Origin of the sequence: Peribacillus sp. FSL P2-0133 (genome assembly GCF_037975445.1) — a bacterium.
GTDB classification, from domain to species: Bacteria; Bacillota; Bacilli; order Bacillales; family DSM-1321; genus Peribacillus; species Peribacillus simplex_E.
The window spans coordinates 513,529-571,199 of the sequence record NZ_CP150254.1 but is presented as its reverse complement, the minus strand read 5'-3'; the positions used below and the strand labels follow the sequence as shown (position 1 = coordinate 571,199).

At 40.1% G+C, this 57,671-nt stretch carries 51 protein-coding genes, 3 pseudogenes, 1 riboswitch and 1 other annotated feature (1 of these 56 running past the window's edge); of the genes and pseudogenes, 17 read left to right on the top strand and 37 right to left on the bottom strand.

Going from position 1 to position 57,671, the window contains the following annotated elements:
- Window positions 1–50: 50 nt before the first annotated feature.
- Window positions 51–1,811, bottom strand: a complete 1,761-nt coding sequence (locus MKY17_RS02785; protein WP_339202304.1) for an ABC transporter ATP-binding protein — start codon at window positions 1,809–1,811, stop codon at window positions 51–53.
- 4 nt (window positions 1,812–1,815) lie between these two features.
- On the bottom strand, window positions 1,816–3,564 hold the full coding sequence (locus MKY17_RS02780; protein WP_339201334.1) for an ABC transporter ATP-binding protein: 1,749 nt from the start codon (window positions 3,562–3,564) through the stop codon (window positions 1,816–1,818).
- A gap of 450 nt (window positions 3,565–4,014) precedes the next feature.
- Here MKY17_RS02780 and MKY17_RS02775 point away from each other — a divergent pair, with 450 nt between their 5' ends.
- Both MKY17_RS02775 and MKY17_RS02770 read left to right on the top strand, forming a co-directional pair.
- Window positions 4,015–4,575, top strand: a complete 561-nt coding sequence (locus tag MKY17_RS02775; RefSeq protein ID WP_339201333.1) for a nitroreductase — start codon at window positions 4,015–4,017, stop codon at window positions 4,573–4,575.
- Between the two features lie 307 nt (window positions 4,576–4,882).
- On the top strand, window positions 4,883–5,113 hold the full coding sequence (locus MKY17_RS02770; RefSeq protein WP_098370446.1) for a hypothetical protein: 231 nt from the start codon (window positions 4,883–4,885) through the stop codon (window positions 5,111–5,113).
- Between the two features lie 182 nt (window positions 5,114–5,295).
- On the opposite strand, the gene MKY17_RS02765 is transcribed toward MKY17_RS02770, so the two are convergent.
- Both MKY17_RS02765 and queF read right to left on the bottom strand, forming a co-directional pair.
- A complete protein-coding gene (locus MKY17_RS02765) occupies window positions 5,296–6,642 on the bottom strand; it encodes an aspartate kinase (RefSeq protein WP_141992695.1) in 1,347 nt (448 codons plus the stop codon).
- A gap of 203 nt (window positions 6,643–6,845) precedes the next feature.
- On the bottom strand, window positions 6,846–7,346 hold the full coding sequence (queF, locus tag MKY17_RS02760; RefSeq protein ID WP_061461394.1) for a preQ(1) synthase: 501 nt from the start codon (window positions 7,344–7,346) through the stop codon (window positions 6,846–6,848).
- 280 nt (window positions 7,347–7,626) lie between these two features.
- Here queF and MKY17_RS02755 point away from each other — a divergent pair, with 280 nt between their 5' ends.
- A complete protein-coding gene (locus tag MKY17_RS02755) occupies window positions 7,627–8,484 on the top strand; it encodes a DMT family transporter (protein ID WP_260398002.1) in 858 nt (285 codons plus the stop codon).
- A gap of 91 nt (window positions 8,485–8,575) precedes the next feature.
- On the top strand, window positions 8,576–8,866 hold the full coding sequence (locus MKY17_RS02750) for a BA3454 family stress response protein (protein ID WP_339201330.1): 291 nt from the start codon (window positions 8,576–8,578) through the stop codon (window positions 8,864–8,866).
- 247 nt (window positions 8,867–9,113) lie between these two features.
- Here MKY17_RS02750 and MKY17_RS02745 read toward each other — a convergent pair whose 3' ends face one another.
- From MKY17_RS02745 to MKY17_RS02710, 8 genes are all read right to left on the bottom strand, one after another.
- The gene (locus tag MKY17_RS02745) at window positions 9,114–9,563 is read right to left on the bottom strand and encodes a YfmQ family protein (protein WP_339202302.1); all 450 of its coding nucleotides are present in this window, start codon (window positions 9,561–9,563) and stop codon (window positions 9,114–9,116) included.
- A gap of 306 nt (window positions 9,564–9,869) precedes the next feature.
- The gene (gene qoxD, locus MKY17_RS02740; RefSeq protein ID WP_076370787.1) at window positions 9,870–10,154 is read right to left on the bottom strand and encodes a cytochrome aa3 quinol oxidase subunit IV; all 285 of its coding nucleotides are present in this window, start codon (window positions 10,152–10,154) and stop codon (window positions 9,870–9,872) included.
- 1 nt (window position 10,155) lies between these two features.
- Window positions 10,156–10,752 carry a cytochrome aa3 quinol oxidase subunit III gene (gene qoxC, locus MKY17_RS02735; protein WP_098370441.1) on the bottom strand — a complete coding sequence of 199 codons (597 nt, stop codon included), beginning with the start codon at window positions 10,750–10,752 and terminating at the stop codon, window positions 10,156–10,158.
- Complete coding sequence (gene qoxB, locus MKY17_RS02730; RefSeq protein ID WP_098370440.1) at window positions 10,752–12,698, bottom strand: cytochrome aa3 quinol oxidase subunit I; 1,947 nt, start codon at window positions 12,696–12,698, stop codon at window positions 10,752–10,754. The genes qoxC and qoxB overlap by 1 nt, the downstream gene beginning before the upstream one ends.
- 73 nt (window positions 12,699–12,771) lie before the next feature.
- A complete protein-coding gene (qoxA, locus tag MKY17_RS02725; protein ID WP_098370439.1) occupies window positions 12,772–13,701 on the bottom strand; it encodes a cytochrome aa3 quinol oxidase subunit II in 930 nt (309 codons plus the stop codon).
- A gap of 1,172 nt (window positions 13,702–14,873) precedes the next feature.
- Window positions 14,874–15,188 carry a hypothetical protein gene (locus MKY17_RS02720; protein WP_179891008.1) on the bottom strand — a complete coding sequence of 105 codons (315 nt, stop codon included), beginning with the start codon at window positions 15,186–15,188 and terminating at the stop codon, window positions 14,874–14,876.
- 264 nt (window positions 15,189–15,452) lie between these two features.
- Window positions 15,453–16,688, bottom strand: coding sequence for a trypsin-like peptidase domain-containing protein (locus tag MKY17_RS02715; protein ID WP_144550407.1), 1,236 nt, complete (start codon window positions 16,686–16,688; stop codon window positions 15,453–15,455).
- Between the two features lie 190 nt (window positions 16,689–16,878).
- Entirely contained in the window at window positions 16,879–17,550 is a 672-nt protein-coding gene (locus MKY17_RS02710) for a hypothetical protein (RefSeq protein WP_339201328.1), read from the bottom strand.
- Window positions 17,551–17,739: 189 nt separating this feature from the next.
- Here MKY17_RS02710 and MKY17_RS02705 point away from each other — a divergent pair, with 189 nt between their 5' ends.
- Window positions 17,740–18,096: a hydrolase gene (locus MKY17_RS02705; RefSeq protein WP_339201326.1), complete on the top strand. Its 357-nt coding sequence runs from the start codon at window positions 17,740–17,742 to the stop codon at window positions 18,094–18,096.
- A 139-nt stretch (window positions 18,097–18,235) separates the two neighbouring features.
- On the opposite strand, the gene MKY17_RS02700 is transcribed toward MKY17_RS02705, so the two are convergent.
- Window positions 18,236–18,688, bottom strand: coding sequence for a helix-turn-helix transcriptional regulator (locus MKY17_RS02700; RefSeq protein ID WP_098370435.1), 453 nt, complete (start codon window positions 18,686–18,688; stop codon window positions 18,236–18,238).
- Between the two features lie 604 nt (window positions 18,689–19,292).
- On the opposite strand from MKY17_RS02700, the pseudogene MKY17_RS02695 reads away from it, so the two are divergent.
- Both MKY17_RS02695 and MKY17_RS02690 read left to right on the top strand, forming a co-directional pair.
- Window positions 19,293–19,865: pseudogene (locus tag MKY17_RS02695) on the top strand (cytosine permease); the annotation flags it as partial.
- A 59-nt stretch (window positions 19,866–19,924) separates the two neighbouring features.
- Window positions 19,925–20,026: pseudogene (locus MKY17_RS02690) on the top strand (IS3 family transposase); the annotation flags it as partial.
- 70 nt (window positions 20,027–20,096) lie between these two features.
- On the opposite strand, the gene hmpA reads toward MKY17_RS02690, so the two are convergent.
- Window positions 20,097–21,317 (bottom strand): NO-inducible flavohemoprotein, encoded by a 1,221-nt coding sequence (gene hmpA, locus MKY17_RS02685; RefSeq protein ID WP_339201324.1) that lies wholly within the window; start codon window positions 21,315–21,317, stop codon window positions 20,097–20,099.
- A gap of 289 nt (window positions 21,318–21,606) precedes the next feature.
- Complete coding sequence (locus tag MKY17_RS02680; RefSeq protein ID WP_098370432.1) at window positions 21,607–22,590, bottom strand: ketoacyl-ACP synthase III; 984 nt, start codon at window positions 22,588–22,590, stop codon at window positions 21,607–21,609.
- A 319-nt stretch (window positions 22,591–22,909) separates the two neighbouring features.
- Here MKY17_RS02680 and MKY17_RS02675 point away from each other — a divergent pair, with 319 nt between their 5' ends.
- Window positions 22,910–23,440 (top strand): NAD(P)H-dependent oxidoreductase, encoded by a 531-nt coding sequence (locus MKY17_RS02675; protein ID WP_339201323.1) that lies wholly within the window; start codon window positions 22,910–22,912, stop codon window positions 23,438–23,440.
- A gap of 72 nt (window positions 23,441–23,512) precedes the next feature.
- Here MKY17_RS02675 and MKY17_RS02670 read toward each other — a convergent pair whose 3' ends face one another.
- The 6 genes from MKY17_RS02670 to MKY17_RS02645 form a co-directional block, all read right to left on the bottom strand.
- On the bottom strand, window positions 23,513–23,872 hold the full coding sequence (locus MKY17_RS02670; protein WP_098370430.1) for a helix-turn-helix domain-containing protein: 360 nt from the start codon (window positions 23,870–23,872) through the stop codon (window positions 23,513–23,515).
- Window positions 23,873–24,219: 347 nt separating this feature from the next.
- On the bottom strand, window positions 24,220–25,224 hold the full coding sequence (locus MKY17_RS02665; protein WP_098370429.1) for an ABC transporter permease: 1,005 nt from the start codon (window positions 25,222–25,224) through the stop codon (window positions 24,220–24,222).
- A gap of 1 nt (window position 25,225) precedes the next feature.
- Window positions 25,226–26,728 (bottom strand): sugar ABC transporter ATP-binding protein, encoded by a 1,503-nt coding sequence (locus MKY17_RS02660; RefSeq protein WP_339201321.1) that lies wholly within the window; start codon window positions 26,726–26,728, stop codon window positions 25,226–25,228.
- Between the two features lie 57 nt (window positions 26,729–26,785).
- Window positions 26,786–27,898, bottom strand: coding sequence for a sugar ABC transporter substrate-binding protein (locus tag MKY17_RS02655; protein WP_098370427.1), 1,113 nt, complete (start codon window positions 27,896–27,898; stop codon window positions 26,786–26,788).
- Window positions 27,899–28,014: 116 nt separating this feature from the next.
- Window positions 28,015–28,120, bottom strand: a riboswitch (SAM riboswitch).
- A 95-nt stretch (window positions 28,121–28,215) separates the two neighbouring features.
- Window positions 28,216–30,957, bottom strand: a complete 2,742-nt coding sequence (locus tag MKY17_RS02650; protein WP_260398001.1) for a GTPase domain-containing protein — start codon at window positions 30,955–30,957, stop codon at window positions 28,216–28,218.
- Between the two features lie 494 nt (window positions 30,958–31,451).
- Entirely contained in the window at window positions 31,452–31,625 is a 174-nt protein-coding gene (locus tag MKY17_RS02645; protein ID WP_164468807.1) for a hypothetical protein, read from the bottom strand.
- 207 nt (window positions 31,626–31,832) lie between these two features.
- Window positions 31,833–32,079: a binding site (T-box leader), on the top strand.
- A gap of 98 nt (window positions 32,080–32,177) precedes the next feature.
- On the opposite strand from MKY17_RS02645, the gene brnQ reads away from it, so the two are divergent.
- The 4 genes and pseudogenes from brnQ (at window position 32,178) to rluF (ending at window position 36,458) form a co-directional block, all read left to right on the top strand.
- Window positions 32,178–33,509, top strand: a complete 1,332-nt coding sequence (gene brnQ / locus MKY17_RS02640) for a branched-chain amino acid transport system II carrier protein (RefSeq protein ID WP_339201317.1) — start codon at window positions 32,178–32,180, stop codon at window positions 33,507–33,509.
- Window positions 33,510–33,631: 122 nt separating this feature from the next.
- Window positions 33,632–34,564: pseudogene (locus tag MKY17_RS02635) on the top strand (aldo/keto reductase).
- A 172-nt stretch (window positions 34,565–34,736) separates the two neighbouring features.
- Entirely contained in the window at window positions 34,737–35,636 is a 900-nt protein-coding gene (locus MKY17_RS02630) for a DMT family transporter (RefSeq protein WP_098370425.1), read from the top strand.
- Window positions 35,637–35,750: 114 nt separating this feature from the next.
- Window positions 35,751–36,458, top strand: coding sequence for a 23S rRNA pseudouridine(2604) synthase RluF (rluF, locus tag MKY17_RS02625; RefSeq protein WP_098370424.1), 708 nt, complete (start codon window positions 35,751–35,753; stop codon window positions 36,456–36,458).
- 340 nt (window positions 36,459–36,798) lie between these two features.
- On the opposite strand, the gene MKY17_RS02620 is transcribed toward rluF, so the two are convergent.
- The 10 genes from MKY17_RS02620 to MKY17_RS02575 all read right to left on the bottom strand — a co-directional run bounded on the left by MKY17_RS02620 (window position 36,799) and on the right by MKY17_RS02575 (window position 46,621).
- Complete coding sequence (locus MKY17_RS02620) at window positions 36,799–37,767, bottom strand: sugar phosphate isomerase/epimerase (protein ID WP_098370423.1); 969 nt, start codon at window positions 37,765–37,767, stop codon at window positions 36,799–36,801.
- Between the two features lie 21 nt (window positions 37,768–37,788).
- The gene (locus MKY17_RS02615; protein WP_098370422.1) at window positions 37,789–38,829 is read right to left on the bottom strand and encodes a Gfo/Idh/MocA family oxidoreductase; all 1,041 of its coding nucleotides are present in this window, start codon (window positions 38,827–38,829) and stop codon (window positions 37,789–37,791) included.
- A 17-nt stretch (window positions 38,830–38,846) separates the two neighbouring features.
- Window positions 38,847–39,869 (bottom strand): Gfo/Idh/MocA family oxidoreductase, encoded by a 1,023-nt coding sequence (locus MKY17_RS02610; RefSeq protein WP_098370421.1) that lies wholly within the window; start codon window positions 39,867–39,869, stop codon window positions 38,847–38,849.
- A gap of 13 nt (window positions 39,870–39,882) precedes the next feature.
- Window positions 39,883–40,611, bottom strand: a complete 729-nt coding sequence (locus MKY17_RS02605; RefSeq protein ID WP_339201315.1) for a ThuA domain-containing protein — start codon at window positions 40,609–40,611, stop codon at window positions 39,883–39,885.
- A 220-nt stretch (window positions 40,612–40,831) separates the two neighbouring features.
- Complete coding sequence (locus MKY17_RS02600; RefSeq protein WP_339202300.1) at window positions 40,832–41,875, bottom strand: LacI family DNA-binding transcriptional regulator; 1,044 nt, start codon at window positions 41,873–41,875, stop codon at window positions 40,832–40,834.
- A 57-nt stretch (window positions 41,876–41,932) separates the two neighbouring features.
- A complete protein-coding gene (locus tag MKY17_RS02595) occupies window positions 41,933–42,751 on the bottom strand; it encodes a carbohydrate ABC transporter permease (protein ID WP_076370711.1) in 819 nt (272 codons plus the stop codon).
- Window positions 42,751–43,611 carry a sugar ABC transporter permease gene (locus MKY17_RS02590; RefSeq protein ID WP_339201312.1) on the bottom strand — a complete coding sequence of 287 codons (861 nt, stop codon included), beginning with the start codon at window positions 43,609–43,611 and terminating at the stop codon, window positions 42,751–42,753. The genes MKY17_RS02595 and MKY17_RS02590 overlap by 1 nt, the downstream gene beginning before the upstream one ends.
- A gap of 167 nt (window positions 43,612–43,778) precedes the next feature.
- A complete protein-coding gene (locus tag MKY17_RS02585) occupies window positions 43,779–45,068 on the bottom strand; it encodes an ABC transporter substrate-binding protein (protein WP_339201311.1) in 1,290 nt (429 codons plus the stop codon).
- Between the two features lie 360 nt (window positions 45,069–45,428).
- Complete coding sequence (locus tag MKY17_RS02580) at window positions 45,429–45,614, bottom strand: hypothetical protein (RefSeq protein ID WP_339201309.1); 186 nt, start codon at window positions 45,612–45,614, stop codon at window positions 45,429–45,431.
- 167 nt (window positions 45,615–45,781) lie between these two features.
- Window positions 45,782–46,621 (bottom strand): YitT family protein, encoded by an 840-nt coding sequence (locus MKY17_RS02575; RefSeq protein ID WP_098370417.1) that lies wholly within the window; start codon window positions 46,619–46,621, stop codon window positions 45,782–45,784.
- 470 nt (window positions 46,622–47,091) lie between these two features.
- On the opposite strand from MKY17_RS02575, the gene bioF reads away from it, so the two are divergent.
- From bioF to bioC, 3 genes are read left to right on the top strand one after another with little or no spacing between them, the layout of a single operon-like run.
- Window positions 47,092–48,291: an 8-amino-7-oxononanoate synthase gene (gene bioF, locus MKY17_RS02570; protein WP_339201308.1), complete on the top strand. Its 1,200-nt coding sequence runs from the start codon at window positions 47,092–47,094 to the stop codon at window positions 48,289–48,291.
- Entirely contained in the window at window positions 48,288–49,034 is a 747-nt protein-coding gene (locus MKY17_RS02565) for an alpha/beta hydrolase (protein WP_098370415.1), read from the top strand. The genes bioF and MKY17_RS02565 overlap by 4 nt, the downstream gene beginning before the upstream one ends.
- Window positions 49,027–49,890, top strand: a complete 864-nt coding sequence (bioC, locus tag MKY17_RS02560; RefSeq protein ID WP_339201307.1) for a malonyl-ACP O-methyltransferase BioC — start codon at window positions 49,027–49,029, stop codon at window positions 49,888–49,890. Before MKY17_RS02565 ends, bioC begins: the two co-directional genes overlap by 8 nt.
- Window positions 49,891–50,004: 114 nt before the next feature.
- Here bioC and MKY17_RS02555 read toward each other — a convergent pair whose 3' ends face one another.
- The 4 genes from MKY17_RS02555 to MKY17_RS02540 form a co-directional block, all read right to left on the bottom strand.
- Window positions 50,005–50,682 (bottom strand): ABC transporter ATP-binding protein, encoded by a 678-nt coding sequence (locus MKY17_RS02555; protein ID WP_098370413.1) that lies wholly within the window; start codon window positions 50,680–50,682, stop codon window positions 50,005–50,007.
- Window positions 50,679–51,785, bottom strand: coding sequence for an ABC transporter permease (locus MKY17_RS02550; RefSeq protein ID WP_098370412.1), 1,107 nt, complete (start codon window positions 51,783–51,785; stop codon window positions 50,679–50,681). Before MKY17_RS02550 ends, MKY17_RS02555 begins: the two co-directional genes overlap by 4 nt.
- Window positions 51,786–51,884: 99 nt before the next feature.
- Window positions 51,885–53,264: a HAMP domain-containing sensor histidine kinase gene (locus MKY17_RS02545; protein ID WP_339201305.1), complete on the bottom strand. Its 1,380-nt coding sequence runs from the start codon at window positions 53,262–53,264 to the stop codon at window positions 51,885–51,887.
- The gene (locus MKY17_RS02540; protein ID WP_144550378.1) at window positions 53,261–53,938 is read right to left on the bottom strand and encodes a response regulator transcription factor; all 678 of its coding nucleotides are present in this window, start codon (window positions 53,936–53,938) and stop codon (window positions 53,261–53,263) included. Before MKY17_RS02540 ends, MKY17_RS02545 begins: the two co-directional genes overlap by 4 nt.
- A 398-nt stretch (window positions 53,939–54,336) precedes the next feature.
- On the opposite strand from MKY17_RS02540, the gene MKY17_RS02535 reads away from it, so the two are divergent.
- Together MKY17_RS02535 and MKY17_RS02530 are read left to right on the top strand one after the other, a co-directional pair.
- A complete protein-coding gene (locus MKY17_RS02535) occupies window positions 54,337–55,308 on the top strand; it encodes a bile acid:sodium symporter family protein (protein WP_098370410.1) in 972 nt (323 codons plus the stop codon).
- Window positions 55,309–55,607: 299 nt separating this feature from the next.
- The gene (locus tag MKY17_RS02530; RefSeq protein ID WP_339201303.1) at window positions 55,608–56,864 is read left to right on the top strand and encodes a DUF445 domain-containing protein; all 1,257 of its coding nucleotides are present in this window, start codon (window positions 55,608–55,610) and stop codon (window positions 56,862–56,864) included.
- 133 nt (window positions 56,865–56,997) lie between these two features.
- Here the strand turns inward: MKY17_RS02530 and MKY17_RS02525 are convergent, their stop codons facing one another.
- Together MKY17_RS02525 and MKY17_RS02520 are read right to left on the bottom strand one after the other, a co-directional pair.
- Window positions 56,998–57,384, bottom strand: coding sequence for a hypothetical protein (locus MKY17_RS02525; RefSeq protein WP_339201301.1), 387 nt, complete (start codon window positions 57,382–57,384; stop codon window positions 56,998–57,000).
- Window positions 57,385–57,408: 24 nt separating this feature from the next.
- On the bottom strand, window positions 57,409–57,671 hold the 3' portion of the coding sequence (locus tag MKY17_RS02520) for a hypothetical protein (protein WP_339201299.1). The gene runs 13 nt beyond the window's last position; 263 of the gene's 276 nt are visible here — the last part of the coding sequence; its start codon lies beyond the right edge, outside the window; it ends in the stop codon at window positions 57,409–57,411.

The following is a 57,671-nucleotide window of genomic DNA, read 5'->3' as shown; positions in this document are numbered from 1 at the left end:
TAATGGGACCAAAACAAAAAATGTGCGCCCTGACGGCACACATTCTTTCTTCATCCAATCTGGTTTCCCCTTAATGAACTGCGAAATAGTTCGTAATAAAAACCTCTCTGCCGCAACAATTCTTCATGGGATCCCTTTTCAATGATCCTTCCTTCATCAAGTACAAGGATTTGGTCACTTTGCTGAATTGTATTCAATCTGTGGGCAATGACAAAACTTGTCCTTCCCTCCATCAAACGGTGTAAAGCCTCCTGGATTTTAAGCTCTGTAATCGTATCTATGCTACTTGTCGCTTCATCCAAAATCAAGAGAACGGGATCGGCTAAAATAGCCCTGGCAATCGATAATAGCTGGCGCTGTCCCTGGCTTATTCCACTGCCATCCTGATTCAAGATGGTATCATACCGATCCGGCAGTTTCATGATAAAGGAATGGGCATTGGCAAGCTTTGCTGCATTCACCACTTCTTCATCTTCGGCATCCAGTCGACCGTAGCGGATATTTTCACGAATCGTACCTTGAAACAAAAAAGAATCCTGTAAAACGAAGCCCATATGCTTACGGAGACTGGACCTCGTCACCTGTTGGATGTCCTGGCCATCAATCAATATCCGGCCGCTGTTCGGCTCGTAAAAACGGGCAAGAAGATTAATGATCGTAGTCTTACCTGCCCCAGTGGGACCTACAAGCGCGATGGTCTCCCCTTTTTCCGCACGGAAATCAACATCATATATCGTTTGCTCCTCATCATTATACGAAAAGGAAACACCCTCAAATTCCACATCACCACGGACATCACGAAGTTCAGAGGCCTGTTTCTCATCCACTTCCTCTTCTTTTTCATCAAGTATGGTGAAAACCCGCTCCGCACCGGCAACAGCTGAGAGAAGTGTATTGAATTGGTTAGCCAGGTCATTGAGTGGACGGGTGAATTGCCTTGAATACTCGGTGAAAATGACAATGACCCCGATGGAAACCGTCCCTATGCCACTCAGCGCCAAAAACCCGCCTACAGCGGCTATTACCGTGAAGCTTAAGTTGTTCAGTAAATTCATCAATTTCGGAATCAGCCCAGAGTATGATTGTGATAGGAAGCCAGCTTTCTTTAAGTTTTCACTCCGGATGACAAAATCTCGGATCACTTTATCTTCCTGTGAAAAAGCCTTTACGATCCGTTGTCCGGAAATCGTTTCTTCTATAAACCCATTCAGTTCTCCAAGATTCTTCTGCTGTTCTTTAAACAGCTTTCCCGTCCGGTTCGTTATCCACCTCAGCCCGAAGAACATAAGAGGAACGATTAATAATGTTAAAACAGTTAATAAAGGGCTCAAATACAGCATAACTCCGATTGTCCCGACCAGTGTCAGCACACTGGAAAAAATCTGGATGACTGAACTATTCAAAGTGGAACTGACATTTTCTATATCATTCGTGACCCTACTCATCAATTCCCCATGCTGACGCCGGTCAAAAAAGGGAATGGACAATTGGTGAAGCTTTTTGAACAATTGATTGCGCATTGCATAAACCGTATCCTGCGCGATTCCGATCATCCAATAATTCTGAAGCCACATGGATAAGGAATAGAATATATAGACCCCGAGAAGTCCGAAAAGAAGGCTGATCAGCCCCCCGCTATCTCTTGTGACAATATAATCATCAATGGCCATCCCAACAAGAAAAGGGCCAAGCAATCCCAAAACCGAGCTTATCAGTACCATGAAAAGGACACAATATAGCAGGCTTTTATTCGTTGCTAAGTAGGGAATGATCCTCTTTATCGTATTCCAGGAGTTGACCGGTTTAGTCATTGCCTTATCGGGAGATATTCTTCGACTCAAGAGAAATCCCCTCCTCCCCAAACTGTGAGTGAACGATTTTTCGATAAAGATCGCTTGTTTGCATCAAATCCTGATGTTTCCCCAGCGCAAGCACTTGACCACTTTCCAGCAACAATATTTTGTCCGCCTCCATGGCTGTACTGATTTTTTGTGTAATGATGAGCGTTGTGCATGTATAGTCCTTTAAAGCGGCAAGCAATTTACTTTCCGTTTTCAAATCCAGCGCACTAGTACTATCATCCAGAAGGAGAATCTTTGGTCTACGCACCAATGCTCTTGCGATCGATAAGCGCTGTTTTTGCCCTCCGGAAAGATTCACACCTTTTTGCCCTAACTTTGTCTCATATTGTTTCGGAAGTTTCATTACGGTCTCATGCACCTGAGCATGCATGGCCGCTGTCACGATTTCCTCCATCGAGGCATCTTCTTTTCCCCAAGCGACATTATTTTTTATTGTTCCTGAAAAAAGCAGGGCCTCTTGCGGTACATAGCCGATCCTTTTCCGCAGCGAATTCAAGGGAATATCCTTCACATCCTGGTCATCAATTCGAATGGAGCCGCTTTCAACTTCGTATAATCTCGGAATCAGCTGAAACAGTGATGTTTTCCCTGATCCTGTCGCTCCTATGATGGCAAGCGATTCTCCCGGATCGATGGAGAAGCTCAAGTTTTTCAATATCGGGGTATCGGTTCCAGGATAGCGGAAAGATACATCCAGAAACTTGATGCCTCCCCCATCGAAGGCCCCACTCTTGCTTTCCGCCTTGCCTTCATCAATATCTATCGGGGTTTCAAATATTTCCGTCACACGTTCCGCTGAAGCCTTCGCACGGGAAATGACCATGATCAACCATGAAAAAACGGAAAGGGATGCCGCAATCCTCGTGGCATAGTTGACAATCGCCACAACCTCCCCTACCTGTATATCTCCCGTTGTTATAAATTCGCTTCCAAGCCAGAGAATGATCAGAATCGCCACATTCATGACAAGCATCAGCACAGGCATCGTCGTTTCAATTAAACGAAGGGAAGTCACAGTCTTTCTTTTCAACTCTTCATTCGCATCGTCAAATCGGCCGATTTCATGCTCCTTACGAAGAAAAGCTTTGATCAAGCGCATGCCTATCAGGTTCTCCCTCATGACGCCATTGACATTATCGAGTTTATTCTGTACGAGCTTAAACAGCTTGGCCGCTCGTTTCATCACCCATCTAAGGAAGAAGACAAGAACCGGAATTGAAATGACCAAAACAAGGGATAGTTTCAAATCGACCGTAATAGCCATTATCGCCCCGCCGATTACAATCAATGGCGCCCTTGCCATGATACGCAGGCCCATAAAAACCGTATTTTGAAGTTGGGTCACATCATTCGTCATCCTTGTTATCAACGAGGAAGTAGGGATATTATTCAAATTCGCAAAAGAAAACGCCTGTATTTTACCAAAAAGGCTTTTCCTTACATCATGTCCAAAGCTTTGACTTACATGTGATGCCGTAAAGGAATTAACGATCCCGCCAAGGAATGAAAAAACGGAAAGCCCAACCATGACACTTCCCCATTTAATCACTACCGATAAATCTTTCTGCAAAATGCCATCATCAATTATTTTTGCTATAAATAGAGGTTGTAACAGCTCTACCCCTAGCTCGACAATCATTAAGGATAAAGCAAGAATGATCAAAAGCCAGTAGGGCTTAAGAAATGAGGACAAATTTTTCATCTATGACACCCTTCAATTCTTCATATGTAGATACCATCTTTTCATCCTCTCATTATACATTTTTATACAGATTTTTTAAAAGATTTTAACTATTATATAGGATTGGTAAATATATTGAAATTTTTTTAATAAATACCCTTGACAAATTACAGGAAATAAGCGAAAATTCTAATTGATAATGATTTTCAATTTCATTATCGATCTCTGAAATTTGATAAGCAATTACGATATTCTCTTATCGTACCCTTTTGATATTGTACATAGCTACAATGTCGCCCCGGCTTCTCTGTGCCTAGTAAAATTATATGCTCATTAGCGAATGCAAGTCACTAGAATATTGCCCCCTCTTTATTCAAGTAATTTATTCACGTTGGAAGCATATTAGGCAGCCGGGGATTATTTTTTTTAAACTATTAAACTTACATATATGATTAAAGGAGCAGGATGATCATGAAACTAGAAGATATCATTAAAGAACGGCGCAGCATCAAACGATTTAAGGACATTCCTGTTCCTATTGATACCATCCAATCATTATTGGAAACTGCAACATGGGCACCGAACCATAAAATGACCCAACCATGGCGCTTCGTCGTGGTGCATGGTGATAGCCGTTTAAAACTCGCGGAAGCAACCAGTGCATTCATGGCAGGCAAAGAGAAGGACCCTGAAAAGAAAAAAGCGGCCGGTCAGCGAGGATATAATAAACTTATAAGTGTACCGATGTTTGTCGCGGTGATCATGGAAGAGAATCCGAATCCCATGACACGTGAAGAAGATTATGCGGCCACAAGTGCATTGATCCAGAATTTCAGCCTGCTTGCCTGGGAACAAGGAATTGGGATGATATGGGAAACATACGGCATGATACACAGCATGGAGTTTCGTGAAGCTTTAGGCGTGAAACCCGGCGAGAAGATCGTCGGCAGCCTTCACGTCGGCTATCCCGATATGATCCCCACTCCACGTCCAAGGAAAGAGATCGATCAACTCCTGACAATTATGGACTAACATAAAAGGAAAGCCTCCAATCTTCTATTAGAAGGCTCAGACTGTAGACAAACTCGATGAAAATCGAGTTTGTCTACAGTTTTTTTATGGCCTTTACAATTTGAACGTGGATTGTAACGTAGGGCACTCGCTTTCCGCGGGCGGTCCGGGAGCCTCCTCGGCTTACGCATGCGGTGTCTCCCTAGACGAGCTTTTCCCGCAGGAGTCTCGCACCTTACACTTCAATCAACTTTGTTTTAAACATATAGATCTTATTCCTACAGTCTTTTTTGTATTATATAGAAGTATTAAAGTTGAGGTGATAAGGATGCTTTCTAAACATGATTCTATTCAGCAAGATCAACTCGAAGTGATTACTTTAAATCAATTGGTGCCAGTGAATCATTTGGCTCGTAAACTTGATGCTGCCATTGACACCTCTTTCATTTATGATTTGGTGAAAGATATGTATTCAGAGGTTGGACGCCCCTTTTTATCCGTTTCAAGAGCGTCAACTCCGTTCTCCTCCAATTGCTTTAGCCACTTGACAAATGGGTAATATTGAATTAAAACAGACACGCTGACCCTCTACAGCGCGTCTGTTAGCTTGGAATGATTATCCCCACACGGTCATTGCCACTTTCATAAAGAACCAGATGAAAAGTCCAGCCGTATGTATAGTGACTAAAAGATTACTAACAAAAAACCCCCTTCTAAAAGGAGGTCACTGAACTATTATTCTCAAAAGAACTCGTGATATAATGCCTGAATTGCCGTCTCTTCGTTATGCCCTTTCACACCGAACATCATGCTTACCTCCGAAGAGCCCTGGTTAATCATCTCAATATTCACCTTTGCTTCGGCCAAGGCTCTTGACGCTCTTGCCGTTGTACCGACATTATGGCGCATTCCTTCCCCTACAACCATGATCAAGGCAAGATCATGCTCCACATTCACTTCATCAGCATGAAGCTCTTTCTTAATCCGTGAAATGATTTTCTTCTCGGCTTCACCCTTCATCTGGTCCTGCCTTAGAATAAGCGTCACATCATCGATGCCTGATGGAATATGCTCATATGAAACTCCATAATCTTCGAGGATGTGCAGCAGTTTCCGGCCAAAACCAACTTCCCTGTTCATCAAATATTTGCTAATGTAAATGCTGCAAAATCCTTTATCACTTGCAATACCAATGACCGGCCCGTTCGTATTATCCCGTGTACTCACAATGCGGGTCCCTTGTGCCGCCGGATTGTTCGTATTCTGGATATGGACAGGTATTCCCGCACGGAATGCTGGAATCAGCGCCTCATCATGAAATACCGAGAAACCTGCATAAGAAAGCTCACGCATTTCACGATAAGTTAATTCCCGGATTCCCTTGGGATTGGAAACCACATTTGGATTCACTGCATAAACGGCATCCACGTCCGTAAAGTTCTCATACAAATCAGCTTTGACCCCATTCGCAAGAATCGAACCCGTAATATCGGAACCGCTTCTTGAGAAGGTTAAAACATCACCATCTAACGTATAACCGAAGAACCCTGGGAATACTACGATTCCAGGCTCATCACGCAGAGCATATAACCGATCATAAGACTCTGGCAGCACCTTGGTAAATCCACCTTCATCCGTTACGATCAAGCCAGCCTTCTTCGGATTTATATACTGCGCCTCTACCCCGCGGCTTTGGAAATAACCCGCGACCAACTTCGCATTATTATCCTCGCCACTGGCCTTCAAGGCAGCCAAATAGCGCTTCGGGTTAGTCTGGTCTGCATGCAACAGTGACATTAAATTTTCATGGATCCCAGTGATGACACTCTCGGATATATCCAGTTCTTCAGCAATGCTCGCATAGCGGGATACGACATCTTCTATCAAATGCTCTCCGTTATCCCCGCGCAGCTGCTGTTCCGCAGCTTCAATCAATAAATCCGTCACCTTTATATCATCGGAATTGCGTTTCCCTGGAGCTGAAACAACTACAATTTTCCTCTCTGGATCAGAAACAACAATTTCGAACACCTTTCTCAACTGTTCACCTGACGCAAGTGAACTTCCACCAAACTTCGCAACTTTCATCTCGACATCCCCTATTTTCGTAAATATTCTGTCATAATTAGCTCTCCCTATTATTACGCTTTTTCTCGAAACAATCAAGTGGAAATTCCGTTATAGGAGGACATTTGTATTTTTAAAATGGACAAAGAGACAAGACCATTGATCGAGAATGGCTAAAAAACTAAAAAAGACAACGGGCATTTGCCCATTGTCTCTCCTATTCTTTAGCGATTATCCACGGTTTCCGGGTATAGGTCATGGTTCATCAAGCGGTAATCCGCCATTTCCTCATACTTCGTACCTGGTTTCCCATAATTCGTGTAAGGGTCGATGGAAATTCCGCCCCTAGGTGTAAACTTGCCCCAGACTTCAATATATTTAGGATCCATCAATTCGATTAAATCATTCATGATGATGTTCATGCAGTCTTCATGGAAATCACCGTGATTGCGGAAGCTGAATAAATAAAGTTTCAAAGACTTGCTTTCCACCATTTTCACACTTGGAATATAGCTGATGTAGATGGTCGCAAAGTCCGGCTGGCCCGTTATCGGACATAAGCTAGTGAATTCCGGGCAATTGAATTTGACGAAATAATCCCGGTTCGGATGCTTGTTATCGAATGACTCAAGGATTTCAGGCGCATAGTCGAATGTATATTTTGTTCCTTGATTCCCAAGCAGTGTGATATCTTTTTTTAATTCTTCTTCTTTTCTTCCAGACATTAAAAGTCCTCCTAATCCCACGTTTCAGGGAGATTCATAAAATGGGCCTCTATATAACAAAAACCATATCTCCTCAAAGATATGGTTGATTCGCGAAAAATATCAAAGCCATAGTTTTTTTAAGAGGGTGATGCTATGAACCTCTCCCGTTTATCGGGAAATATTTTAAAATTGTCATAGTAAATATAGAAAAAAATATCTAATCTGTCAATCATACTTTTTAAATTTGGTTTGATTCCTGCATGCATTCAGCTTAAAATGTAGAAGAAGTTTATCCTACATGAAGGAAGAGATTACGTCAATGTGGATTTTTGCAGCCCTCATCACTAGTTTATGTTTCGGAATCAATAACAGCATTTTTAAATGGAGTAGCGGAAAGGGTTACTCAAAAGTACATATCCAATTTTTCTTTTATTTTTCAGCTTTTATTTTGGCCATATTTTATGGAGTATTTGTGGATGGTTTACAGTTTAACTGGCTGTCCATCATGCTTGGTGGAGCCATTGGGGTACTGAACGCTAATGGTAATATCCAGATGGCAAGCGCCTTTGAAAAAGGGCCGGCAAGCTTGACATCCCCATTAATCGCAGCGAATGCAATATTCCCCATTCTCTGTGCAGCTTTAATTTTTCACGAACATATTTCTACTTTGCAGTGGACTGGAATCGTCTGCATGTTTCTCGCTACATTAGTCATTCAGTATACACCTAATGCTAAAGGTAACCATCAATATGTCCCTTGGATGATGCACACATTATTATCCATTTTATCTTTTGGTGTGCTCGGCATTCTTATGACGACATCAACACGTCTTCATTTAAATTCCCTTGATATCCTGGTATCAATGTATGGAGGCGGAACTCTTTATCTTCTTTCGGCTCTGGCCTTTAAAAAGGAAAAAATCAAGCTACAGGAAGTCAAAATCGGTTCCTTAGTAGGCCTTTTAAGCACTATAGGCTATGGATGTTATTTCTTTGCGTTGAACACTGGCATCGCAAGCATCATCTTCCCTGTCGTCAGCCTGAACTGTTTAGTTGTCGTATTCGCAGGATGTTATTTATTCAAGGAAAAACTAAAAAACTATCAAATTGCCGGCGTACTTGCAGCATTAATCGGCATTATCTTGACTAAAATATGAATTTAGTTCATTTACAAAAACGACCTGGCTGTCATGAGTACAAGCCAGGTCGTTTTTGTATTTTGCCGGGGAATAGAGTGGTCAAAAAAAAGTGTTGACACTTCCTGAAAAATATCAGATAATTTTGAATATTAATTCGTTAGGTTTTACCGCTTTTGAAATGTTTGAAAAATCCTCTGCCACGGGTATTAAAGAAATAGGTACAACCACCTCATTTAATTCTGAATTAGGAAAGGAAAGATGCATAATGGTAAAAGTTACAGTAACAGTTGATTTTCAAGGGAAATCTTATCAAACTAACGTACTTACTAAACCGGATACAGATCATGAAGTAATTTTACAACAAGCGCTTCATCAAGTTGAAAAACAATGGAAAGCATAAAAAGGCAGGCATCGCAATAGATACCTGCTTTTTTAATACCATTTCATATGCGCGATTAAAGAACCTCTTACAGCAATTCCCTCACTTTTAATTGCTTTTTCCAAAATAAACTAAAATTGAGACGTCAGTGTGTACGTTAACCTCTTAATCTGAATAACAAGTAATTTAGAGTTGTACCTAAGGATTACATTATAAAAGACTTATAAAAAAAGATGGTCTTTTTAAGGACCGTCTTTTTAATGTTCTTTTAAACTAAATTTCTTATTAATGGCATGGAACGCTCTTGGAGGCTATCTGAAAGCAGGCTATAAGAAATGACTTTCTTTTTGTACTGTTTAACTACATCCACATGGTCATTGTAAATGTACACAAATAACCTAACATCCTTTTTGCTTCTTTTAGTATCTATGACCAATGGAGTCCCACTGTTCTCTGGATGTAAAAACAATTGCTCGTTCCCCGGAAATATATGATTTTTTTTCAAAAATCTAGCATTATTAAAATAATTAATGACTTGAATTTTTTCTTCACCTTCCAAACGTTTTCCGTCTAAGGTTACGATCGCATTCTCGTCACTAATTTCTGAGTGTATTTTAAATTTGCTGATAATCCAATTAACTGCATCGGTCGGAAGACAGGAAACCAATATTTTTAACAAACTTAAGATAATTGTCAAAATCAAGACCGGCAATGTCAATTTCATCATCTCCGCTACGTTTATAAATACTTATATCGCTTATTATATCAAAAGGTCTGACAGTTTTTCTTAGAAAATGTGTACGTTCTATTAACGTTTTACTTTTGTAAAACATTGCACTTGGACGCACGGCCGCGCTTCGAAAGGGAAAGATTTTTCTTTTATAAATATAATGTACCGAAATGGTAATACTAAACAAAATGAGTTCATCCACATCTTCAAAGTATGAAGTGGATAGAGCGGTATATTATTAATTAAATACAAAAAACTGGGCGTCATCAAGACGCCCAGTTTTTCCGGAATGGATTATTGATATCCCCAAACCATTGTTAGCAATGTACCGAAAATTGTAACCAATGCAACGAACAATCCGTAATAAACGTTTGTGTAAATCGATGCTTTATCTTCAGACTCTCCTGCATGCATGAACATAACGAATTGAAGTGCTGCTTGCATGAAAGCTGTAACAAGTAGGATGATCACAGCCATTTTAAGTGAGAGATCAAACACAATAACTGATAGTGCGACCAAAGTCAGAACTAGCGAAAAAGCAAATCCCATAACTTGGCCCCGTGGGAATAATTCTTTCATATTACATCATTCCTTTCAGGTAGACGAAACTGAAGATGAAAATCCAGACAACGTCCAAGAAATGCCAGTAAAGTGAAAAGATGAAAGCCTTGTTTGTTGTCTGTGGAGTCATACCGCGTTTTTTAATCTGCATGACGATGAAGGTTCCCCAGAATAAACCAAGTGTAACGTGAGCTCCATGCGTACCTAGTAGTGTGAACAAACTAGATAAGAAAGCACTTGTTTGAATCGTTGCTCCTTCATGTACATACTCCACGAATTCATAAATTTCGACTCCTAAGAAGCCTAAACCAAGAATAAGGGTGATAATGAAGAAACCAATCGTTGCTTTCTGCCTGCCAAGTCTCATTGCATTGATTCCAAGACCTATGGTAAAACTACTAGTTAAAAGAAAGATTGTTTGAAACATTAGTGTTGGGACTTTAAAAAGATGTTCCCCTGTTGGACCATTTCCAGTACCACCAACTAAGACAAAATAAGTGGCGAACAGTGTAGCGAAAAGAGCTATTTCTGCTCCCAGGAAAATCCAGAATCCAAAAATCTTTAAGCGATTTTCTTCCGTGCTATATTCTAGTGGCAGCGAGTTATCTATTTTCATTACTTAGCACCTCGCAATTTATTTTCAGTTTCTTCGATCTCTTCAACAGAGATGTAACGTCCGTGATCTTTTTCGAATGAACGGTGAATCATACAAGCAAAGATACCGATCGTTGCAATGATTGCAATGATCCACATGCTGAATACCAATGCAAAGCCCCAAACGAAGAAGATACAGCTCATGATAAACGGCACGCCACTGTTATTTGGCATATGAATCTTTTCTACTTTTCCGCCAAATAATTTAAAGCCTTTTTTCTTTGAATCCCAGAATGCTTCTGTAGAATCAACTGTTGGCACAATTGCAAAGTTATATTCAGGGATTGGCGTATGTGTAGCCCACTCTAGAGAACGTGCATCCCATGGATCGTTTGAGATATTTCTTGATGCATAACGAGTACTCCAATAGATATTGTACACAATAAGTGCAAAACCTATTGCTAAACCAATCGCTCCAACGAAAGAGAGCATATTCAATGGGCCATATCCTGTTGCTTCAGAGTACGTATACATACGACGTGCCTGCCCATCTAAACCAGTGATGAACATCGGGAAGAAAGTTACATTAAAGCCGACTATAATGAACCAGAACGACCATTTTCCAATTTTTTCGCTCAACATGAAACCGAACATTTTTGGCCACCAGTACGTGAAACCAGCAAGTACGGCAAATACAGTACCAGGGATTAAAACGTAGTGGAAGTGAGCTACTAAGAACATTGTATTATGGTATTGGTAGTCAGCACTTGCCATGGCAAGCATTACCCCTGTTACCCCACCGAGCGTGAAAATCGGAATGAAAGCTAAAGAGTATAGCATTGGAACGGTAAATACGATTTTACCTTTCCAAAGTGTGAACAACCAGTTGAAAATCTTAACACCAGTCGGGACGGCAATTGCCATCGTGGTAATCGAGAAGATACCATTAACCATTGCACCGTGACCCATTGTATAGAAATGGTGAGCCCATACAATGAAAGATAGTGTAGAAATAGCTACCATGGAGATAACCATTGAATTATACCCGTACAGGTTACGACGTGCAAATGTCGAAATGATTTCACTGTAAATACCGAAAGCCGGAAGAATTACTATATAAACTTCAGGATGTCCCCAAACCCAGAACAAGTTCGCCCAAAGCATATCGCTACCGCCATTGGCCATCGTAAAGAATTGAGTTCCGAATAGACGATCCATTGTCATCAACGCAAGTGCCACTGTCAATACAGGGAAAGCGAAAACGATAATGAAGTTAGTGATCAAGATAGACCATGTGAACATTGGCATTTTCATTAAGCTCATGCCAGGTGCTCTCATTTTCAAGATGGTTACGATAAAGTTGATACCAGTCATTAATGTACCGATACCTGCTATTTGAAGTGAAATCGCGTAATAGTTCGAACCGACTGATTCACTGAAATCATTACTTGCCAGCGGGAAGTAAGATGTCCAGCCTGCATCAGGAGAACCACCAACTACGAAAGAGATGTTAAATAGCATTGCCCCCATGAAGAATAACCAGAAGCTTACCGCGTTCAGACGTGGGAATGCTACGTCACGCGCTCCAACTTGTAATGGTGTAACAATGTTCATTAACCCAATGATAAATGGCATAGCCATAAACAGGATCATGACGACCCCGTGTGTTGTAAATACCTCATTATAATGCTGTCCATCCAAAAGACCGTTATCTGGAATAGCCGTTTGAGCACGCATCATAAGAGCATCGACGCCACCACGGAAAAGCATAAGCAGTGCTGCCAAGATGTACATGATACCAATACGTTTATGGTCAACCGTTGTTAACCACTCACGCCATAAGTAACCCCATTTTTTAAAATAGGTAATTCCGGCAACAACCGCAATCATGGTTAAGCCAATGGCAACCATGGATGCATAAATCGCGGGACTTGGATGAGGTACGGCAAATCGATCAAAGTAATCCATACTTTTGTGACTCCTTTCAGGAAAATATTCCTTATCTTGTAAACCTAGTTGTTTTATCGAACGAAATTAATTCTTAGTGATCATGACTCGTGTTGCTGTGTTCTGAATGTTCCTCGTGTGAATCCTTGGAATCATTTTCTTCAGTATCAGAAGATCCGTGGTCATGACCAGCATTTTCCCCTTCAGGAGCTGGTGAAAACTCTAAGTGAGTTCCCGTGTAAGTGGATTGTCCCACATGACCAGGTTTTAATAATTCATTGAATTTTTTCTCAGTAATCGGTTTAGCAGTAGCTTTAATTTCATCTACCCACTTATCGTATTCTTTTGCAGACAGTGCATTAACGTTGAACGTTTGCTGAGCAAAACCTGAACCACTGAAGTTTGAATTTCGACCCATATACTCACCTGGTACATCAGCTGCTAAGTGCAACGTATTAACCATGTCCGACATCGCGTATTTTTGTCCTCCAAGTTGCGGAATCCAGAAACTTGAGATTGGACCGAATGAGTAAAGTTTAAATTCAATTGGTCGGTTAGTAGGTATAAACAGATAGTTGACCGTTTCGATATCCTCTTCCGGATAACTAAAATGCCATTTCCAGTTGGAAGATGAAGCGTAAATAACTAAAGGTTCTTGATCTCCGTACCCTTTAGGTGTTGCCTCAACTTCATTTGTTGTTTTAACAGTAACAACGGATAGGAAAGCGACGATTAAAATTGGAATCGCAACCCAAATTATTTCAAGAACCTTACTTCCTTCTATATGAGGCGGTTCATAATCATCACGTTGTTTGGAAGCACGATATTTCATTATCATGAAGATATACAGTACCATAACGACAAGGACGACAAAGGACATTGTCCATATCGAAATCATAATAACATCTGCTTGTGTTGCAGCTACTGGCCCTTTAGGGTCCAAGACCATTAATGGGTTATCGCAACCGGTTAGCACAGTGGCAATTGTAAAAAGTATAGTTAATAGAGCCCATTTTATTTTCATAGTACTACCCCTTTCTTACATAATAAAATTCCAATTGGTAATTATTCGGACAAAGTGTTACCATGTTCAAAAACCCGACATACCAATATTAATCCCAAGTGTAAAAAAAGACAATATAAAGTGACATCTGTCACATAAAGTTCAATAAAGAGCAGTAAGAAGATGGTAAATGAACAGAAATGTTCGAAAATCTTCAGCAAATGAAATATAATAATTGTTTAATAAATTACCTATGGAAAATTCACTTATCAGTACAGGATTGCTGACAGTATCGATCACTTTCCGTTTAATATTACTCTAATATAATGAAATAAATTTTTCACATTATATTCACCGCGTTTATTGCCTCAAGACTTATAAAGATTATGAATTAAATTACCTATCCTGCTAATTAGGTTTCTATCGTTGGAAAACATGATTTATAGCGGATTTTTTTAACTCGGCCATGGAAGTTGGTAAATGGTAGCCGCATTGTACACGATGTTGTTTCCATGCTTCCATACCCTTATGATCCTACACTGGTCAATATTATATATATATAAGGAAATAACGAGTGTGAAATGTAATTGGCTTTATTCTCCTCGCAATACTTATTGCCCTGTCAGTATTCCTAAACAGCCGTATAGCAGTAGTCTTGGGTGAAGTAATTCAGGGGTCAGTCAAACTAGTTACAACTAGTCAAGTTGTTTATCAATATCTGTAGGACAGGACAGAAACCATTTTACAAAAAAGTACATTTGGTGGTTCAATAAACTCCGGCTTTTGGAAACTCACTACTCAAAAATCAACGACATCCCTTTTGTATCTTCAAGGAAAAGTGCATAAAAAAACCACAAAAAAAGGACTTTTTAAAAGTGTCCTTTTCTCGTGGATATAGTTCAAAATCAAAGTGAAAACTTCCTGGCGTTCAGGCAGTTTGGTTTGAATGTCCAAGCACATCGTATGTATTTCAAATACAAAGGGTTACTTGAAATATTTTTTTGGTACATGACGAGTGCAGTATATTGTATTGAATTAAAAAGTAGCCAACTGATAATTAATCCAAGTCCTCCACAAAATGAAAGCGCATTCAATCATTCGGATCACTTTGACTCAAATTCTTTAGACAGGCGTTCATCCATGTTAGTAAATCTGATGATAGAATGCAAGTTCATTATGCTATATTCCTCGTTTTAGTTACTGAATTCTGTACTTCTTTTTGTTTGAGTGTTAGCCTTTGACTTCATTTTTATGATTTTAGTCGTTTCCGGTACAATTCTTTCACCTTTATGTGTTTTCATTACCATTTCTTCTGTCAGGACAAAAAATATACCAACTAGAAAAATTGCAGCTGCGCTTAGTGTGATGGCGATTCCAACGGCGGTAAATATATAATCTTTATTGTAATCGCTTACAAAGAAACTTAAAGCAAAAATAATAATTCCGATTACACAACCTGTGCCCGATACCCATTTCACTGCATCTAACATCTTCTGATTAGCTTCCATAATTTCATCCCCTTTCTTTCTATTTTATGACATTTCACAAATTTGTCAAATCTTTTCTATATTTTAACATATTCACAATGAAAACCTTGACAAATAGAACGTGCTACTATTAGCTTTTAGGTATTCAAGACTATATGAAAAATCTGCAAAACAGTGCAAATACACTATCTACTTTTTCCTATATTAACCTTTTCTATACTACTAAAAACTTCTCGACTTCCAATTAAAAGCCCCCTGATGATTAATCAGGGGGCTAACTACTTTCTATGGTTTTTGCAAGGTTAACGTTACCGTTTTCTCTTCAGTACCCCTATATACTTTAACCTTTACTTTATCGCCGATTTTCTTATCTGTATATAAGTACTTCCTTAATGCAGCGGCTGTATTTATTTTCGTTCCATCAATTTCAACGATGATATCCTGTTGCTTAAGCCCTCCATTCGCCGCAGCCGATCCCGCTTCTATACTCGTCACCATTACACCGGACTTTACGGCTTCAGGAACATTTTGAATGTAATATTGCGGCAGTTCTTCCATACTGGCCAAGCTGACTCCTAAATATGGACGCGTGATTTTCCCATTTTCAATCAGCTCCGTAACAATCGGAATCACATCATTGCTTGGTATGGCAAACCCTAAGCCTTCCACACCGTTTTCGGAAATCTTCAAGCTGTTTATGCCGATCACTTCCCCAGCGGTGTTGATCAAAGCACCGCCGCTATTGCCAGGGTTGATCGCTGCATCTGTTTGAAGGACATCAAGTTCCCACTCCCCATCCGAGGTATCGACTGAAATGGAGCGTCCGGTCGCACTGACGATCCCTTGTGTAACCGATCGTGAAAAATCAAGTCCAAGTGGGTTGCCAATTGCCAATACTTCTTCACCTGGACGCATGCTATCAGAATTACCGAATTTAATTCCCTCCGGTGCTTTCGAGGCATCAATTGTCAAAACCGCTAAATCCGTCAAAGCATCCGCGCCGACAACCGCTGCTGTTGCCTTTTGTCCATCATACAATGAAATTTCGACTTCCTTAGCTCCTTCAATAACATGATTGTTCGTGATGATATAGGCTTTCCCATTAGCTTTTTTATATATGACCCCTGAGCCAGTGCCGCTCTCAACCGTTTCGCTCTCCGTGCTTTGCTGCTGGTACGGGTTCTGGTTTTGCATCTCCTGTAAATTCACGACCCCTACAATTGATTTGGATGCTGATTCGACCATCTCTGCCCTATCATTTGAATCCGTACTTGTCGATAACTTTTCCGCCGTGACACTTTTATCCTTTTCAACACTTTCCGTTTGCTGTACACCTGCCGTTTCTGTTGCCTCATTCACTGAACTTTTCCCTTGATCTATAAAATCCCCGCCAAATAGAAATACAGACGATGTAACCATAGAAGCAACCGCTCCGGAAACAAGACTGGTTATCCAAAGAGATTTACCCTTTTTCCGTTCTGCCTTGACTCTGACTTGCTCATCACCATTATAATTCTCCATCTTTACCCCTCCTAGGATTGTCCTTTACTTGGCTCAATCATAAACAGTAAATATTAAAAAATTCTTAAGAAAATAAAGAATAAGGTGACCTTTTTAAAAAAATTAAAATTTTATCGAATCCTGTTACTTTGCCGCACCACAAAATAAAAAGGCCTCTACAAGGGCCTTTAATCCGAACATTCAGTTATCCTTACATGACTTCATAAACTTCTTTAGTCTTCTTATTCACGCCATACCAGCCCCAAGTGGTTTTATGGCCACTTTTCTGACTAGGTTCATCCACCTCGAAAACATGAAAAATGTAATCTCCCTTTTCGGAATCATGATCATGTTCGATATGCAAATTCGGGAAATTTTCCATGTCCACATAATCCTTCACAAGCTTCTCCGCCTGAGATTTACTTAATGTACTGACCGAATCCTTGCTTCCTTTGCCTTTTGTTTCCGTTGCCGCCTTATCTTCTACTTTGGATCCGTCCTCAGTTGCTTCCTCCACCGGTTCGTCATTCCCCTCTACAGTTTCTATCGTGGCGGAGTTTGATACCAGCTGCATTTCCCCCCCCTTTGAAACCATTTGTTTACCTTCCCGGTATTTTGCTTTATATGCGGTTGCTTTTTCAAAATCGCTTTTGGCCGAACCAAAATCCTGTTCGTCGTAATTCTTCATCCCACTTGCCAGAAAACCTGAAAGATCCATTAACTCCCTTGCTTCCGGTGTTTTTGCTTCTTTATAAGCTAATTCAAATGCCTCATGGGCTTCTAAATAATTTTCCTCATTCAACTGACTTTTCCCTAAATCCATATTGGAATCATAATTCCTTGTTACGCAGCCTGAAGCAATCAACACAAAAAAAATAACCATGATTGACCTCTTCACTATGTCACCCCTCACTTTTCCATAATATTCTGTAAATCCATCTTAAACCATTTGATAAGAAATCCGATACCTCTATTTCCTATCTTTTTCATTAAGGAAATGTTTACGTTCATGATTAACTTTTTACAAATAGTGGTACAGCATAGATAAACGCTTGAAAGGATGATGTGCAGAATGATGCAGGAAAAACAGACCTACCATGTCGATTTGGTCAGCGGCGACGTACTCGGACAAAAACTTGAAGAGAATCCAAGCTTCACTATACACGCAACTGATGAGGAACTTGCAGAATTGAAACAATGCTTGGAGGAACACCGGACAGATGACCTGGAGGCATATGCCCGTTCACATGTGCCCTACCTTCTCTATCATCATGACCGGGCAAATGATAAATACGATGCAGCCATGAAAAGACTTTATGCCCTCATTTATAAATTAGGGGATGAAGCGGCACGAAACCATATTGAAGAAATCGGCATATTGAAAGATAACAAATTCGAGGGAAAAGAAGAAGTGCAAAAGTTCAAATAACAAATAGGAACAGAACCTAAAATCAAAGGTTCTGTTCTTTTATGATCAAGTTCAATCAAATAGCCTCCCTTCCCCCCCAACATAAGGAAAAAAGATTCCATTTTGTGATTCATTATACAGTTTTATACGCAGGTTCCTTTCAATCTACATATTTATCTTTCAAATAGTCTGAACCTACACCACCAATAACCATCAAAGCTAATGGTAAAAAATTCGATACAACTGGCATGCTTTTTAAAATTGTAATATCGGTCCCAGCAAATTTGTTAAGACCAAAAATGGTTAATTTAGACACTAACAAAAATGCTCCTATTAATAGCACGATATCAAAAAACATTTTCCTTTTTGGAAATGCTAACTGCTTACTTTCCCTTATTATTTTTTCTTTCAATTCCTCGTCACTCCTTAATAATTCATCTACCGTAATTTGAAATAAATCACTTAAATTAATGATTACTTCAATACTTGGATAATTTTTTCCCGTTTCCCATTTGGACACAGATTGGCGACTCACGTGAATCTTCTCTGCAAGATCATTTTGTGACCAATTTCTTTTTTCCCGTTCTTTTTTTAATCGTTCGCTAAAAATCATAATGAGTTCATCGCCTTTCTTACTCCTAGTATTGTGAGATAAATTATGCAAAGTAAAGATAGTAATAAGCGCATTACTATGCAACTTATGAGTGACACCGAAGAAAACCTTGATATATCAAGGGAATCAGTTTAATTTTCAGGAACTGCTGTAGAAAGTTCAAACTAAAAAGAAATTGCAGACAGTCAAAAAAAAGCGGCAGTGACTTTGGCAATAAAAAAAAGCAGCTATGTAAGCAGCAGCCACTCACAGACTGTAGACAAATTCGAAGAAAAGAGTTTTGCCTACAGTTTTTTTCTTTTAAAAAGATTCAGTTGATTTCAGAAATCTGCTCCCTTTCCGCCGGCTGTCTGCCAAGCCTCATCAAAGCAAGTGGCTTTAGTGTCTCGGCTAGCCAGTTAAGCAACTACTCAATTCTATAATTTTTCAGCTAAATAAGCCATCTTGCCATCACATATATCAAGTATTAACCTCTTGACCTTAATTCAAAAAAAGCCTTGTGTATAGGACAAGACTTTTAAACTATTAATATCGGTGTAATCCACGCTTGTTTAATTTCACGAAGCATTTTATTTATTTCGCTCTTTGAACAAAGATCGACCAAACTTGGAGCATAATACTGTTAAATGTTCTTTGTTTCGTGGCCACCATTTATGGCTATAACCTAATTCATAAAATGCAAAAATTATTGTCCTGGGCGTCTCTCTGTATTTATATTGTAGCTACATATATAGTCTTCCAATTGCAAGTTCCGGCAGGCAGTTGGGCAATGGGAAATTTAGATTTACCAGTGTTTTTGTTGGCAGTCAGTATGGTTGCTACATGGCAATTGGCATATGCCCCCTACGTTCCGGACTATTCTCGCTATCTACCGATAACCACACCCACTGCCCATACATTTTGGTATAGTTACGCTGGCACAGTCATCGGGACTATATGGATGATGACATTAGGCGCAACCTTAACCATAGCGATTCCTAACTTCCTTAATCACTCTGGCGGTAATTTGGCCAGCCTGTTTGGAAATTTTGCTTTAATCATGTTCTTTATAATCATCTTTGGACAGCTTGCTATAAATGTCTTTAACCTATATGGGGCATTCATGGCAACGATAACGACAATTGAACCGTTTATTAAATTAAAGGTCACACCGAAAGTTAGAATAGGAATGATACTCTTTAAGGAAAAAAACCTAAATCCATTGCACAAAAATGACATGAAGCATCTCAACAAGAACTAGAAGAATATTTCCATTACTACAATCATCAACGAATCAAGATAAAATTAAAAGGCATGAGCCCGGTAGATTACCAGGTTCATGCCCTCAAGGCTGCATAATTAAATAAAGTGCCTAACTTTTTGGGTTCACTTCAATGAAAGATCCTTTTTATTCACAAATTTAGTTTACTTATTCTTCTCCTAAAATAGCGAGTGGACTAAATACTTCATAATGAATATGGTCTTTCGATACACTCCATTTATTCAGGGCCTCATTGATTGCTACCATAAAAGGAATAGGTCCGCAGAAATAAAAATTAGCTTCTTTTGATGGAACGATAGATTGCAGGAAGTCTAAACCCACGTATCCTTCTTTATCAAAATGTCCAGAGGTTCGATCGGCTTCTGTTGGTGCACCATAGACTACATATGATTTTATATGTTGGTGTTCATTCACTATTTGTTGCAGATGATCTTTAAAAGCATGTGTTTGACTATTGCTTGTTGCATGGATAAACGTAACCTGACGTTGTGGTTGCTTTTCTATAATGGTATTTAACATGCTAAGCAAAGGTGTAATTCCAATACCCCCACTAATTAGAACAACGGGTAAATCAGTGTTATCCAGTTCGAAGTCACCTGCAGGAGCAGAAAATTGCAGCATATCTCCAACTTGCAGCTGTTTATGCAAATAGTTAGATACAATTCCAGATGGAGCATCTCCATGGGCATCTTCACGTTTAACACTAATTCGGTAGTAATCCTTACCAGGTGAATCCGAAAGACTGTAATGGCGTATGTGCGTATATTTCTCGCCAGGAATTTCAGCCTTAAGTGTTAAGTATTGCCCAGCATGATAGGAGGCAATGGTTTTTCCGTCTGTAGGCTTTAGATAAAAGGAGGTTACCACATCACTTTCTTTTATCTTTTTATCGATATTGAAACTTCGATATCCTTCCCATCCACCAGGCTGATGTTCTGTTTCCTCATAAAGGTTTTTTTCAATATCAATAAAGGCATCGGCAATATAGCCATAGGCCTTTCCCCATGCCTCAATGATTTCATCTGTGGCTGTGTCACCCAACACATCTTTAACTGCTTGAAGCAATGTTTCACCTACAACCGGATACTGTTCAGGCTTGACCCCTATGGCACGATGTTTCTCAGTAACTCTTTTAATTACCGGTTTTATCGCTTCAAGGTTCGTAATATGTTCACCTGCAGCATAGACAGCATATCCCAATGCCTCCTGTTGGATTCCTCTTTTTTGGTTCGTTTGGTTAAAAAGATTATACAAATCAGGAGCTTTTGAAAATAGTAATTCATAAAATCTCTTTCCTATTGGTTTACTATGTTCCTTGAGAACAGGTGCTGTTGACTGAACGATTTCTATGGTCTTAGCATCAAGCATGTTAAAATTTCCTCCTCAAATTTCAGGGATATATACTGTAAATAGCATTCCCGTTAAATATTGGAGTAAACATGATATTTTGGCCCTTTTCACTTATCACTAACCAACCCAAACTCCTTACTAAAGGCGGACTTCCGCCCATTTGGAGATTTTGAACTCCCTTAAGATAATTCAAAGACACCATACCTATTAGTACGGTGTCTTTTTGTTATTTTAGTATCCTTGTTAACTTAAACTGGCCCTTTAGATCAATAAGAACAAAGCTGCTGATCAGTAACAGAAAAAAGTGTTATAGAGTCCAATTGATAAGCAATCCTGCTTGTGCTAACCCACCACCGAAACCATATAATAAAAGCTTCTCACCATTATTTAGCTTTCCTTCACTTACTCCTTGATCTAAAGCTAATGGTATTGTTGCTGAAGAAGTATTTCCATATTCCACTAAGCTATATAAAGTACGCTCAATTGGAAAGCCACTTCTATCACATATTGACTCAATCATTCTTAAATTTGCACTATGCGGAACGAACCAATCAACATCATTCAAATGCAAATCAGTATTTTTCATAACAGTTTGCATTCCTTTTGGAACAGTAGTAACAGCCCATTTATAAACCTCACGTCCATTTTGAACAAGATTACCACTATTATTCAAGTCTTCACCATTTATACGTGTCGATAGGTTTGTACTATATAAATTTTTTCCGCCTTCTCCTTCCGAATATAAATGTGAAGAAATAAAACTTGGCTGTTTTTCATCATATTCTACAAGAACTGCTCCTCCACCATCTCCAAATAAAATACAAGTGGCTCGATCTTCATAGTCCATAATTTTAGATAAAGTATCAGCTCCAATAACAAGAACTTTCTTGTTTAAACCAGATGTTACTAATCCATTAGCTACATGCAACCCATAAGTAAATCCTGCACAAGCTGCGTTTAAATCAATAGCTCCAGTATTCTTAATACCTAGCTTTGCTTGGACTAAAGAAGCTACACTCGGAGTGTTAAAATCAGGTGTAAAGGTACAGACAATAATCATATCAACATCTTCGACAGATTTATCATACCGTTCCATTAAATCCTTTACAGCTTTATAACTTATATCACTAGTAAACTCTTCTTCATGTGCAATTCTTCGCTCTTTAATACCAGTACGTTTAACAATCCATTCATCATTGGTTTCAACCATTCTTTCTAAGTCCTTATTTGTTAAGCTTTTTTCTGGAACATAAGAACCTATCGCAGTAATACGTGCTTTGGATTTGAACATAAAATAACCACCTCGTGTTATGAATTGCATCAATTTTATAACTGATATTAATACCTGGTACTAATTATAAAGTAAAAAAAATCTTATGCAACTACCGGTCACTTTAGAACCCAAAGGAAAAGAGCTGAACGACAAAGAACGAGGTCCTTGCTCACCCCCCAGTAAGAAGAAATCCATTCATTCTTTTCTAATCTCTTTAAAGACTTATACCGATTTAACACTCTCCTTTAGGTAAGTACCAATACTAAAAGTGCATACTTACGTACTTGCAGAGTGCACTTTATACTTAAGATAAATAATAATTAAGGAGGAGAAATCTTTGAAAACTCTTGTTATCGTATCACACCCAAGTCTAGAAACATCCGTCATAAATAAGAGATGGGTAGAAGAGCTCAGGAAATATCCGGAAAAGTATACATTACACGAATTGAATAAGGTTTACCCTGACGGAAACATTAATGCGGAAAAAGAACAGCAATTAATCGAATCGCATAGTAATCTTGTTTTACAGTTCCCTTTTTATTGGTTTAATTGTCCGCCTCTCCTAAAAAGATGGCTTGACGATGTTTTTACATATGGTTGGGCTTATGGTTCAAATGGAGGCGATAAATTAAAGCATCGCAAAGCTGCTTTAGCTGTATCTGCCGGAATTAACAAAGAAGATTATAGTGAAGAGGGAAGTTATCGCTATACACTTGAACATTTATTATCTCCCTTTGAAACTACCTTCCTATACTGCAATGCAGATTATCGTTCATTCTTTGCGTTTTATGGTGCTGAAAATGAGCCGTCCGCAAGCGAATTGGAAAAAAGCGCACAAGATTATTTGAATTTTGTCGACAACCTTTAATAGGCAGTTCCATTAAAGAAGTATTTCCTTGTTAGGGAAATACTTCTTTTGAATTAATCAAAATAGCTACACCTACGGCTGTACAGACTCCTGAGCTGGCAAACTGTTTTTTTCTCCCCACTCGCACATCAAATTTAACAATGGAATGAGAGATAGACCACGTTCAGATAATGAATATTCTACTTTTGGGGGTATTTGGGGAAATTCCTTGCGTATGATAAGGCCGTCTGCCTCCAACTCTTTTAACATGATGCTTAGTGTTTTAAAGGAAATGGTACCGATACTTCGCTTCAGCTGATTATGCCGCATAACCTTATTTTCAGACAGCCAATACATTATGATCATTTTATACTTGCCGCCTATTAAGGACAACGTATATCCAAAGCCAGTGTCATTTGGTTTCACGCCAGTCGGAACACAGGTTTCACGCATAAGTTTACACTCTCCTTTAGATAAGTATAGGATATGAATGTTCATACTTTACAATAGATCATTATCAATCTTATTAAAAGGTAAAGTAAGTTCCCTATAAAAATTGACTATTGTGGTCAATGTTTATACTCCATCAATGAGGGAGCAAAAGGTCCTACTGCCCCCATTTTAGCGAAAGTAAAAAGAGTTGATTATTATTAAGTAAAATGATGAAGTTGCGCAAATTTATATCCATGACCCGTCCCTTTTAAAAAAGGAAAGATCCTGTTGCATATCCAACAGGATCTTTATCAATATTCAACAATCCCAATGATAGGTTTCTTGTAGATTAACGTAACAGATTCATTTTAGTGTTTTTGTTTGTAATAGGTTACCGCGAGCGCAAGGGCCAGCACTGTTCCTTTGACGATATCCATCGCATAATACGGAACGGACATCATGATCAAACCATTTTGAAGGATTCCGATCAGGACTGCACCGACAAAGGTTCCAAATGCATTCGGTTTTCCCGCTCCTAAAACGGAGGAACCAATGAAGGCTGCTGCAACGGCATCCATTAAATAGGGGGACCCTGAATTGATTTCCGATGTCATGACCCTTGAAGCTAGGACAATCCCCCCGATTGCAGCTAATAGAGCTGACAGCAGATAGGCAAGGATTTTGTATTTATTGACCGATATCCCGGAAAGTCTCGCCGCTTCCTTATTTCCCCCAATAATGTACATATAACGACCGTGCTTCGTATAAGTCAAAAAGATATGGGTCGCAATCACAATGACTGCCATGATCAGGATTATCCATGGTACCTGGCCAATTTTGGCGAAAAATGGGCTGATCAGTCCTGTTGCGAATGTCCCGTCGGGCATGACCATATTTTGCGAAACCGTTGCCCCTTTTGTATAAGTAAGGGCAATTCCCTGGATAATGAACATGGTAGCCAATGTCATCAGCATGTCGGGAATTCTCAATTTAACGATCATGAATGAATTCAAAGCCCCTACGACAAGTGAGGCGCCGATCGCAGCTAATATGGCGATTAATGTATCCTGCGAAAACCAGACAAACATTGATATGACGATGGCATTGGCCAATGATGCGACGGAGCCGACGGAAAGGTCGAAGCCATCCACGGTCAGGGATATCGTAATGCCAATCGCAATGATGGTCACGATTGAAATGGAACGCAGGATGTTGATCAGATTATTCGTTTGAATGAAAGATGGATTGGACACGGCAAAAATTACAATCAGAATGATAATCGTCAATATTGTGCCGTATTTATAGAAAAAGTCGAATAGTTCCAGCTTTTTCTTCGCTTTCGCTGTCTGTGTAACAGGAATGGGTATGCTCATCCTATTTTCCTCCTGTTGAATAGAATAGTAGTTCTTCTTCATTCGTTTTGCTCGTTTCTAATTCGATGACAGTGCTCCCGTCATATAGCACATATGTCCGGTTGGTAATGCCAATGATTTCGGAAAGCTCGGATGATGCATAAATGATCGCTTTCCCATTCCTTGCAAGCTTTGCAATCAATTCGAATATATCCTTCTTGGCTCCAACATCGACCCCTTTCGTTGGTTCATCGAATATGTATACATCCGCATCGGCCATAAGCCATTTTCCGATGGCAACTTTTTGCTGGTTACCACCTGAAAGGTTTTCGACACTCACTTCTCCTGAAGGAGTTTTAATGCCGAGACTTACGATCATTTCCTTCGCCTTTTCCTTTTCCGCCTTACGATCCACGAAGCTGAACGTCTTGCAGAATTTGCCGAGACTGGCTGCGGTCAAGTTCGCCGAGACTGATTCCTGAACGAGGACCCCTTCTTTCCTGCGTTCCTCAGGTACAAGTGCCAGACCGCTTTTTACTGCTTCGTGCGGTGATTTCAAAGAAAGCTTTCGACCATTCAGGATTACTTCCCCCGCTGTGATCGAAGCATGACCGAAAAGGGTTTTACAGAGTTCCGTTTTTCCCGCCCCGACTAACCCTGCCAAGCCGATTATCTCGCCTGCTTTAATATTCAGACTGACATCCTTGACTTTCTCGGCATCTGACAATCCGTTAACTTCCAGAATGACGTCTCCGATCGAAGCATTGACTTCTGGAAACTGGTCATCCATGGCTTTACCGAGCATATTCTCTACCACTTCGTTACGGGTTATGTCCTCCTTCTTTCGACAAGTGACACGCTCCCCATTCCTCATGATCGTAATTTCCTCACAGATTTCAAAAATCTCAGGCAGACGATGTGAAATGAAAATGATTCCCACGCCTTTTTGCTTTAATTCAGTTACAATTCGAAAAAGCTCTGTCGTCTCCGTATGACTTAACGGAGCAGTTGGCTCATCGAGAATCAGGAATTTGCATTCTGTCGAAACGGCTCTTGCTATCAGGACCATCTGTTTTTCGGCCAAGGTAAGGTCTCTTACCAGCTTTTTCGAAGGGACACGAATTTTCATATCTTCAAGAATATAAGAGGCTTGTTTGTGCAGCTCTTTCCATTGGACCCTCTGTTTTTTCCCCATGTTTTGGACCATATCATTCAACATTACATTTTCCCCAACCGTTAAGTAAGGGATGAGGGCTGTATCCACTTCCTGATAAACAATTTGAATGCCTTGTTCCTGAGCCGCTTTTGGCGAGCGGATATCCCGCCTCATCCCATCAATAAAAATGTCACCTGAATAATGAACATGGGCTCCCGATAAAACTTTCATTAACGTCGATTTCCCTGCTCCGTTTGCACCGACCAATGCGTGGGCTGTCCCTGATTGTACGGAAAAATCAACTTCACTCAGCGCCTTCACCCCCGGAAATTCAATCGAAATCTTCTTCATTTCTAGTTGCGTGCCCATGTCCATTCCCCCTTATTGAACAGACACTCCCTTCTACTTGAAAGAGAGTGTCTCTTTTTACTTTTTATAATGATCCTTCAAAACTTTCATCCAATCTTCTTCAAATTCCGTAGATTCACCCCATCCATCGACAATACCAGACAGATTTGCCATGTTTACCGCTTCTTTTGAAGCTTGGACTTGCTTTTGTGAAATAAGTGAAGCCTCTAAGTCATAGGTTTGCGGCGTATCTTCGCCCGCCAATTTTTTAGCCAATATCCTCATATTAACTGCACCGATCAACTTGGGATCGACTGCTGCCGTGTAGGACCATGAGCTATCTGCCGATTGGATTTCCTGGAGATCTGCGTTAGATACATCAATTCCATATATCTTCACTTCATCTCGGCCCGCTTCTTTAATCGCCCGGGCTGCACCGATGGCAAAGGCATCCCATGTTGCGAAAATGGCATCCAATTTACCTTTAGGGTATTTATTCAGCATTGCGGCTACAGCATTTTGTGTCTGAACCGAAGTATCGGCAGATGCCACTCCGAATCTTTCGACTTCTTTAATCCCAGGATTTTCTTTTAGTTTTTCCTGATAGACTGCATTTCTTCTTACCATTGGTGGGAAACCATCCACCCAAAGATATGCAATTGCCGCTTCACCTTTCTGCTCTTTTATCAGTTTATCAAAAGCCAGTGTTGCCAACGCTTCATCATCCTGTGAAGTTAATGTCACACCATCTATTTTAGATAGATCGCTTATTGAATCGAACGTGACAACGCTTTTACCTGCATCAACCAACTTTTGAACGTCATTCACAGTTGCTGCATCATCACCATGGGAAATGATATAGCCGTCGTAATCTTCCTCCAATGCCTGCGCTATCGCATCATGAAATTTAGCCGTATCACCATTGGCTGTATATGTATCCACTTGGAATCCGAGTGCTTCTCCTTCTTCCTTCGCCCCCGCCAGGTATTGGGCCGTATGATCATCACCGCCAATTTTACGGATCACTTTGATCTTGGCTCCATCCCCATCTGCAAATCTTTCCGGTACATTTTCAAATGATACTTTTTCTTCTTTCTTCGATTCTGTGGAACTCTGCCCAGTAGAGCAACCCGTTAAAAGCAAAGCCGAAGCGATGGCTGAAATAAATATCCCTTTAATAGACCTTCTCATCTTGTTTCCCCTCCATGTTTTCTAATTAGTCTTATCAGTTAAGTCGGTGTAAATCCCAAAATAAAAACCTCTCTAATATAGAGAGGTTTAATCGGCTGTTTTGCAGACTTGTCCCTCTCTTATCTGTCAAAACATTTCTGTTTTGCAGGATTTAGCACCAATTCCTAATGGAACGGTTGCTGGGCATCTTAGGGCCAGTCCCTCCGCCACTCTTGATAAGAGATATATTGAGTTACGTTTTCGTAATTATCACTTTATAGGGATATAGTCGTAAAGTCAATAGATTTTTGAATATTTGAAATGTTCCCCGTTATTTTTTATTTTCTTTGAAGCTGGGCTAGACGCTTTTTCTCGATTTTTTCAAGCCTCTCCAACTGCCTTAATTTCACTTCGAACAAAGTGATCGGGTCACGGTAAACTTCCGGATTTTCTTTCATATGCTCCAATGCAGCCTGGAAGTCTTTTATCTCGGTCTGCGTTTGTTCAATCGTTTTTTGAAGTAAGGCAAATGAACTGCGATAGAAAAGTGCGATGTCCCGATCCAAAGATTTTTCAAACAATCCAAATTGGGTAAGGAAACGTTCCGTGATCATTTCCGCAACATCCAGGTAATCTTCACTTTCCAGATATTTCTTATAACGATTGTACATATTGGCTTTATTTTGCGGTATCGCCCCAAACAGCTTCCCTGCTCCTTTAAGCAGCAATTGTGATGGAGTCCTGCGCAAAAGGATATTAACGTTTTCGATGCGGATACTGCTTGTCATCCGATCGGCATCACGGCGCCAGTCATCCAATACCCTGAAGTCACCTGCAAGCGTAATCCGTTCTTCTTTGTATAATTCATTGAATCCGGCACTCATCTCATCCATAAACTGCTGGCTTTGTGAGAACTCCATTTGAGAACTGGCAATCCAGTCTTGAAGAGAACGGTAATATTGAGGCATGATCTTATCAGAAATGAAGTTTTGAATCCGCTCATTCATTTCTTGGTTTAACTGTACATGGACCTGACTGAAATCACTGCTTTCCGTTAATGATTTAGAGCAATCCCTCAGTAATTCAGGAATTTTAGAAGAAAGCTGATTTTTCACTTCATCCTTAAGCAGACGATACGACCTTATGATATTTTCACTTTTTTCTTTTTCCAAATCAGCCAGTTGATTGACCGCCCCATTCAGTTTGACTTCCATCTGTTCATTCCAAGAGATGGAATGCTCGCATTTCCGCTCATTGGCTGCCCGTTTTTCTAACAGATAAGATAAAGTTTTACGAATGAATGCTAGGATTTTTTCAGATCTTCTTTCCTTCCAATTATCCTCTTGATAATTCGATTGAAGGAAGGCTGAAAGGTCCTTCAATTGCTGCTTGCTATCATACAGTTTGGAGAAAGCGAATACTTTCGCATTCGGGAAATATGCATTCACTTTATCCCATGTTTCGTCTTCCATCCGGACTGCCACCTGATCACTGTATATCGTATCCATTTTATTTAACAAGAAATGAATCGGCAGTTTCGGAGCCATCATTTGAATTTCCAATAACAGATCCCGTTCGCTGCCGGTGAAAGGCGCCCGGGCGTCAAGAACGAACATCAGTCCATCACTGCCATGTAAATAGCCTTGGAAATCTGATTCCACGCTTTTTTCCCCATTGAACCCCGGTGTATCCAATAATCGCAGACCATTATTTCTTAGGTAGTCACTTATGATTGTCACATCAACAATAGTCCCACGCTGGCGGCGTGTTTCATCCAATTCAGTTAGCTCCATGACAACCTTTCTATCTGTATCGGTAATTTCAAGGATTTCCAAATCATCCCCGTCTTTGACACTGACTAATGACGAATGATCTTCAGCGGCAATGCTCTCGCCAACAATTGACTGAATGAAGGATGTCTTGCCATTTCCTGTACTTCCTACAAGAAGAAGATTGAAGTTTTCGGTATCCTTAAGCCCCTCGACCATCCATTTAAGCTTATTGCCAACCATTAAATCATTATCTTCAGCCCACTGGATAATGGAATTGAACAGTTTCTCTCCCGCTTCCAGTCCGCCTCCTAATTTAGGCGATTTCGCCAACAGGCTTTCTGCATCCTGAATGACCAGCGCATTGATCGTATCCGGGAAGATTTCATTCCAGGACAACGCGGATGCCGCCGCAAACAGCGAGAGCTCCCCATCTGCGATTTTGAGCCAGTTTTCCAGTAACCTTGGCACGACAGGACTTAAATCTTTGATTAGGTGCGTTCCTTCTAAAAGACCTGCATATGCATCCCTGTAATAGACGGAAAGCTCATCCCATACATCAGCATGGTTCAATTCGATGGTATCTATCAAGTTATTAATCACTCTTAGCCATTCGAAATAAGAATCCGTATATTTATAATTTTTCCAAAGGGCAACCGTCACCTTTTCGAAACGTTCCTGGTCGAGTGTGTAAAGCGAACCAAGGACAGTTGAAAAATAATCCGGATCAATCGATTGGGCAACACCCTGCTGGATATACGTCTTCAGCACATCGAACCAGCCCACTGATTCTGTACGGATACTTTCATTAGCCGCTAATACCACTGCACTGTTCCAATCCTTTTGTTCTTCAAAAAAGGCGCGTGCGATTTCCGTGACATTCGGGTAATCCGGCTGAAACTCGACTGCTTCTTTCACAACTTTGGAAGCCAGGTCATTTCTCGATTCCACTATGTACAGCGAAAAAAGTTGCAAAAGAACCTCTGTTTTTAAGACCGCTTCATCCGTATTGACGGATTTATAGATATCCTCTGCGGTAGAGTACATTTCCAGTTCAAAATAAGCATCAGCGATGTTTTTCTTCGCCCATGAACCAAGTTCCCCTTCTATGTTCTCCCATTTAAAAATGGCTGCTTCATAGTCATGATGCTGAAAATATACTTCTCCTTGAGCAAATCGAATTGCGGTTAAATCCGCTCTTTCCTTTTTTTGTTCCACGAGAAACATTTCACCCAAAGCTTGAATCGGGTGCTTCCTTGTATCCTCAATCATCGTTTCATAATATTTTTTTCCGATCAGCCGTTCGTCCATCTTTATTCCCCCGATATATTTCATATTTTCAATTAAAGGATAATCACTGATTCTATAAGCCTTCTAATAGACCTAACTTCAATCTATTGGTTCCTTTAGTTAAAAAATCATTTACAAAACCTTAAAATGTTATTTTAGCAAAACAATATGGTAACAACATGTCACCACTCTTACAATTTTAAAACAGAAACAAATGGAACTGTAATGTTTTTAATAAACCGATACAGAAATGTCATTTCCATATTCGAGAAAATATGTTTTTTCTAGTTTTACCACATATCAGATAGAGCTGGGCGAACCATTCTTTATACCTCTAAATTACCAGAAGCCCAGCCCTTCAACTACCTATAACGGTAAAAAAGCAAAATCACCCTGCCCCGTCCATTACTAAATCCCCATTTTTCCGTTCATATAAAAAAGCAGTACCCTCATTCATTAAAGGTAACTGCTCTCTGATAAGCTCCGAACAGTCGTTGTCCTTTGACAAATTAGGATTATACCCCTGTACGCTTACGTTGGTTATTCGGCTTTTTGGTCAACTGGCTTTTAAGCTGTTTCGTTTTCTTCACAACGCCTGTTTCCAGTTTATCTTTACTTGATCCTGCTTGCTTTTGAGCCAGTTTTTGTTTGACTGCATCCGCCAGGCTTAATTTTTTATTTTCAGACATACTGTTGTCTCCTTTAGTGTTCTGCCTTCTATTATAATATAGTTGCGATTAGAAAGATAATAGGGAGTAATATCCTATTCTTCTTGAAAATATCCTCTGGATATAGGAAGTTTCGCCAACGAGGGACTAATTTCCTGCTCCTTTAAAAGGATTAATGATAAATTATATTGACTTCATAATCAGAATTTGCTAAATTGTCTATATATTAAAAAATCTATGAAGAGAAAGAGTAAGATGAGAACCCTGTTCCACAGAGAGTCGACATGTGGTGGAAGTCGATGTCCAAGGCCTATCCGAAAATCATCTCTGAGATGCAAAGCTGAAAATGCAGTAGGCTTTGACGGGTTTCCGCCGTTACAATGGATCACGTATGAATACGTACGTTGACTGAGTGCCGCAGCTTTTTTTTATTGCGGAATATGGGTGGTAACGCGAGCACAAACTCGTCCCTGATTTTCAGGGGCGAGTTTTTTATTTGCACAAAACACTTTAATTAGCCTTTTTCAGGCCAGTCGGCGAGAGTTATCATTTTTTAAAAAAGGAGAAATCACCATGAAAAAAACAGACACATTATTTATCGGCCTTATGCTTTTCTCAATGTTCTTCGGAGCGGGGAATCTCATATTCCCTCCATTTTTGGGAGCATCTTCAGGAACTTCCTTCTGGCCAGCCATTGCCGGTTTTGTTGTAACCGGAGTCGGCCTGCCAATTTTGGTACTTCTTGCAGTCTCACTTGTTAAAGGCGGGGCACAAACTATCGGAGCCCGTGTACATCCTCTATTCAGCACGTTGTTCATGGTGGTCATCTATTTAAGCATCGGGCCTTTTCTGGCCATTCCAAGAAATGCGAATGTTGCCTATGAAATGGGCTTCAAGCCGTATTTTGGCGACTCAATGAATCAATCACTATTCCTATTCATTTTCACAACCATATTTTTCATCACATCTTATGCCATTTCATTGAATCCAGAAAAAATGGAAACCTTCATGGGACGCTGGATTACACCCGTTCTACTTCTGTCCATGGTCATTCTCTGTGTCGTTGGGTTCGTAAAGCTTGATGCACCATTCCAAGCTCCAACCGAAGCATATGCTGCAGGAGCATTTTCGAAAGGGTTCATTGAAGGTTACAACACGATGGATGCACTAGCTGCCTTGGCTTTTGGAATCGTCATCCTGACTTCTATCCAGCAAAGGGGGATTTCCGAACGAAAACAATTGACGAGATATACAGTAAAAGCTGGTCTCATCGCTGGTGTTTTGCTTTCATTAGTTTATATCTCATTAGGTGTAATGGGAGCACGCATGGCAGCCGATGGGTCCTTTGAAAACGGAACGGACATCCTCACTGTCGCATCCACCCTTTTACTTGGAACTAGCGGGAAAGTCCTTCTCGGAATCATTTTCACTTTAGCATGCTTCACCACCGTCGTCGGGTTGACGACTGCTTGCGGACAGTATTTCTCGAAACTTTTCCCCAAGCTGAACTATAAAACCGTCATTCTGATTGTAACAATCGTCGGTTTCATCCTTTCAAATATGGGTCTGAATCAAATTTTGAAAGTATCTGTACCATTCCTTGTGATGGCTTATCCGTTAACGATCGTCCTGATTGTCCTGACATTCTTCAGTCGTCATTTCAAAAACCCGAAGAAGGTTTATCGCAGTGCAATGATTTTCACAGGAGTTTTCGCCTTGATGGACGGACTGAATGCCTTCGGCTTACAATTAGGACCCGTGCAAACGTTGAGTGATGTCCTTCCCCTTTCTGCCTACGGAATGGAGTGGATCATCCCCGCTCTCTTCGGTACAGCCTTGGGCCTGCTTCTCAGTCAATTTGGACAAACGGCTCGAGCTGAAGAGTTGGAAATCGAAACACTATAATAATGAAGGAAGCAGGTGATTTTACGGGTCACCTGCTTATTTTGCACACGCCTGCACTGCTTTATTTTGGAAATCGACATCCACTTTTTGTTATGATGGGGTCAAAGGAGATGATAAGTAATATGTCTAAGCAAACCCGTATTGGTAAAACAGATCTGTATGTAAATCCGATTGGCCTTGGCACGAATGCAATTGGCGGACATAACCTGTTCCCTAATCTAAGTGAGGATACAGGAAGGGATGTTTTGAGAACAGCATTGGAAGAGGGAATCAACTTTTGGGATACAGCTTACATTTACGGTCCTGAGCGTTCAGAAGAACTTATCGGTGAAATCCTTAAAGAGCGTCGCAAACGCGAGGATATAGTCCTTGCCACTAAAGGGGCACATAAATTTGCCGATGGCAACATCGTCTTTGATAACTCTCCGGCTTTTCTGAAAAATGCTGTGGAATCGAGTCTAAAAAGGCTCCAAACGGATTACATCGACTTATTCTATATCCATTTCCCTGATGAGGATACCCCTAAAGATGAAGCGGTAGGTGCCTTAAAGGAATTGAAGGATGCAGGCAAAATCAAGTCGATCGGCGTCTCGAACTTTTCGTTCGAACAATTGAAGGAAGCGAATAAAGACGGCTATGTCGATGTGTTGCAATCTGAGTACAATCTATTCAAACGGGAGGCAGAACAAGACCTGCTGCCATATACAGCCGAAAATAATATTTCCTTCATTCCTTATTTCCCCCTTGCTTCCGGTCTGCTCGGCGGCAAATATAATCAGGATTCAACATTCGAGGATGGCCGGGCAAAAAGTCCGCTTTTCCAATGACAAGCCTTTGTAAGCAACCTGCAAAAAGTAGAAGAAGTCCGGGCGATTGCCAACAGGAAGCATACCGATGTCGCCGATGTCGTACTTGCTTGGTATTTAACTCGGCACTCGATAGATGTACTGATTCCCGGAGCGAAAAAGCCTGAGCAGGTCACACGCAACTTACAAGCATTGGATGTCGATTTAACCATGGATGAAATCGCCGAAATCAGTGCCATTTTCGCTTAACATAGATATGAAAAAAGGCTGTTCAGCTCATGTTGAATGGCCTTTTTCTATTTATCCTGCTCTTTGGTTCATCCTTGTACAAAAATTGACTACTAGGCTCGCTATATTGCTTAGGTACTCCTGTTTTGATATATTTAGTGAATATTCCACCAATTAAGGAAGAGGCAGTCTGATGAAAAAATCTATTGTTATTTTATTTCTTATCTTTGCAAATTTGTTTTGGGCCGGTAATTACATTTTCGGAAAATACGTTGTGACCGAACTTTCCCCAATCCAACTAACATTTACGCGATGGCTAATAGCCGTATTCTTATTGTTTCCTTTAGCCCAATGGATTGAAAAGCCAAATTGGAAGAGTGTATGGAAAGAATGGAGATTGCTGTTAGTTATGGGTGTGCTCGGAATCATCAGTTATAATTTTTTCCTTTATTGGGCTCTGACCTATACAACTTCCATGAATGCCGCTCTTGTCAATTCCATGAACCCTGCCTTAATTGTGCTTTTTTCCGCTTGGCTGTTAAAGGAGAAAATTTCATCCCTCCATGCACTCGGACTTATCATATCTTTATTCGGCGTTTTATTGGTCTTGACAAAAGGACACCTTCTGGATATTTTCCAGCTCACTTACAATAAAGGCGACTTATTGATGATCCTGGCGATTCTCGTTTGGACCTTCTATTCAATAATCGGTAAAAAACTGAAAAACATTCCGATCATCTCAGCCACTGCCGTTTCCGTATTTCTCGGATTGATTCTCGTCGCTCCATTCGCCATTGGATCGGGAATGAACCTTAATTTAAGCAGTGAAGCCGTCACGGGGCTCTTATATATTGGAATCTTCCCGTCTGTCGGTTCCTTTATTTTCTGGAATATTTCCCTTCGTCATATCAATGCTAGCCAGGCTGGAATTTATCTAAATCTGATAGCTGTATTTACCGCCATTCTTAGCCTGATTTTAGGTCATACTATTACCATCGTCCAAATCCTGGGAGGTCTTTTTGTCTTCAGTGGCGTCTACCTGACAAGCAAAAAGAAAAAGGAATATCCGGCAGATTTCACGAAGAACATGTAAAGAATATCCAGTAATTCTAACCAACTATGCTTTCTTGTCTTTTCCCCTTGTCTATGCACCATGATTTACGTTATCCTTTAAAGAAGAAAATCTGAATGTAAAGGTGTGCTTTAGTTGAGGATCAATAAATATATCAGTGAATCCGGAATTACCTCGCGACGAGGCGCAGACAAATGGATAGCCGAGGGCCGTGTGACGATTAATGGAAATGTAGCTGAGCTCGGCAGTCAAGCCGAACCCGGTGATGATGTTCGTGTAGATGGCAAGCCGATAAAAGTGGAACAGCAAAATGTCTATATTGCACTGAATAAACCGATAGGTATTACAAGTACGACGGAAAAACACATAAAAGGGAATATCGTTGATTTTGTAAATCATCCGCTTCGCATTTTTCATATCGGACGGCTGGACAAAGACTCAAGCGGTCTGATCCTTCTTACAAATGATGGAGACATCGTAAACGAAATCCTTCGTGCAGAAAACAAACATGAAAAAGAATACATCGTAACCGTGGATAAACCACTTACCGCTTCCTTCATTAAAGATATGTCATCCGGAGTGGAGATTTTGGATACGAAAACACTTCCATGTAAGGTTGAACAGTTGACCAAATATACATTTAATATCACTTTGATGCAAGGACTGAACAGACAAATCCGCCGTATGTGCTCTGCACTAGGGTACGAAGTCCGTGATTTACATCGAATCCGGATCATGAACATCCATCTGGACGGACTGGCGATCGGACAATGGCGCGACTTAACCGAGGATGAATTGACGGAACTATTTAAGGAATTAGATTATACTCCAAGGCAAAGATGATAATGAAGATGCCCCCAGATTTCCGGGGGCATCTCTTTTTTAATTTCAGAAGAATTTTCCGCAATAATTTGCTATTTTATTCTTATCTGAGTACTTTTACTCGTGAATTTTACGCTTTTACTCGTGAATTTTAAGCTTTTACTCGTGAATTCCACTTTACTCGTGAGTTTCGCACTTTTACTCGTGAATTTTGCTCATTTACTTGTGAGTTTCACGCTTTTACTCGTGAATTTTACGCTTTTACTCGTGAGTTTCACTTTACTCGTTAATTCCACTTTTTCACGAGTAAGGACCAAAATAAAAAGCAACCTGCATTAGGCTGCTCGTTATGGGCTACAAATTATACCCACCATAAATCAGTTGGGCTTTCGTTGATGAGTACAGTTTTCAGATTGGTAACAGCCCGTTGGAATCCTTCTTCAACTGACATCAGCGGATCTTCATGTTCGATGCTGACGACGTAATCATAACCGTATGTGCGAAGGGCGCTCATGATGTCGGACCATTCTTGCAGGCTGTGGCCGCATCCTACAGAGCGAAAGTTCCAGGCACGGCTCTGGATATTTCCATATGGCTGCATGTCGGTTAATCCATACATATTGATGTTATCCTGATCCAAGTATGTGTCTTTTGCGTGGAAGTGGTAGATTGCTCCCGCTTTCCCTAGGATTTTGATGGCCCCGACTGGTTCGATGCCCTGCCACCAAAGATGGCTTGGATCAAGGTTGGCGCCTATTGCATCAGATGTAGCTTCCCGCAGTTTTAACAAGGTGTAGGGTGTGTGGACGAGAAAGCCCCCATGTAGTTCAAGTCCGATTTTTATATTGTGCTCATCGGCAATGGCGGCTGCTTTTTTCCAATAGGGGATCAATTTTTCTTCCCATTGCCATTTCAGCACATCTGTATACTCATTCGGCCATGGGGCGACAGGCCAGTTTGGATATTTAGCTCCTTCGTGATCACCGGCTGTACCAGAAAAGGTATTGACTACCGGGACGTTCAGTAAGGATGCAAGCTTGATTGTTTTAATCAGTGTTTCATCACTTTCTTTAGCGAATGCTTCATCTGGAGAGATTGGATTGCCGTGGCAGCTGAATGCACTGATCGTTAATCCTCTTGTTTGAACGGCTTCGAGGTATTTTTGGCGTTTTTCTTCACTTTCCAGCAGTTCATCGAGCGGACAGTGGATATTGCCTGGATACCCGCCTGTACCGATTTCAACTGTTTTTAATCCGGAATCTGCGACATAATCAAGCATATCCTCGAATGATTTTTGAGCAAATAGCACTGTAAAAATCCCTAATTTCACATGCCCCACCTCACCTTTTCATTAATTTATGCTCATGACCTTCCCACTTGCCGAGCTTTGATAAATGGCTTCGATTATTTTCGAAACTTTCATGGCTTCCGATGGTTTTACCAATGGTTCTGCCAACCCCAGGCAGCTATTAATAAAGTTCTCTGCCTGCTGCAGGTCTGGTGTATCCTCCCCTGGCATCCATACTGCCTCACTATTTAAAAGCATGCCATGCTTAGCCTGATTCAAGACCAGCGGGAACACATCAAGTCCGCCCTGCGTTCCGGATAAACTTAAAACAGTTGCTTCTTCACGGATATTCGCGGCCCAAGATGTTTCGAATAATAAAGATGCTCCGTTGGCAAATTTGATATATGCAGTGGCATGGTCATCCACTTCAAATACAGAGGCATCGAAATTCCCCCACAAATTGACTTGATCGACACCCTTACTGACATAATTATATGTCGAACCTACGATTTCAATCGGTTCTGGGTCATCCATCAGCCATAAAGCCAAATCAAGCAAATGGCAGCCGTAATCGATCACGCTTCCCCCGCCTTGCAATTCCTTGCTTGTAAACACTCCCCAGCCAGGAACTTTACGTCGTCTGATTGCCTGTACACGCGCTACATATGGTTCACCGATTTCACCGGCCTGAATCATTTTCTTTGCAGCCTGGGCTTCCTTCATGAAGCGGTAATGATAAGCGGTCGATAAAACTTTACCCGATATGTTTGCAGCCTCGGTTATTGCTAAACATTCCTCAGTTGTAATGGCCATTGGCTTTTCGCATAACACATGTACACCCGCTTGCAGAGCAGCAATGGAAATCTCCGCATGGAACTTGTTTGGCGTTGCAATCGTAACAGCATCCACTTCGGCAAACATTTCTTCATAATTGGTGAAAACCTTCTCGATATGAAATTCACGCGCCACTTCTCGCGCCTTCATTTCATCTATATCATGAATGGCGTATAAAACCACTTTATCTTGAAATTTTTGAAAAGCTGGAATATGCCTTTTTTGGGCAATTCCGCCAGCACCGATAATACCCATTTTTAATTTGTACATGATGACTTTTAACCCCTTTATAAGCGGATGATTTTTCGGGATGCATTTGATTCCATCGCGCCAAGAATGACTTTTAATGATTTTAATCCTTCAACTCCTGAGACAAGTGGCTCCTCATTGTCCACCACACATTTTACAAAATGGCTGATCACTTCGGAATCATGCTGTCCTTCTGAGTCATTAGTCTGGATGCTTCCTAATTGGATGGTTTCTGTCTTTCCATTATCATGATGGATGATCAGTGAGTATTTCGGATCGTCTTCAAGGCGCAATACCGCTTTTTCCGCATAAATGACCGTAGCATTGTCTTCTTTTGCATAAGACCAGCTGGCGGTAAGCGTACCGATGATACCGCTCTCCGTCCGGAGGATACAGGCCGCACTGTCATCAACGTCTGTATTTTTCTTGGCAGTCGTTTCCACAAAGGCTCCCACTTCAACAAATTCTTCTCCAAGGATATACCGTAATAAATCAGCTTTATGAACACCTAAATCGCCCATTGCGCCAATGACTGCCTGATCCTTTTTAAAAAACCAGCTTTCTATTCCGTCCACGCTCCAGGTTTCCGGCCCGGAATGTCCAAAAGCCGTCCGGAAGCTATAGACCTTCCCTACCTCCCCGCTCTCAATAAGCTGCTTCGCTTTTTGATGAGAGGGAACAAAACGCTGATTATGACCAATCATTAGTATTTTGCCGCTTTTCACTGCTGCTGCATTCATTTTTTCAGCGTCTACTAAAGAAGTAGCCATTGGTTTCTCACAAAGGACATGCTTACCAGCTTCCAAGGCCGCAACTGTGATGCGTGCATGCAGGTAATTCGGGGTACATACACTGATTGCTTCAATCTCCTCATTCTTCAAAAGTTCTATATAATCAGTATATGCTTGCGCGCCATACCTTTGTGCTGCTGCATTCGCCCGGTCCGGTACAATATCACAAACGGCAATGATCTCCGTTTCCTGATGTGCATCATACTCCGGAAAATGCCTGTTTTTTGCAATACTCCCACATCCAATGACTCCTACCTTCACTTTGCCCATTTTGTTCTCTCCTTCACTTCAGCTCTTTGCCTGAGATGGATTCCAACGGTTCGGCTTTCCCATAGTTCGTTACGATTCCAAACTCCGGCTTGACCCAATTAACGGCATTCTTAATCACTCGTTGAATCTCGGGATTATGGTAGGTAGGATATGTTTCATGACCTGGACGGAAATAGAAAATCCTCCCTTTTCCCCGCTGATACGTGCAACCGCTTCTGAATATCTCCCCGCCTTCAAACCAACTGACGAATATCAATTGATCTGGTGCAGGAATATCAAAATGTTCCCCGTACATCTCTTCCTTCTCAAGCTCTATATATTCTCCGATTCCATCAACGATAGGATGACTTGGATCAACAACCCAGAGCCGTTCCCTTTCATCCGCCACCCGCCATTTCAAATCGCAAGTCGTGCCCATTAATCGTTTGAAGATTTTTGAAAAATGACCAGAATGGAGGACGATGAGACCCATTCCCTCGAGTACTCGCTTGTGAACCCTTGCAATGATTTCATCCTGAACTTCATCATGTGCAACATGCCCCCACCAAAGAAGTACATCGGTTTGTTTCAGTGCTTCTTCGGTTAATCCATGCTCTTCTTCATCTAGAGTGGCGGTTCTCACCTCGACCTTCCCACTTTGTAAAAAGCCGGCAATTGCACCATGGATACCATCCGGATATACTTTTGCTACTTCAGGCTTTGTTTTCTCGTGGCGAAACTCATTCCATACTAGGACTCTCATGAACACCCTCCTCCATTCAAGATTCATTTCATGGTAACTTGCTTTGCCTGTTTAACTATTACCTATTTATTCATAACGCAAACGTTTGCGTTAGAGAAGATCGAATTATAAGAACATACTTTCTGCTTTCCTTCAAAGTATGATTTTTTAAAAATAATAGTGATAATCTATATTGTAAATTTATGTTAGCAAAAATCAAGCTTTAATTGGTAAAACATTTCTACATTTTTCTTTTAATTTCCTTTTCGGCAACAAAATGCGACTCCCGCTTTATGATTTTGGTAGGAATGCTAATACTCTTTTCCATCATTTCTGGATTTGCAATTAGATCGAACACGCATTTTGCCGCCTCATATCCTAACTGATACGTATGGATATCAACCGTTGTCAGCGGCGTACTTAAAAATTCTATGAATTCTGAGTGGTTAAAACAGACGACACTTATTTGCTGTGGCACTTTCAAGTTCTTTTCAGCCAACACTCCAAGCAAGAGAACACCCAATAAAAGATCCATAACCAAAAAAGCGGTTGGTGCCTCTTTCAATTCCAGCAATTCGCCAATCGCCTTTATTCCATCCGTTCGATTTAAAGGAATCAATTTGATATATTCCTGTCGTATATCCAACCCGGCCTGTTCCATCGCTTGTTGAAAGCCTGTCAAGCGGTCCTGGATCACCTCAAACTCGGGACTGCCCCCTAAAAAGGAAATTCGCTCATGTCCAAGACTGATTACAAACTCCGATACTTCCCTGGCCGCTTGAACATTATCGTTATCAATGAATGTGATACCGCTCATGTTCGTGCTTGGCTTCCCGATCAAAACGAACGGGAAGCCCTGCTTTAATAAATACGGCACCACTTTATCGTCCTTTTTAGAGTACAAAACAATCATGCCATCCACTCTTCTGCCCTGAACCATCTTCACGACATCCTCAAAGATGGCATCCTCCGTCTCGCCGGTTGTCAGAGAAAGACTGTACCCTTCTTTATTACAGAAATCCCCGATGCCCCTAATCACTTCTGGAAAAAAGGGATTATAAAGTGATTCCCTTGCCGAACTTTTCATGACGATCCCAATGGCCTTAGTTGACTTCGTGACTAAGTTCCGGGCATTTTCATTCATATGATAGCCCATTTCCTTTAATACCTTGCGTACTTTACGCTTTGTCTTTTCACTGATTGTCGGGCTGTTATGGATTACACGCGATACCGTTGATGGAGCGACATTCGCTTTTTTGGCAACGTCTTTTATAGTAACAGACAAATTCATCAACACTCCCCGTTCACCGCACATGGTTTAATATTCCCTATATTTAAATAGTTATTTAACGGCTCCATCTGCAATTCCTTTGATAATTTGCCTCTGAGCAAAAAAGTACGCAATGATGACTGGAATGATGGATAAAGTAAGTCCAGCCAAGGCAAGATGCCATTGCTTCGTATATTGACCGAAAAAGAAGAATAATTTAAGCGGAATGGTCTCCGATCCCGCTCCGCCAATAACAAGGGATGGCAGCAAATAGTCATTCCATATCCAAATGACATTTAAGATACCAACTGTAATCGACATCGGTTTTAATAATGGAAATATAATATACCAAAATACCTGAAACCGGTTAGCACCATCAATCTTTGCTGCCTCATCAAGTGAGATGGGAATCCCTTTTAGGGTACCATGATATAAGAATATGGAAAGACTGCAGCCAAAACCTAAATACATGAAAATCAGTCCGGCCTTGTTCAACATCCCAAGCTGTCCGAATTGGGCAACGAGCGGTATCATCACAGACTGAAACGGAATTAGCATGGCTGCTACAAACACGAAGAAAAGAAGGGAACTTATTTTACTTTTGTTTCGGGAAAGAGCGTATGCTGCCATCGCAGAAAAAATGATGATGATGACTACACTGACGCCCGATATCAATAAAGAATTGAATAAAGTCCGGAGGAAATCCAATTGCTCGAAAGCTTGAGTGAAGTTTTCGAATGTCCAGGTTTCAGGCAGTCCCAGTGTATCGGCAAATATATCCCGTTTCATTTTAAAGGCATTTACAAGCATTAAATAAAACGGAGTGAGCCATAATATGGCCAAAATGAATCCGATGAATCCAATTAGCCACAATTTCCATTTTCCCCTCATTACAGCTCAACCTCCCGTTTTTTATTGAAATAGACTTGTGTCAGCGAAACGAGCGCCACGATCACGAAAAAGATAACGGCTTTTGCCTGTGCATATGCCATATCGTTTTCGGTGAAGGCCGATTTTACAATGTTCATCGCAACCATTTCAGTTGAATTATAGGGAGCTCCATTCGTCAAAGAAAGATTTTGATCATAGATCTTGAACGAGTGTGAAAGCGTCAAAAACAAACTGACGGTAAAAGCAGGTGCCACTAGTGGAAAAGTTATATGGCGAAAACGCTGGAAACTGTTAGCTCCATCAATTTTTGCCGCTTCGATCAAGTCTTCAGGAACAGCCTGCAGATAGGCAATATAAATGATCATGATATATCCGGCCATTTGCCATGATGTTAAAATGATCAATCCCCAAAAACCTGTATCAGTCGTTGATAACCATCCATTAAATGCTTCGATCCCAGTCAAATCACCAATCGCACCGAAGACCTTAATAAAAATGAACTGCCAAATAAAGCCGAGAATCAAGCCGCCAATTAAATTGGGCATAAAGAAAACTGTCCGCAGTATGTTGCTTGATTTAATTTTCGAAGTCACGATGAGAGCCAAACTTAATCCGATGATATTGATTACCACAATTGCCGCTACGGAAAATTTAATGGTGAACCAAAATGTATCAAGGAACCCTTTATCCGTAAACAAGTCTATATAATTCTTAAGACCGATGAAATCCGGCGTCCCTAAACCGTTCCAATTCGTAAAGGAATAATAGAATCCGTAGATGAGTGGCACGATCACAACCAAAATGAGTGCAGCAAGAACAGGTGTCAAAAACAGCCAATATGCGGCATCCCGATTTCTCAACGAAACCGACCTCCTTGAAATGATTTAATAGTTATTGGTTTAAGATCATGACTGGGTTATTTGATGAATCCCTTGTCGAGGCAATTTCCCTAAGCGACTTTTCTATAACAAGGAACAACCAATCGGCACACTTTTCATGCCGATCGGTCACTTGCATTTCCCAATACTTATTTGCTATGAATCTTCTCCCAATTTTCAATGTTCTGTTGGACAAGTTCCTCCCAAGTCAATTTACCGGTTACGTATTTTTGGACACTTGCCCCAAGATCATCATTCCAACCAACCGGATATCCATTAAACACCCAACCAATCGTGTTTCCTTCTTGGGAGTATTTATAAATTTCTTTTGAAATTGGATCGGCAATTTTTTCCACATCATATCCTTCATATGCAGGAATGAATTTAAAGTCTTCCAAAACGGCTTTTTTCCCTTCCTCGGATGTATACATCCAGTCGAGGAACTTCTTCGCTGCTTCCTGTACCTTTTCATCCGATTTCTTGTTCACTGCCCAATAGTTCGGTACGCCGACCGGCATGCCTGCAGAGTCTCCATTTGGAATCGGGATGATGCCAATTCCCTTTTCAGCTAACTCAGGGTCCATATCATACACAGTGTTATACACCCAGTTGCCTTGCTGAATGATCGCAACCTTTTCAAGTGAGAACAGCTCTTCCACTTGTTGGGAGTAATCGAGGCTTGCTGTCGGCTGGACGGAATATTTATTTTGGATATCGACCAGTTGTTTAAACTTGTCACCATCCGTGAATTTAACCGTTGGAGCCTTGCTTGCCTCTAACACATTCCCATCAAACTCCGGTGCTAAGAAAACATTGGATAAATGGTTTCCTGTCACCCACTTCTCTTTGACCGGATAAGCGAAAACTGCATCGATTTTCAATTTGTCCTTTTGTGAATCCATTTTCTTAACTGCCGCCTCTAAGGCTTCATAACTTGTAATTTCATCAGGATTAATTCCGGCTTCTTTAAATATCCGTTTGTTATAAATCAAGCCGTATCCTTCCTGGTTAAATGGAAGTCCAAGTACTTGCCCGTCCTCTTTCACGCCATCCAAAGTGCCATCTAGTGCTGCTGCAGCAGCCTTCGTATCCTTTAAATCTGTTAATCTATCTTTATATTGTTCGACATCTACCGGTCCGCCAATGTTAAAGACTGCCGGCTCCTCACCTGAAGCGAACTTTGCCGTAATGGCTGATTTATAATCATTTCCGCCGCCAACTGTCGATACCTTGATCTTTACATCTGGATTCTCTTTTTCATATTGTTTTGCCAATGCCTCGAATTGCGACTTGAATTCTACCTTGAATTGAAATATATCCAGCGTCACGACATCCTTTGAGTCGCTGTTTCCACCAGTTGAAGAAGAGCATCCAGCCAAAATCACACTAAAAATTAATAAAACAGTAAGAATTCCCCCGTACCATTTTTTACGCTTCATGCCTACCGACTCTCCCTTTTTCATAAGATTCATGCAATTTTAAGAAAACGTTTGCATAAAATAGTAAAATAAAAGCCTTTCATTCTATAAAAATCATAGTCTATCGTACTTCTTTTACATCACCTCCTCACAAAACCCTTTGCAAACGTTTACATTTATGCGCTTTATATTACCACCAAATTCCATACTTTACAATAAAATTGTAGTATATTGTAAAAAAAGGATGTTAAGAACTCTCTTAACCTAATTATATGATTCAGAAACCTATGATTATTCCTTTATCCGATTATTTATTGTACGGGCCATTTTCATTCGTGGTATTACCTACGAAAAAAGGGAAACCCGTCGGTCCCCCTCTTATCACTTCAATATCATCTTCACATTGGATGAACCGTATTCATCCTTCAATTCATAATATTTATCGCTTGCTTGTCCAAATTCTTTAAACACACCGCTAATGATCAATTCATTCGTTTTCTTATCAACGACACTGTACTTGATATTGCTTTTCCCGAACTTTCTGTCATCCACTTTTAAAAGGATCATCTTGGACACCTCCACATTTAATGGCTGCACTCCTCAGGTTGTGTGTTTTCTTACTTACATAATATAACAAAATATTAGGAATTTACAGATTTTTTGCAATGCAAAATAAAAAAGCCTAATAGGCCTTTTCATTCGCATATACCATATATGCCTCGCGATAATTCGCATCAGGACTTCGAGATATCCAGGAATCCTTCACCAAATACGTCCCTAACATCATGTATGGCTATAAAAGCATTGCTATCCGTCGCCTTCACTATTCTCTTTAACTTTAGTACCTCTTGCTTACTTATAACGATATATAAAATATCCTTGGATGCTTTTGTATAGTATCCATGACCGCTAAAAACAGTGACCCCCCGGTCCATCAATTCGGTTACTTGTTTTGCAATCTGGTCCGCTTCATTTGAAATGATGGTAATCGCTTTTTTCGGGTTCAATCCCTCAATGATGAATTCCATCGTTTTTGTTCCAATATAAAGCATAAGGATAGTGAGCATCAGGCCTTCTGCACCAATAATGAAATAAGATGAGAACGCAACGATTAAATCGAAAAACAGAAGTCCATAGCTTAAGCTCCATCCCAAATACTTATTCGTAATCCGGGCCAGTATCGTCGTACCGGCAGTAGTGCCTCCAACACGTATGATCATGCCAATTCCTGCACCGGCAAAAACCCCGCCAAATATCGCATTGATGACCAATTCATCTGAAGATATCGTCCAACTTTCGGTTAAATGAAGGAAAAGTGAATTAAATGCAACGGCTATGATTGTATATACCGTTGTCATTTTCGACAAATATTTATAACCGACGATGAGCAGGAAAGCGTTAATGATCAAACTTAACAGCCCTGGTGACCATTCAAAAAGATAAAATAAAATGATGGTTATCCCCGTGACTCCCCCCTCACCAAGTTCATTGGGAATGACGAAAAGATTTATTGCCAAAGCGAAAATAAAAGCTCCTATTAATATAAAGAAAACATCTAAAGAAATCTTTTTCATATTTATTACCCTTCCTTTATGTAATGGTTAATGTGAATTCGGTAATTTCACTGCTCTATAGTAACATGGAATTCCATTTAATCCTTCAAAGATTTGAAGGTTTAACAAAAAGACTACCTTGGAAGTTAGATTATCTTCAATGAACGGGCTTAATACATACAAAGGCACTAATTTTCACTAAGCTCTTTTATACATTAGCTTAACAAAGCAGCTGCCCAATCAAACATCATTAGCCTCCTTCTCCTTAAACTTATTTTTATGTTAGTTTCATGTTCCTCGACTTGGTTCAAAAAACCAATCAGCACGCTTTTGATAAGTGAATTTTTTTGACCTTTAATTACTCCCAGATTGGATTATTAATTTATTATCAGTCCCTTTTCAAAGCTTGACAGTTTCATTGAGTCATGATTAGAATATTTTATATGTTAACTTATATTTGTTTTAGTTAACATATAAAAAGGAGAATGGGCATGCACAGTGAAAAACAATTACCTTGTTGGGAAGAAAAAATAAAGAAAGAACTGGCTTATTTAGAAGAGATATCGCAAAAACGTGAACTTGTATCGACGGCATTCGCCGACCAGCCATGGCTTATGATCAATGGGTGCAGGATGCTAAATCTAGCTTCTAATAACTATTTAGGTTATGCAGGGGATGAGCGGCTGAAAAAGGTGATGGTGGATGCAATACATACATATGGTGCAGGAGCAACAGCTTCACGTTTAATTATTGGCAATCATCCCCTTTACGAGCAAGCGGAACAAGCTCTTGTCGATTGGAAGAAAGCCGAGGCAGGACTTATTATCAACAGTGGATATAACGCGAACCTTGGTATTATATCCACCCTGCTGTCCCGAAACGATATTATTTATAGCGATAAATTGAATCATGCAAGCATTGTCGATGGAGCTCTTTTAAGCCGTGCAAAGCATATACGCTATCGTCATAATGATTTAGATCATTTAGAGGCATTTTTAAAAAAAGCACCAATTGAAGCACGTAAATTAATCGTGACGGATACAGTCTTCAGCATGGACGGTGACTTTGCTTATCTCGAAGACCTCGTACGGTTAAAGGAACGTTATAACGCACTGTTAATGACAGATGAAGCACATGGAAGCGGCATTTACGGTAAAAACGGTGAAGGTTATGCCGGTCATCTCCAACTTCAAAATAAAATAGATATCCAAATGGGAACATTCAGTAAAGCGCTCGGTTCATTCGGTGCCTATGTCGTCGGAAAAAAATGGCTAATCGACTATTTAAAAAATCGCATGCGCGGATTCATTTATTCAACTGCACTTCCCCCGGCCATTCTCGGTGCCATAACAACAGCGATTGAACTTGTACAGCAAGAACCAGAACGCCGCTCACTGCTCCAAACACATTCAGAACACTTTAGAGAAGAACTCACATATAACGGGTTTAATATTTGCGGAAGTCGATCACAAATTGTTCCTATCGTCATCGGGGAAAACGAAAAAGCGATGGAATTTGCCGCACGTTTGCAGAAAGAAGGAATTGCAGCTATTGCTGTCAGGCCGCCGACCGTTCCTGAAAATGAGGCAAGAATCCGGTTTACCGTAACAGCTCTCCACGATAAAAAAGATCTTGATTGGGCAGTTGAAAAGATTTCAATCATTGGAAAAGAAATGGGTGTTATTGAATGAAACAGCCGAATTTAGTCATGCTTCCTGGCTGGGGAATGGAAAAAGGTGCGTTTGAACCGTTAATCAAACCGCTGTCAGATGTATTTCACCTTTCATTTATAGAATGGAGAGATATGAAAACACTAAATGAATTTGAAGAAAGAGTCATAGACAAAATCGCTTCCATCGATGGTCCAGTTTATATACTGAGCTGGTCATTAGGATCACTAGTATCACTTGAACTTGCAAGTTCGTATCGAGAAAAAATAAAAGGTTTTATCCTTTTTGGTGCAACAAGTCGGTTTATAACAGGAGAGAACTATTCATTTGGCTGGGATCCACGAATGGTCGAGCGCATGAAGAAACAACTACAGCGCAATAAAGAGAAGACTTTGGCTTCTTTCTATGAAGCGATGTTTTCCGAGGCCGAAAAAGAAGAAGGTTTATATCATCAATTCATCAAGACAATTCAAAGCGAGTTTCATGGAGATGATGTGTTTTCGCTTCTTATTGGCTTGGATTATTTACTTCATAAAGATGCTAGAGCAAGACTCGACCGGATTGAAGCCCCATTTATATTGCTTCATGGGAGGGAAGACAACATTTGTCCACTCGAAGCCTCATCTTTCATAAAAGAAAACCTGGGTGGGAAAGCCGAGTTTCATATTATCGAAGGCGCTGGCCATACTCCGTTTTTCACAAGACCACAGGAATGTATGCAGCATATAAAAACATTTATTCAAAAGGAGTACATTCATGATTGATAAACGATTGTTAAGTAAGCGGTTCAGTGAACATGCGAAAACATATGATGCGTATGCCAATGTTCAAAAAAACATGGCAAAACAATTAGTGGATTTGCTTCCTAAAATAAACACCAACCATGTAATCAATATTCTTGAAATTGGCTGCGGCACTGGTTACTTAACCAGGTTACTCGTCAAAACATTCCCTAATGCCGCTATTACGGCTGTTGATTTGGCACCAGGAATGATCGAATTGGCAAAAGGAATGACAGATGAAGAACGTGTTACATTTTTATGTACTGATATCGAAGAAATGGCGCTTAATGAAAATTACGACTTGATTATTTCCAATGCAACGTTTCAATGGCTGAATGATCTTCCTGCAACCCTTGAAAAACTGTTTACACGATTAACGGCTGAAGGAAGCCTAATATTTTCAACGTTCGGAATAGATACCTTTCAAGAGCTTCATTTGTCATATGAACAGGCGAAGGACAAGCTTCAGCTAGCCATTGATAGTTCACCAGGTCAAATGTTTTATTCTCTAGAAGAATTATCCAAAGTTTGTGAAGAAGCAATCTCTTTTTCATCAGCAGTTCCAATCGAGATAACAAAAATGGAAAAGCTTGAACTGGAGTACTTTCAGACAGTACGTGAATTCTTCACTTCAATTAAAAAGATTGGTGCGGCTAACAGCAACAAAGAAAACTACTGCCAGCGCCCTTCCTTTTTTCGAGAGTTAATCAACATATATGACAAAGAATATCGAAATGAATTAGGTGTGAAAGCAACCTATCACTGTTTGTTCTTTAAGATAAAAAAATATGATCAATACGAAGATAACTCTGGGATACAAGCAAAATACTATACATAATTGCAGGCCTGATTGACCAGGTTCCAATTCTAGCTATTTCTGCCGCCTCTCCTAATTCCTTTGGAAAGGCGGCGACCATTTAATGATCAACTCATGAGATTGTGTTTTATAACTTCATCCAAAAACCTTGCCATCCGTAATATTGACCACTCGATCACATAAATCTAACATTCTTTCATCGTGCGTTACCATGATGGCCGCTTTATTTCTTGACTTCACCTCATGTGCAAGCATTTCAACAACATCCCTGCCTCTTTTGGAATCAAGACTTGCGGTTGGTTCATCCGCTAAAATGATTTCTGGATCATTCATCAGCGAACGGGCGATGGCTACACGCTGCCGCTCACCGCCCGACAGTGCATCCGGCAAGTGATCTGCCCGATGTCCAAGTCCAAGGTGGCTAATCAATTCGTCCGCTTTTTTCATGGTTTTTTTATCCCGCTTGCCAATCAGTTCAGAAAGTAGCAGAAGCTGATCCCTTACGGTGAGATATGGCACAAGATTCGATGATTGGAATACAAACCCGATCTTTTCAAGGCGAACTCTAGTCAATTCCTTTGGGGATAGAGTTGTAATATCCTCATCATTCAGCAGTAAGCGACCTTTGCTCGGAGATAGTAATGCACCTGCTATCGAAAGAAAAGTACTTTTTCCTGAACCTGAAGGACCCACGATGGCGACGAACTCCCCCGCTCTCACACTCAGGGAAATATTATCAAGGGCTGTCACCTTATTATCGCCTTCCCCATAAATCTTACTGACGTTTTCAAATAATAGTTTATCCCCCATCATGATACCCTCCCAATTGCTTCGATCGCATCTATCTTCGCTACTCGGTATAGTGATAGCAGCGAACCCAATACGGATACAACCAAAAGTAACACAGAATATTTAATGACCAAATCGGCACTCAATTCAAATGGCATTCCTTCTGGCATGATTAACGTGACGCCATATGTCAGGGCAACACTGATGGCTATGCATGTCACGGCAAGCAGCATTACTTGACCAACGATACTTTTTGCCAGGTAGCCCGTATTGGCCCCGAGTGCTTTAAGGACTCCAAATTGATTCGTCTTCTGCAAGGTAATCACATAAAAGAATACAGCCAAAACGAAAGCTGCGATGACAAACAAGAAGGCAATCATCATCGTCAACGTACCCTGTTCCTCTTTGTAGCCTGGTATACTCTGAAGTGATTCTTCTTTCGAAATGAGCGTTAGTCCTTCAGGCAATGATTCACGTACATTTTCTTCTGCCTTCGAATCCATTTGCAAGGCTATGGTGCTGATTGAATCTTTCTCTTGATTTTTCAATGCAGGATTAATCTCCTGCCACCCCTTAACATTCATGTAAACTACCGGTGAGTGGCTGTAAGACTGCTTTTCAGTAAATCCAACAATGGTGAAAACCTTACCTGATAGGTCATCTTTAAGTGAATCACCCAATTTATAACCCACTTCTTTTAAAGAACGATCTGCTACGACTTCACCTTGTTTCTCATTGTCATAGTTCGTTCCTTCAATGACCTTCGGTGCTAAAATACCACTGGCATCGGTCGCAAAAATGGTAACATCCGTTTTTTCCGATGAGCCGATTTTATTCAATGTGATCATCATTTGCCCTAAACTTTCGGCTGCTTTAACATCCGCCGAAGCCCGGATTTCATCCAGCTTCTCCATGGATATGATCGATCGGTTAAATTTATTTTTGGAGTCATGCTCCATTACGAAATAGTCGGCCTTCATGTTTTGTATGGATGAAGCATTATCCGAAGAAAGTCCATTAGCTAATCCTGAAATGATAAAGACAAGCAAAGCGACCAATACCATGATCAGTCCAATCAGCAGATAACGTAACTTTGAATGCTTTAGTTCACGTATTGCCAAAAACATCATTTCATCTCCCATTCCTTTTGTTTGCCGATCAAGTCCTACTTGATTCGGTATGACCCGATTGTAAACAATCAATATGAATGGAAGATGAACAACTGATTACATAAGGGGCAGCCGTATATAAAAAGTGGTCCCTTTACCGAGTTCGCTTTGAACTTCGATCGTTCCCCCATGAAGTTCAACCGTCTTCTTCGTAATCGAAAGTCCTAATCCGCTGCCTGTTTCACTCCTGTTCCTCACTTTGTCGACTTTATAAAACCGATCAAAGATATAAGGGAGGTCTTCTTCTGGAATTCCCATGCCCGTATCCGCGATCATCACTTCAACAGCACTGCCTATTTTTTTAATCCGAATATTGATTGAACTGCCGCTTTCCGAGTATTTAATGCTATTGGTTATCAAATTCGTCCATACTTGATTTAAAAGTTTCTCATCAGCAGAAATGACGGTTGAAGGCAAATCCATTTCGATCACCATATTTTTTTCCCGCCAATTCCATTCCAGCATGAACAACACTTGCCGTATTTGTTGCGCTAAATCGAATTGGAACCGTTGCAGCGGATCATCTACTTTATCCAACGAGGCAAGCATGAGCAGCTGTTTGCTTAACAACGACATGCGCCTGCTTTCTTTTTCAATAATGGACAAGTACTGATCTCTTTGTTCTTTTGTTAATTCTTCCGATTGGAGCGTTTGGGAAAAACCTTGGATGGATGCTAGCGGAGATTGAATTTCATGAGAAACATTTGAAACGAATTCCTGTCTCATATCATCTAACCGCTGTATGCTTTGAGTCATTTTCGAGAAATGTTGAGCCAAATCCCCAATTTCATCACTGCGGGTAACATTCAATTCACTACTATAATCCCCATCAGCAATTCTTTTTGTGGCTTCTGTTAATTTCGTAATTGGCTTTACAATGAAACGCGTGTTAATAATAACAAATAAAAAACTGAGCAGGAGCGTAAGTACGAGCAAAACAGAAAGGTAAAAGCGGAACTCTCCAAACTGCAGTTCTATATTCGGCCTTACAAACAATGCATATTTCTCGCCATCCACTTTAATTGGGACCCCGATGCTATTAACTAATACATCTTCAAAAAATCCGGTAATAAATAACCCATTATTATAATTGGCTATCCCTTGATAGGTTTTCCCGTTCAAAACTCCTGAAATCGTGTCTGAATCCAAACTCGTTTCCCGAAACGGCTCCCCATATAAAGTCCCTTCACCCTGCTCATTAAATAAATACATTTGATAGTGCAATCCTGCTATATGATTTAAATACGCATCAATATCCTGACCTGGATTTTCTTCATATAAAGAGACGATTTCACCAGCAACTTTGCTTATCTTCTCGCCATTGTGTGGTTTCTGAACCTTATGATAATAGACATTGGAAATTAAAAAAGCGATGACACTAGCAAGCACCATGATCAAAATGGTTTGAATAACAATCCTGAAATAAAGTGTTTTCACTTCTTATTGACCTCCAGTTTATAACCTAAGCCACGGACAGTCGTTATAACAAAATCATCGGTCCGCCCGGCAAAACGTTCCCTTAACCGTTTAATATGGACATCAACCGTCCGATCATCCCCTTCAAAATCAGCACCCCATACCAGTTCAATAAGCTGTTCACGCGTAAAGACCTGATCAGGAAAACTCCCCAGCTGAGCCAGCAGCTCAAATTCCTTAAGCGGCAGGAGCAGCGTATTCCCCATTATTCGCACTTCGTAACTTTTACGGTCAATCACAGTTTGATTCAATGAGATGGACTCAGAATTCACCATACGGTACCTTCGCAATAGCGCTTTTATCCGAAATAGAAGTTCCCTTGGCTCAAACGGCTTTACTAGGTAATCATCCGTACCCGCAAAGTACCCCTTTTCCTTATCGATAAGTTGATCTTTAGCTGTCAATAAAATGACAGGCAGATCATATTGATCCCGGATTTCCTTACAAAGATCCAGTCCGTTTTTAAAAGGCATCATAATATCGACAACAGCCAGATGGATCCGTTCCTTCTCCAGTAGCAAGGAAGCTTCATTCCCGTCCTTCGCTTCGAATACCATATACCCTTCCTTTTCCAAGTGAAATTTAAGCAACTCCCGAATATGCCGATCATCATCCGCAATTAATATATGTATCAAAGAAACCACATCTCCACTTCTTTTATAGCCCTAGCTAAACTTACAATAGCAATAATTTATCCTGTAAAACAACAAATACTAATTCAATCTCCAGTTCCTTATAAACTAGTTTGCCACTAATATACAGCACCCTCTTATTTTTTATTAAAAGATAAAGTAAAAAAGCGAATAGAATCTCTAAAAACCCTGTCCGCTTTTTTCCTAGAGTAAATCCATATTCACACTAGTTCAGCGGAAGAGAATTATAGTTCCAAAAATCATCGTTTTCAATATGACTGTCCATAATGAAAATACCCAAAAGGCTGTTTAAAAATGTAATGATTTTTTTAAAAAAAGGTTTAAAATATTCTGAATATAAACTATAATTGTTTTATTTTAAAACATCTAGGAGGGTCACTATGGGAGTAGTAGAGAAAATCAGCGGATTTGCTGGTAAAACGTTTACCTTATGGGTCATTATATTTGCAGTTATTGCGTATATCTTACCTAATAAATTTATATGGATTGGAGCCTATATTGTCCCATTATTAGGAATTGTCATGTTTGGCATGGGACTTACATTATCAACAGCGGATTTTAAAGAAGTTTTCCGACGTCCGAAAGAAGTGGCACTAGGAGTAGCAGGACATTTTATCATTATGCCATTATTGGCATTTGTATTAGCATTAGGGTTTGATTTGCCCAAAGAAGTGGCTGTTGGGGTTATTTTGGTAGGATGCTGCCCTAGTGGAACAGCTTCCAATGTCATGGTGTTTCTTGCGAGAGGAAACGTTGCGCTTGCAGTTGCCATTGCTTCTGTTTCCACTATTCTAGCGCCTATCGTAACTCCCCTGCTTATTTTGCTCTTTGCAAGTAAATGGGTTGATATCAGTATTGGATCATTATTCATTTCCATCATTCAAGTGGTGATCATCCCACTGATGCTTGGATTCATTGTTAAAAAGTTTTTCGGTAAACAGGCAGAAGCTGGGGCAAAGGCTCTGCCTCTAGTATCTGTCATTTCTATCGTTCTGATCGTATCTGCCGTAGTGGCAGGCAGCCAAGCACAGCTGGCTAAAACAGGTTTGCTCATTTTTGCAGTCGTCGTTCTTCATAATGTTCTTGGTTTTCTTCTCGGCTTTTTCTTTGCTCGTTTATGCGGGATGGATTTAGCGAAACAGAAAGCTGTCGCAATGGAGGTTGGTATGCAGAACTCTGGTTTAGGTGTAGCTATAGCAACAGCCCACTTCTCGCCTTTGGCCGCTGTACCTAGTGCCATTTTCAGTGTTTGGCATAATATATCAGGTTCCGTTCTAGCCTTTATTTTCAGTCGCATGAAAGATAAAAAAAATACAGGGACAAATAATTCGATAAAAACAGACGTATCATAATATCGTTGGATGAATAAAAAAAGCCGATTGAATAATCGGCTTTTTTTATTGTGAATCAACCATCCTCATCTTTGAAATTCAAAGGAAAATATCAATGATTGTGGGTTCGATTCATATTGCATATTTTAAGCTTTCATACTTAATAGGCGATTTTCCCATTCCCCGATAGATGAACTGACTGCCCTTGTTGGGAGTATTTTTTTGAACTACCTGCTATACTACTAGATAAAAGTAAGTTATAAAATTTGCTAATGATTCGGGTTATAGTAATTGATATCATTTTAAGGATGAGGAATATAATGTCACCAAAAATAAAATCGTCAAGAAAAATTGCTAAATATTCACTAATGATCATGGGAGCGGGTTATATTGCAACCACTCCATTTCAAGGTACGTTGCCGCTGGATTTATTACATGGAGGGTTTGAGGCAGGATTAGTTGGTGGTCTAGCCGATTGGTTTGCAGTCACTGCATTATTCCGGCACCCGCTCGGATTACCGATCCCCCATACAGCGCTTTTGCCCAACAATCGTAAAAGAATGACAGATGCACTTGTTTCGATGCTAAAAAATGACTGGCTTTCTAAGGAAAGTATTCAAGACAAAGTAAAACATATTCCTTTTACAGAAAAATTGATCCCCATTTTAGTAAAAGAGGTACAAAGTGATACTTTTAGAAAAGTCCTGATTAAACTCATCAAGCAATTGATTTGTTATATAGATATAGAAAAGATTACACCTTTCGTTGCAAAAAAAATTGAAGCATCACTTTCTAACATAGACATGGGCAAGATTCTTCATTTAGTAAGTTCACAGTTACTTAACGAACAATTCGATAAGAAGGCTCTGGATCATGTTTTGAAAAAAGCGGAAGATTGGTTAAGAAAAAAACAAACTAGCCAGCGACTTGGCACTGTTTCCATGGATGTACTCAGCAAGATTGAACTGGAAGGTATGCTTCAGTTTGCCGTTAAATCCATTCAAAGTCTACTTAACGAAGAGAAACTTGGGAATATCATACAAAACCTTTTATTAAGTGTCGTAAATAATTTACAAAACGAGAAAGAACCGAATAGAGAGGCTTTAATCTTATATATCCGTAAAGAGATACAAGGCATTAACCATAACCGGGAACTGTTAGAAGGAGTTGAAAAATGGAAAAATCAACTTCTGACAAAATGGGAACCAGAAGCAACAATTATGGGATCTCTACAACAAATTCAACAAGATGCGTTAGATTTCGTAGAAGATGAACATTTCATGGATACTTACCTGACTCCAATGATTCAGCACGTACTGGACAACATAAAAGAGAATAGCACGCACATCGATAATTGGATACAGAAACAAATTACTGTTCTCATTGAAAAAAATCATACGCAGATCGGTAATCTTGTACAGGAAAATTTAGATAAGCTAGACAATGAAACACTGATTGATATGATGGAAAATGGTGTAGGAAAAGATTTACAATGGATTCGTGTGAACGGAGCGGTCTGTGGTTTTATAATAGGGCTTATCTTAACAGGTGCACAGGCTCTACTTAAGCTGTTATAATTCAGGAACCTTCGCCGATATTGTAACGGAAGAATACTGTCATTACTAAATCAACTGGGGCTAATTCGTTGCCTTTAGTTTGATACCCCCTCATAAAAAAGCCCTTAATCTCAAGGGCTTTTTAACGGGGAAATTAATCTAATGAATATGGTTTCCTCTCCTCGATTATCTCCACTTCATCCCGTTCCACAGATTTGGAGTACATATATTTATCTGTTCGTTCAAACCCCATCTTTTTGGCAAGTTCAGTGTTTGTTGTATCCAACAATACTTTTCCGGTATTTCTTTCTTCTGATGCTGGAAACAACTCTCCCTTATATTTTGCCTTTGTATTTATCTTAAATAAATTTTCTACCTCTTCTACAGAAACATTTTTGATATAGATATTTTCATCTAAATGTTTGAAACCTTGAGATAGATCAGCCTGTTTATGACTTATTAATCTTATAGACTTATCTTCCAGTAGATTAAAATTATACTCGCTACCATTATGCATTGCATACTTTCCTTTTCTTATCATAGGTTCCTCCATTTTCAAACTTTATCAAGTATTCAATAATTCTTTATGTAATTTTTCAGCTTTATGTAATTCTTCTAATAATGGATTTTGATAGTCACTATAACTATCCATATAAGCCCTTTTGCCACCAATTATATTTAATTCTCTTATATCATTATTATTCTCCAATGCTTTCAATGCATTCTTATATCTTATATATATAAGTTGTAAAACGCCGCTAGTAATTTCATTATAATAATCATTTTCAAGATTATTTATTACAACTTTTATTTGATTGATTAACTGCA

Bases quoted from the DNA above. Each gene is read 5' to 3' on its own strand.
- MKY17_RS02785 (WP_339202304.1), bottom strand. From the start codon at position 1,811: ATGACTAAACCGGTCAACTCCTGGAATACGATAAAGAGGATCATTCCC.
- MKY17_RS02780 (WP_339201334.1), bottom strand. From the start codon at position 3,564: ATGAAAAATTTGTCCTCATTTCTTAAGCCCTACTGGCTTTTGATCATT.
- MKY17_RS02775 (WP_339201333.1), top strand. From the start codon at position 4,015: ATGAAACTAGAAGATATCATTAAAGAACGGCGCAGCATCAAACGATTT.
- MKY17_RS02770 (WP_098370446.1), top strand. From the start codon at position 4,883: ATGCTTTCTAAACATGATTCTATTCAGCAAGATCAACTCGAAGTGATT.
- MKY17_RS02765 (WP_141992695.1), bottom strand. From the start codon at position 6,642: ATGAAAGTTGCGAAGTTTGGTGGAAGTTCACTTGCGTCAGGTGAACAG.
- queF (WP_061461394.1), bottom strand. From the start codon at position 7,346: ATGTCTGGAAGAAAAGAAGAAGAATTAAAAAAAGATATCACACTGCTT.
- MKY17_RS02755 (WP_260398002.1), top strand. From the start codon at position 7,627: ATGAAGGAAGAGATTACGTCAATGTGGATTTTTGCAGCCCTCATCACT.
- qoxD (WP_076370787.1), bottom strand. From the start codon at position 10,154: ATGAAAGAATTATTCCCACGGGGCCAAGTTATGGGATTTGCTTTTTCG.
- qoxC (WP_098370441.1), bottom strand. From the start codon at position 10,752: ATGAAAATAGATAACTCGCTGCCACTAGAATATAGCACGGAAGAAAAT.
- qoxB (WP_098370440.1), bottom strand. From the start codon at position 12,698: ATGGATTACTTTGATCGATTTGCCGTACCTCATCCAAGTCCCGCGATT.
- qoxA (WP_098370439.1), bottom strand. From the start codon at position 13,701: ATGAAAATAAAATGGGCTCTATTAACTATACTTTTTACAATTGCCACT.
- MKY17_RS02720 (WP_179891008.1), bottom strand. From the start codon at position 15,188: ATGGAAGCTAATCAGAAGATGTTAGATGCAGTGAAATGGGTATCGGGC.
- MKY17_RS02715 (WP_144550407.1), bottom strand. From the start codon at position 16,688: ATGGAGAATTATAATGGTGATGAGCAAGTCAGAGTCAAGGCAGAACGG.
- MKY17_RS02710 (WP_339201328.1), bottom strand. From the start codon at position 17,550: ATGGTTATTTTTTTTGTGTTGATTGCTTCAGGCTGCGTAACAAGGAAT.
- MKY17_RS02705 (WP_339201326.1), top strand. From the start codon at position 17,740: ATGATGCAGGAAAAACAGACCTACCATGTCGATTTGGTCAGCGGCGAC.
- MKY17_RS02700 (WP_098370435.1), bottom strand. From the start codon at position 18,688: ATGATTTTTAGCGAACGATTAAAAAAAGAACGGGAAAAAAGAAATTGG.
- hmpA (WP_339201324.1), bottom strand. From the start codon at position 21,317: ATGCTTGATGCTAAGACCATAGAAATCGTTCAGTCAACAGCACCTGTT.
- MKY17_RS02680 (WP_098370432.1), bottom strand. From the start codon at position 22,590: ATGTTCAAATCCAAAGCACGTATTACTGCGATAGGTTCTTATGTTCCA.
- MKY17_RS02670 (WP_098370430.1), bottom strand. From the start codon at position 23,872: ATGCGTGAAACCTGTGTTCCGACTGGCGTGAAACCAAATGACACTGGC.
- MKY17_RS02665 (WP_098370429.1), bottom strand. From the start codon at position 25,224: ATGAGCATACCCATTCCTGTTACACAGACAGCGAAAGCGAAGAAAAAG.
- MKY17_RS02660 (WP_339201321.1), bottom strand. From the start codon at position 26,728: ATGGGCACGCAACTAGAAATGAAGAAGATTTCGATTGAATTTCCGGGG.
- MKY17_RS02655 (WP_098370427.1), bottom strand. From the start codon at position 27,898: ATGAGAAGGTCTATTAAAGGGATATTTATTTCAGCCATCGCTTCGGCT.
- MKY17_RS02650 (WP_260398001.1), bottom strand. From the start codon at position 30,957: ATGGACGAACGGCTGATCGGAAAAAAATATTATGAAACGATGATTGAG.
- MKY17_RS02645 (WP_164468807.1), bottom strand. From the start codon at position 31,625: ATGTCTGAAAATAAAAAATTAAGCCTGGCGGATGCAGTCAAACAAAAA.
- brnQ (WP_339201317.1), top strand. From the start codon at position 32,178: ATGAAAAAAACAGACACATTATTTATCGGCCTTATGCTTTTCTCAATG.
- MKY17_RS02630 (WP_098370425.1), top strand. From the start codon at position 34,737: ATGAAAAAATCTATTGTTATTTTATTTCTTATCTTTGCAAATTTGTTT.
- MKY17_RS02615 (WP_098370422.1), bottom strand. From the start codon at position 38,829: ATGTACAAATTAAAAATGGGTATTATCGGTGCTGGCGGAATTGCCCAA.
- MKY17_RS02610 (WP_098370421.1), bottom strand. From the start codon at position 39,869: ATGGGCAAAGTGAAGGTAGGAGTCATTGGATGTGGGAGTATTGCAAAA.
- MKY17_RS02605 (WP_339201315.1), bottom strand. From the start codon at position 40,611: ATGAGAGTCCTAGTATGGAATGAGTTTCGCCACGAGAAAACAAAGCCT.
- MKY17_RS02595 (WP_076370711.1), bottom strand. From the start codon at position 42,751: ATGAGGGGAAAATGGAAATTGTGGCTAATTGGATTCATCGGATTCATT.
- MKY17_RS02585 (WP_339201311.1), bottom strand. From the start codon at position 45,068: ATGAAGCGTAAAAAATGGTACGGGGGAATTCTTACTGTTTTATTAATT.
- MKY17_RS02580 (WP_339201309.1), bottom strand. From the start codon at position 45,614: ATGATCCTTTTAAAAGTGGATGACAGAAAGTTCGGGAAAAGCAATATC.
- MKY17_RS02575 (WP_098370417.1), bottom strand. From the start codon at position 46,621: ATGAAAAAGATTTCTTTAGATGTTTTCTTTATATTAATAGGAGCTTTT.
- bioF (WP_339201308.1), top strand. From the start codon at position 47,092: ATGCACAGTGAAAAACAATTACCTTGTTGGGAAGAAAAAATAAAGAAA.
- MKY17_RS02565 (WP_098370415.1), top strand. From the start codon at position 48,288: ATGAAACAGCCGAATTTAGTCATGCTTCCTGGCTGGGGAATGGAAAAA.
- bioC (WP_339201307.1), top strand. From the start codon at position 49,027: ATGATTGATAAACGATTGTTAAGTAAGCGGTTCAGTGAACATGCGAAA.
- MKY17_RS02555 (WP_098370413.1), bottom strand. From the start codon at position 50,682: ATGATGGGGGATAAACTATTATTTGAAAACGTCAGTAAGATTTATGGG.
- MKY17_RS02550 (WP_098370412.1), bottom strand. From the start codon at position 51,785: ATGTTTTTGGCAATACGTGAACTAAAGCATTCAAAGTTACGTTATCTG.
- MKY17_RS02535 (WP_098370410.1), top strand. From the start codon at position 54,337: ATGGGAGTAGTAGAGAAAATCAGCGGATTTGCTGGTAAAACGTTTACC.
- MKY17_RS02530 (WP_339201303.1), top strand. From the start codon at position 55,608: ATGTCACCAAAAATAAAATCGTCAAGAAAAATTGCTAAATATTCACTA.
- MKY17_RS02525 (WP_339201301.1), bottom strand. From the start codon at position 57,384: ATGATAAGAAAAGGAAAGTATGCAATGCATAATGGTAGCGAGTATAAT.